This is a genomic window from Arthrobacter wenxiniae, from assembly GCF_013376105.1.
GTDB lineage: Bacteria > Actinomycetota > Actinomycetes > Actinomycetales > Micrococcaceae > Specibacter > Specibacter wenxiniae.
In genome coordinates, this window is the sequence record NZ_JAAMFM010000032.1 from 1 (window position 1) to 49,181 (window position 49,181).

The 49,181-nt window shown below is 69.2% G+C and carries 41 protein-coding genes; 21 read left to right on the forward strand and 20 right to left on the reverse strand.

The features are described from left to right. Positions 1 to 190: 190 nt before the first annotated feature. Together G6034_RS16300 and G6034_RS16305 are read right to left on the reverse strand one after the other, a co-directional pair. The gene (locus G6034_RS16300; protein WP_176636169.1) at positions 191 to 1,315 is read right to left on the reverse strand and encodes a GuaB3 family IMP dehydrogenase-related protein; all 1,125 of its coding nucleotides are present in this window, start codon (positions 1,313 to 1,315) and stop codon (positions 191 to 193) included. A gap of 33 nt (positions 1,316 to 1,348) precedes the next feature. Further along, positions 1,349 to 1,663: a hypothetical protein gene (locus tag G6034_RS16305; RefSeq protein ID WP_176636170.1), complete on the reverse strand. Its 315-nt coding sequence runs from the start codon at positions 1,661 to 1,663 to the stop codon at positions 1,349 to 1,351. Between the two features lie 157 nt (positions 1,664 to 1,820). On the opposite strand from G6034_RS16305, the gene G6034_RS16310 reads away from it, so the two are divergent. Next, positions 1,821 to 2,438 carry a hypothetical protein gene (locus G6034_RS16310; RefSeq protein WP_176636171.1) on the forward strand — a complete coding sequence of 206 codons (618 nt, stop codon included), beginning with the start codon at positions 1,821 to 1,823 and terminating at the stop codon, positions 2,436 to 2,438. Positions 2,439 to 2,575: 137 nt separating this feature from the next. On the opposite strand, the gene guaB is transcribed toward G6034_RS16310, so the two are convergent. Further along, complete coding sequence (gene guaB, locus G6034_RS16315) at positions 2,576 to 4,090, reverse strand: IMP dehydrogenase (RefSeq protein WP_176636172.1); 1,515 nt, start codon at positions 4,088 to 4,090, stop codon at positions 2,576 to 2,578. A 536-nt stretch (positions 4,091 to 4,626) separates the two neighbouring features. Between guaB and G6034_RS16320 the strand changes: the two genes are divergently transcribed. After that, positions 4,627 to 5,625: a DUF389 domain-containing protein gene (locus G6034_RS16320; RefSeq protein ID WP_176636173.1), complete on the forward strand. Its 999-nt coding sequence runs from the start codon at positions 4,627 to 4,629 to the stop codon at positions 5,623 to 5,625. 80 nt (positions 5,626 to 5,705) lie between these two features. Next, on the forward strand, positions 5,706 to 7,619 hold the full coding sequence (locus G6034_RS16325; RefSeq protein ID WP_176636174.1) for a heavy metal translocating P-type ATPase: 1,914 nt from the start codon (positions 5,706 to 5,708) through the stop codon (positions 7,617 to 7,619). Between the two features lie 99 nt (positions 7,620 to 7,718). Here G6034_RS16325 and groL read toward each other — a convergent pair whose 3' ends face one another. Both groL and groES read right to left on the reverse strand, forming a co-directional pair. Beyond that, positions 7,719 to 9,326, reverse strand: coding sequence for a chaperonin GroEL (gene groL / locus G6034_RS16330; RefSeq protein ID WP_176636175.1), 1,608 nt, complete (start codon positions 9,324 to 9,326; stop codon positions 7,719 to 7,721). A 74-nt stretch (positions 9,327 to 9,400) separates the two neighbouring features. Next, complete coding sequence (gene groES / locus G6034_RS16335; RefSeq protein ID WP_113719120.1) at positions 9,401 to 9,697, reverse strand: co-chaperone GroES; 297 nt, start codon at positions 9,695 to 9,697, stop codon at positions 9,401 to 9,403. Between the two features lie 309 nt (positions 9,698 to 10,006). Between groES and G6034_RS16340 the strand changes: the two genes are divergently transcribed. Genes G6034_RS16340 through G6034_RS16350 form a run of 3 tightly spaced genes read left to right on the forward strand, consistent with a single transcriptional unit; the run spans position 10,007 to position 12,952 of the window. Beyond that, positions 10,007 to 10,879 (forward strand): ABC transporter ATP-binding protein, encoded by an 873-nt coding sequence (locus G6034_RS16340; protein ID WP_176636176.1) that lies wholly within the window; start codon positions 10,007 to 10,009, stop codon positions 10,877 to 10,879. Continuing rightward, positions 10,876 to 11,688, forward strand: coding sequence for an ABC transporter permease (locus G6034_RS16345; RefSeq protein WP_176636177.1), 813 nt, complete (start codon positions 10,876 to 10,878; stop codon positions 11,686 to 11,688). Before G6034_RS16340 ends, G6034_RS16345 begins: the two co-directional genes overlap by 4 nt. A 49-nt stretch (positions 11,689 to 11,737) precedes the next feature. After that, positions 11,738 to 12,952, forward strand: coding sequence for a class I SAM-dependent methyltransferase (locus G6034_RS16350; protein ID WP_176636178.1), 1,215 nt, complete (start codon positions 11,738 to 11,740; stop codon positions 12,950 to 12,952). Here the strand turns inward: G6034_RS16350 and G6034_RS16355 are convergent. Then, entirely contained in the window at positions 12,949 to 13,761 is an 813-nt protein-coding gene (locus G6034_RS16355) for a shikimate 5-dehydrogenase (protein ID WP_176636179.1), read from the reverse strand. The two genes, G6034_RS16350 and G6034_RS16355, sit on opposite strands and share 4 nt — an antisense overlap. Positions 13,762 to 13,860: 99 nt before the next feature. Between G6034_RS16355 and G6034_RS16360 the strand changes: the two genes are divergently transcribed. Continuing rightward, positions 13,861 to 15,003 carry a glutamate--cysteine ligase gene (locus tag G6034_RS16360; RefSeq protein ID WP_176636180.1) on the forward strand — a complete coding sequence of 381 codons (1,143 nt, stop codon included), beginning with the start codon at positions 13,861 to 13,863 and terminating at the stop codon, positions 15,001 to 15,003. A 28-nt stretch (positions 15,004 to 15,031) separates the two neighbouring features. Here G6034_RS16360 and G6034_RS16365 read toward each other — a convergent pair whose 3' ends face one another. Continuing rightward, entirely contained in the window at positions 15,032 to 15,676 is a 645-nt protein-coding gene (locus G6034_RS16365) for a TetR/AcrR family transcriptional regulator (protein WP_176636181.1), read from the reverse strand. Between the two features lie 189 nt (positions 15,677 to 15,865). Here G6034_RS16365 and G6034_RS16370 point away from each other — a divergent pair, with 189 nt between their 5' ends. From G6034_RS16370 to G6034_RS16405, 8 genes are all read left to right on the forward strand, one after another. Beyond that, positions 15,866 to 18,958: a glycoside hydrolase family 2 TIM barrel-domain containing protein gene (locus tag G6034_RS16370; RefSeq protein ID WP_176636182.1), complete on the forward strand. Its 3,093-nt coding sequence runs from the start codon at positions 15,866 to 15,868 to the stop codon at positions 18,956 to 18,958. Positions 18,959 to 19,073: 115 nt separating this feature from the next. Beyond that, on the forward strand, positions 19,074 to 19,871 hold the full coding sequence (locus G6034_RS16375) for a phosphatase PAP2 family protein (protein WP_343038117.1): 798 nt from the start codon (positions 19,074 to 19,076) through the stop codon (positions 19,869 to 19,871). Between the two features lie 13 nt (positions 19,872 to 19,884). Then, positions 19,885 to 20,604 (forward strand): DedA family protein, encoded by a 720-nt coding sequence (locus G6034_RS16380; RefSeq protein ID WP_176636183.1) that lies wholly within the window; start codon positions 19,885 to 19,887, stop codon positions 20,602 to 20,604. Then, positions 20,591 to 21,262, forward strand: coding sequence for a response regulator transcription factor (locus G6034_RS16385; RefSeq protein ID WP_176636184.1), 672 nt, complete (start codon positions 20,591 to 20,593; stop codon positions 21,260 to 21,262). The genes G6034_RS16380 and G6034_RS16385 overlap by 14 nt, the downstream gene beginning before the upstream one ends. Continuing rightward, positions 21,259 to 22,254 carry a sensor histidine kinase gene (locus G6034_RS16390; RefSeq protein ID WP_343038118.1) on the forward strand — a complete coding sequence of 332 codons (996 nt, stop codon included), beginning with the start codon at positions 21,259 to 21,261 and terminating at the stop codon, positions 22,252 to 22,254. The genes G6034_RS16385 and G6034_RS16390 overlap by 4 nt, the downstream gene beginning before the upstream one ends. Positions 22,255 to 22,388: 134 nt before the next feature. Next, positions 22,389 to 23,645: an APC family permease gene (locus tag G6034_RS16395; protein ID WP_176636185.1), complete on the forward strand. Its 1,257-nt coding sequence runs from the start codon at positions 22,389 to 22,391 to the stop codon at positions 23,643 to 23,645. A 106-nt stretch (positions 23,646 to 23,751) separates the two neighbouring features. Continuing rightward, positions 23,752 to 24,120, forward strand: a complete 369-nt coding sequence (locus tag G6034_RS16400) for a DinB family protein (protein ID WP_176636186.1) — start codon at positions 23,752 to 23,754, stop codon at positions 24,118 to 24,120. Positions 24,121 to 24,178: 58 nt separating this feature from the next. Beyond that, on the forward strand, positions 24,179 to 24,388 hold the full coding sequence (locus tag G6034_RS16405) for a hypothetical protein (RefSeq protein ID WP_176636187.1): 210 nt from the start codon (positions 24,179 to 24,181) through the stop codon (positions 24,386 to 24,388). Here the strand turns inward: G6034_RS16405 and tsaD are convergent. From tsaD to alr, 5 genes are read right to left on the reverse strand one after another with little or no spacing between them, the layout of a single operon-like run. Beyond that, complete coding sequence (gene tsaD / locus G6034_RS16410; RefSeq protein WP_176636188.1) at positions 24,378 to 25,469, reverse strand: tRNA (adenosine(37)-N6)-threonylcarbamoyltransferase complex transferase subunit TsaD; 1,092 nt, start codon at positions 25,467 to 25,469, stop codon at positions 24,378 to 24,380. The two genes, G6034_RS16405 and tsaD, sit on opposite strands and share 11 nt — an antisense overlap. Then, complete coding sequence (locus tag G6034_RS16415; protein ID WP_176636207.1) at positions 25,466 to 25,957, reverse strand: GNAT family N-acetyltransferase; 492 nt, start codon at positions 25,955 to 25,957, stop codon at positions 25,466 to 25,468. The genes tsaD and G6034_RS16415 overlap by 4 nt, the downstream gene beginning before the upstream one ends. Positions 25,958 to 26,013: 56 nt before the next feature. Next, a complete protein-coding gene (gene tsaB, locus G6034_RS16420; protein WP_176636189.1) occupies positions 26,014 to 26,724 on the reverse strand; it encodes a tRNA (adenosine(37)-N6)-threonylcarbamoyltransferase complex dimerization subunit type 1 TsaB in 711 nt (236 codons plus the stop codon). A gap of 9 nt (positions 26,725 to 26,733) precedes the next feature. Next, positions 26,734 to 27,327 (reverse strand): tRNA (adenosine(37)-N6)-threonylcarbamoyltransferase complex ATPase subunit type 1 TsaE, encoded by a 594-nt coding sequence (gene tsaE, locus G6034_RS16425; protein ID WP_176636190.1) that lies wholly within the window; start codon positions 27,325 to 27,327, stop codon positions 26,734 to 26,736. Next, entirely contained in the window at positions 27,327 to 28,508 is a 1,182-nt protein-coding gene (gene alr, locus G6034_RS16430) for an alanine racemase (RefSeq protein ID WP_176636191.1), read from the reverse strand. Before alr ends, tsaE begins: the two co-directional genes overlap by 1 nt. Before the next feature lie 134 nt (positions 28,509 to 28,642). On the opposite strand from alr, the gene G6034_RS16435 reads away from it, so the two are divergent. Together G6034_RS16435 and G6034_RS16440 are read left to right on the forward strand one after the other, a co-directional pair. Continuing rightward, positions 28,643 to 29,959 (forward strand): glycosyltransferase, encoded by a 1,317-nt coding sequence (locus G6034_RS16435; RefSeq protein ID WP_176636192.1) that lies wholly within the window; start codon positions 28,643 to 28,645, stop codon positions 29,957 to 29,959. Positions 29,960 to 30,110: 151 nt separating this feature from the next. Further along, entirely contained in the window at positions 30,111 to 33,281 is a 3,171-nt protein-coding gene (locus G6034_RS16440; RefSeq protein ID WP_343038119.1) for a S8 family serine peptidase, read from the forward strand. Between the two features lie 141 nt (positions 33,282 to 33,422). Here the strand turns inward: G6034_RS16440 and G6034_RS20345 are convergent, their stop codons facing one another. Further along, positions 33,423 to 34,001: a hypothetical protein gene (locus G6034_RS20345; protein WP_343038120.1), complete on the reverse strand. Its 579-nt coding sequence runs from the start codon at positions 33,999 to 34,001 to the stop codon at positions 33,423 to 33,425. A 135-nt stretch (positions 34,002 to 34,136) separates the two neighbouring features. On the opposite strand from G6034_RS20345, the gene G6034_RS16450 reads away from it, so the two are divergent. Together G6034_RS16450 and G6034_RS16455 are read left to right on the forward strand one after the other, a co-directional pair. Beyond that, positions 34,137 to 35,822: a glycoside hydrolase family 13 protein gene (locus G6034_RS16450; protein ID WP_176636194.1), complete on the forward strand. Its 1,686-nt coding sequence runs from the start codon at positions 34,137 to 34,139 to the stop codon at positions 35,820 to 35,822. Positions 35,823 to 36,268: 446 nt separating this feature from the next. Continuing rightward, complete coding sequence (locus G6034_RS16455; protein ID WP_343038121.1) at positions 36,269 to 36,946, forward strand: endonuclease domain-containing protein; 678 nt, start codon at positions 36,269 to 36,271, stop codon at positions 36,944 to 36,946. A 122-nt stretch (positions 36,947 to 37,068) separates the two neighbouring features. On the opposite strand, the gene G6034_RS16460 is transcribed toward G6034_RS16455, so the two are convergent. From G6034_RS16460 to glmS, 6 genes are all read right to left on the reverse strand, one after another. Then, a complete protein-coding gene (locus G6034_RS16460) occupies positions 37,069 to 38,154 on the reverse strand; it encodes an inositol-3-phosphate synthase (RefSeq protein WP_176636196.1) in 1,086 nt (361 codons plus the stop codon). A 237-nt stretch (positions 38,155 to 38,391) separates the two neighbouring features. Then, the gene (mgrA, locus tag G6034_RS16465; RefSeq protein ID WP_176636197.1) at positions 38,392 to 39,429 is read right to left on the reverse strand and encodes an L-glyceraldehyde 3-phosphate reductase; all 1,038 of its coding nucleotides are present in this window, start codon (positions 39,427 to 39,429) and stop codon (positions 38,392 to 38,394) included. Between the two features lie 192 nt (positions 39,430 to 39,621). After that, a complete protein-coding gene (glgX, locus tag G6034_RS16470; RefSeq protein ID WP_176636198.1) occupies positions 39,622 to 41,742 on the reverse strand; it encodes a glycogen debranching protein GlgX in 2,121 nt (706 codons plus the stop codon). 32 nt (positions 41,743 to 41,774) lie between these two features. Continuing rightward, positions 41,775 to 43,331 (reverse strand): bifunctional ADP-dependent NAD(P)H-hydrate dehydratase/NAD(P)H-hydrate epimerase, encoded by a 1,557-nt coding sequence (locus tag G6034_RS16475; protein WP_176636199.1) that lies wholly within the window; start codon positions 43,329 to 43,331, stop codon positions 41,775 to 41,777. Position 43,332: 1 nt separating this feature from the next. Continuing rightward, positions 43,333 to 43,680, reverse strand: coding sequence for a holo-ACP synthase (locus G6034_RS16480; RefSeq protein WP_176636200.1), 348 nt, complete (start codon positions 43,678 to 43,680; stop codon positions 43,333 to 43,335). A 138-nt stretch (positions 43,681 to 43,818) separates the two neighbouring features. Continuing rightward, complete coding sequence (gene glmS / locus G6034_RS16485; protein ID WP_176636201.1) at positions 43,819 to 45,723, reverse strand: glutamine--fructose-6-phosphate transaminase (isomerizing); 1,905 nt, start codon at positions 45,721 to 45,723, stop codon at positions 43,819 to 43,821. 141 nt (positions 45,724 to 45,864) lie between these two features. Between glmS and coaA the strand changes: the two genes are divergently transcribed. Then, on the forward strand, positions 45,865 to 46,833 hold the full coding sequence (gene coaA, locus G6034_RS16490) for a type I pantothenate kinase (RefSeq protein WP_176636202.1): 969 nt from the start codon (positions 45,865 to 45,867) through the stop codon (positions 46,831 to 46,833). Between the two features lie 355 nt (positions 46,834 to 47,188). Further along, positions 47,189 to 47,578, forward strand: a complete 390-nt coding sequence (gene mscL, locus G6034_RS16500; RefSeq protein ID WP_176636203.1) for a large conductance mechanosensitive channel protein MscL — start codon at positions 47,189 to 47,191, stop codon at positions 47,576 to 47,578. 80 nt (positions 47,579 to 47,658) lie between these two features. Here the strand turns inward: mscL and glmM are convergent, their stop codons facing one another. After that, the gene (glmM, locus tag G6034_RS16505) at positions 47,659 to 49,020 is read right to left on the reverse strand and encodes a phosphoglucosamine mutase (RefSeq protein ID WP_176636204.1); all 1,362 of its coding nucleotides are present in this window, start codon (positions 49,018 to 49,020) and stop codon (positions 47,659 to 47,661) included. Positions 49,021 to 49,181: the final 161 nt, after the last annotated feature.

The window sequence follows — 49,181 nt, forward strand, 5'->3', positions numbered from 1 at the left end:
CGCCCCACTCGCCCTGACCGTCTGGCGCGCCGTGACCAACAACTACGCTGACAACTGCAACCAAAACCCCGACGGCGTCGGCTGCTGAACCCCGCCAATCCGCCGCGGCCGGAACAAACTCCGGCCGTAAAACGCGCAAGAAAAAGCGCCCCGGTCCGCAACGAACCGGGGCGCCCCAAAACGAACAAAACTACGGTGAAACCAGCACCTCGACGCGCTGGAACTCCTTCAGGTCCGAGTAGCCCGTGGTGGCCATCGAACGGCGCAGCGCCCCGATGAGGTTGGAGGCGCCGTCGGCCGTGTGGGCCGGGCCGTGCAGCACCTCGGCCAGCGTTCCCACCGTGCCCATTCTCACCCGGTGGCCGCGCGGCAGCTCCTGGTGGTGCGCCTCCGCGCCCCAGTGCCAGCCCTGGCCGGGGGCCTCGGACGCGCGGGAAAGCGCGGCGCCGAGCATGACGGCGTCGGCCCCCATGGCGATCGCCTTGACGATGTCGCCGCTGGAGCCCATGCCGCCGTCGGCAATGACGTGCACGTAGCGTCCGCCCGACTCATCCATGTAGTCCCGGCGCGCCGCGGCAACGTCGGAGATGGCGCTGGCCATGGGAGAGCGGATGCCCAGGGCGCGCCGGGTGGTGGTGGACGCGCCGCCACCAAAGCCGACCAGCACGCCGGCCGCCCCGGTGCGCATGAGGTGCAGCGCCGGCGTGTAGCCGGCGGCGCCTCCCACAATGACGGGCACGTCAAGCTCGTAGATGAACTGCTTGAGGTTCAGCGGCTCCGTGGACTTGGACACGTGCTCCGCGGAGACCGTGGTCCCGCGAATCACGAAGATGTCCACGCCGGCCGCCACCACGGTCTTGTAGAACTCCTGCGTGCGCCCCGGCGTCAGCGATCCGGCCACCGTCACGCCGGAGGCGCGGATTTCGGCCAGCCGCTGCGTGATCAGCTCCGGCTGGACAGGCGCGCTGTACAGCTGCTGCATGCGAAGCGTGGATTCCGGATCCACCACGGATCCCTCAAGCCGGGCGATCTCGTCCAGCACCGGCTGCGGGTCCTCGTACCGGGTCCACAGGCCTTCCAGGTCCAGGACGCCCAGTCCGCCGAGTTTGCCCAGGGCAATGGCGGTTTCCGGCGACATGACCGAGTCCATGGGCGCGCCGATGACGGGCGTCTCAAACTGGTAGGCATCGATCTGCCACTTGACGGAAACATCCTTGGGGTCGCGCGTCCTTCGGGACGGGACAATCGCAATGTCATCCAATGAGTAGGCACGACGCCCACGCTTGCCACGGCCGATCTCAATCTCATAAGTCACGCCCCCAGCCTATCCCAGCAACCCCTGCCGCCCTCAAAGCCCCCAGCGCCGCAGCGTTTGGGCCGCCCCAGCGTCCAAGCCGGCCATCGCCTCCACGGCGGCGGCCATGGCGCCGAAGTCCGGATCACCGGGCGCCCCGATCAGGCCCGCCAGGCGGTCCCAGTGGGCTCCGAGGTGCTGGTGCGGGGCCGCCGCGTCATCAAGGATGGAAGGCGCGACGCCGTCTCCCCCGCCCGCCGTCAGCGCCACCTCGCGCAGGAATCGGGCACACAACGCCCGCAGCGCCAAGACCATGGAGTCCCCCGGCACAGCGCCGAAATACCTGTCCTCCACCTTGAACAACGTCATCGCGCACGCCCGGCGGAACGGTCCCGACAGCGAACAATTCGGGTCGCAGTGGAACAACTGGATGCGCTCGGCCGGGGCCCCTCGGCCGGTAGCGCCTGCCGTCCTCCCCCGCCTCGCTGCGCTCGGCCGGGGCCCCTCGGCCGGTAGGCTTGGGCGCATGAGCGAAACTGAGCTGCGCATGACTGACCACGAACTGCTCGCCCTGCTGTCCATGACGCCCACGGAATCAGCTGCCACCACGTTGGGACTGTTCCACTTGGACCAGCACACCGGCAACGAGCTGCTTCAGAACGCGGGCCTCACCACATTGCTGGTCCGCGGGCTGGCGGAGCCACAGGGCGAGAGAATTCTTCCCGTTGAACGGTGCGCGGTGGTCGGCACAGTGCTGTCCCAGGCCCAGGAATGGCTGGAAATTTCGCTGACCACCCCCTCCACCCAACACGTCTTGTTTGCTGTCGGATCGAATGTTGGTGCCGTCCTGCTCAACTTGAGCCCTGTCGGGACGCATGAGATCCAACCCATCGAATCCGGCTCCGCCATGCTTACCCTGGGCCTCCACCTTTGCCGAGAATATTTGGCCGGCGCCGCCGAGGGGCTGCCCGCCACTGCAGTGGTCAAGCGCCTGCGCGCCGGCCAGGAACCCGTCATCGCCCAGCTGGCCGCCGTCGAAGCCGGTGACTGGACCCTCCGCTCCGGCGGCGAATCCGACTTTGTTGAGCAAACCGTTGCCCCGGACACGGCCCTGGACCGCTTCGAGTCCGCCCTCAACGCGTGACCGTCCGCGGCGCACGTGCCGGCTGTGCCGCCGCAGGGGACGTTCTCCAACGGGGCTCGGGCACGACGGCGGTCCCGCACCTTGGCTGCCAGGGCGCGGGACCGCCGTCGTGCTGGAAAGGCCCTCGCGGCCGTGGATTACTTGCTCAGGTAGTTGGGTGCCTCGACCGTCATTTGGATGTCGTGCGGGTGGGATTCCTTCAGGCCGGCGGCGGTGATGCGGACGAACTTGCCGCGCGCCTTCAGCTCGGGGACGGTGGGGGCGCCCACGTAGAACATGGTCTGGCGCAGGCCGCCCACCAATTGGTAGGCGACGGATGACAGCGGCCCGCGATAGGCGACGCGGCCCTCGATGCCTTCGGGGATGAGCTTGTCGTCGCCGGAGACGTCCGCCTGGAAGTACCGGTCCTTGGAGTAGGAGGTGTTCTTGCCGCGGGATTGCATGGCGCCCAGGGAGCCCATGCCGCGGTACGTCTTGTACTGCTTGCCGTTGACAAAGACCAGCTCGCCCGGGGACTCCTCGGTGCCGGCCAGCAGGGAGCCGAGCATGACGGTGTCGGCGCCGGCCACCAGCGCCTTGCCGATGTCGCCCGAGTACTGCAGGCCGCCGTCGGCGATCAGCGGCACGCCGGCGGGGATGGCCGCCTTCGCGGATTCGTAGATGGCGGTGATCTGCGGGACGCCCACGCCGGCAACCACGCGCGTGGTGCAGATGGAGCCCGGGCCCACTCCCACCTTGATGCCGTCGGCGCCGGCGTCAATCAGGGCCTGGGCGCCTTCGCGGGTGGCAGCCTGGCCGCCAATGACGTCCACGTGCGCGGCCGCGGGATCGGCCTTCAGCTGGGCGATCAGGTCCAGCACGCCCTGACTGTGCCCGTTGGCCGTGTCGACGAACAGGGCGTCCACGCCGGCGTCCACCATGGTCATGGCGCGCTCGAAGCCGTCGCCAAAGAAGCCGATCGCGGCGCCGACGCGCAGGCGCCCGCCGTCGTCCTTGGTGGCCAGCGGGTACTGCTCAGCTTTTGCGAAGTCCTTGACGGTGATCAGCCCGCGCAGGTAGCCGGACCCGTCCACCAGGGGAAGCTTTTCGATCTTGTTCTTGCCCAGCAGCTTGGACGCATCCTCGCGGCTGATGCCCACGCGGCCGGTGACCAGCGGCATCGGGGTCATGACTTCGCGGACGCGGCGGTGGGGGTAGTCGCCCTCCGGGATGAACACGGTGTCGCGGTTGGTGACGATGCCCATCAGGCGGCCGTCCCCGTCCACCACGGGCAGGCCGGAGACGCGGAAGCGGGCACAAAGCTCGTCAAGTTCGGCCAGCGTGGCATCCGGGCCCACCGTGACTGGGTTCGTGATCATGCCGGACTCGCTGCGCTTGACCAGATCCACTTCCTCGGCCTGACGCTCAATGGACAGGTTGCGGTGCACCACGCCCAGGCCGCCCTGCCGGGCCATGGCGATCGCCATGCGGGACTCCGTCACGGTGTCCATCGCCGCCGAAAGCAGCGGGGTTGCCACGGTGATCCGCTTGGAAACCCGCGAGCTGGTGTCGGCCTCGGACGGGATGACGTTCGTGTGGCCTGGAAGGAGCAGGACGTCGTCGTACGTCAGGCCAACAAAGGCGAAGGGATCATGGATTTCAGGCTGGGACACGAAGGCTCCTTGGCGGGGGTAGAACCGGTGGGGTGTGCATCCGATGGCCTGCCCCGTGATTACGGGGCTGGTCTGTGCGTTGGGTACAGTCTAAAACGAAACCGGCAATGCCCCTATTCCCCGCCGGGGCCGTGGCAGAGGCCACAGTTGGCGGACCACGCGCGGGCTCATTCGCCCCACTTGGCGGCGGCGGGCAGCCGCGTTCCACGTCCGGGGCCACGCACTTTTCCTCGATCCGGGTCAGGCGGTTTTCATCGGGATGCACCACGGCGCTGCCCTGCTGCGCCGCAGGGAGGCGCGGGCCGCCTCGTCCGTTATCACAGGAACAGCCTTCTGCGCCCACCCTCGCCACACAGGGTTCCAGTCGACATGCCATGGCAGTTTGGGGTTGTCTGCGCCGTCACCGACGGCAGCAAGCTCCTGTCCCACGCCGCCAATCGTGCCCCGTTCGGGGGCGTTAAGGGTGCCGGCCCGCTCGCCGGCGCCAGTGTCTCGTAGAATCTGTCCCACACCCGACGGCAAGCAAAAGGAATCCGATGGCCCTGCAAATACGCATTGTTGTCCCCTCCTCCCTCACCGGGGCCGTGGTGTCCATGGCCCGCGACCATTCGGGTGTCTCAGAAATCTCGGTGCTGAGGGGCGCATCCATGGTGCCTGCCGGTGACGTCATTGTTCTGCAGGCCGTTCGCGAAAGCGTGGAGACGCTTCTGCAAAAACTGCACACCTTCAACATCGCCACGGTTGGTTCCGTCAGCGTCACGGCCCCCGAGCTGGTCATCTCCGATCGGCTGGACGCGGCCGAGGACGGAGCGGCCGGAGACGGGGCCGACGCCATCATCTGGGATGAGGTGGAGCAGGACACCAGCGACGACTCCAAGCTGACGTGGAGCTACCTGGCGTTCCTGGCCATCGCCGTCCAACTGGCAGGGATCGGCATCATCACGGATTCCACCATTGCCATTGTCGGGGCCATGGTGGTGGGGCCGGAGTTTGGCCCCCTCGCCGGGCTGGCCCTGGCCCTGGTGGACCGGCGATGGAAGCTTGCCAGAAGGGCCGCAACGGCCCTTTGCGTTGGGTTTCCCGTGGCGATGGTCCTGACAGGCGTTGCAACGGTCGCGTCCATCTGGCTGGGCCTGTTCAATCCGGCCGATGTCCTCGGCAACAACCGGGCCACGGAGTTCATCTACCACCCCGGCCCCTATTCCTTCATCGTGGCGGTGCTGGCCGGAGCGGCAGGCATGCTGTCCCTCATCGGCAAGAAGTCCGCGGCCCTGGTGGGGGTGTTCATTTCGGTCACCACCGTCCCGGCCGCAGGATACGTTGCCGTGGCGCTGGTGCTGGGCGAGCCGGGCAGGGCCGGCGGTTCCGCGTTGCAGCTGCTCCTGAACGTGGCCGGCATTGTCATAAGCGCGGCCGCGGTGCTGCTCGCCTACCGTCTGGTTCGACGCCGGCGCCCGGCACCCACGCGCTACTCGGCGGAGCACGCGCAAATGGCCATTGGCGGCGTGGGGGCTCGCAGCGCGTTCCGGCGCTGACCACGTAAAGGTCCTGTGCGGGCGTTCCGGGCCAGGCGGGGCACTTGGTCCGGGACCGATCCTGGGGCAGAGTTGGGTGCATGGACGACTCCGGACGACCCGCCGTGGACACCCCCGCGCAGGATCAAGCTGGCCGCACCCTGACGGCGGCTTCGCCGCGGCAGCCTGTTGGAACAGCACTTCGGCGCTACCCGATCGTCGCCTTGACGATCGGTGCCGGCATGGTCGTGGCGGGGCTGATGCTGGCCGGACAGGAACCCGCGGCCCGCTGGGTTGCCAGTGCCTTCGCCCTGTCCGTGGCCGCCTTCCAGTCCGTCGGCATGGTCCGGGGCATCCTGAAAGGGCGCTGGGGCATTGATGTCCTCGCCGTCACCGCCATTGTGGCGACCGTGGTCGTGGGCGAATACATCGCGTCCCTGATCATTGTCCTGATGCTTTCCGGCGGAGCGGCGCTGGAAGATTTTGCGGCCGGCCGGGCCACCAGGGAGCTGACGTCCCTGCTGGCACGGGCACCACGGACGGCACACCGGGAAAACCCCGGCGGGGGCACCACCGACATCCCCATTGGAGCGGTCGAGGTGGGCGAGGTCCTGTTGGTACGGCCCTCCGAAGTCGTGCCCGTTGATGCGGTCCTGCTCTCCGGCCCGGCCGTGTTTGACGAGTCGGCGCTCACGGGGGAAAGCCTGCCGGTGGAGCGCCAAACAGACAGCCCCGTGTCCAGCGGCGTCCTCAACGGCCCCGCGGCGGTGCGTGTCAGGGCCGTCGCGCGCGAAGAGGACTCCCAATACAGCCGCATCATTGCACTTGTGCGCGAAGCGGCCGGGAGCCGAGCCCCCGTGGTGCGGTTGGCGGACAGGTACGCTGTGCCGTTCACCGCCCTCGCCCTGGCGCTGGCGGCCGCTGCCTGGTACCTGAGCGGGGACGCTGCCCGCTTTGCCGAGGTCCTTGTTGTCGCGACCCCCTGCCCCCTGCTGATCGCGGCGCCCGTGGCTTTCCTCGGGGGCATGAGCCGCGCGGCCAGGGCGGGGATCATTGTCAAGGGCGGCGGCACCCTGGAACAGCTCTCCCGTGTCGGGACCGCGGCGTTCGACAAGACCGGAACGCTCACGGGCGGCAAACCCACCCTGGAGGAGATCCGCAGCACCTCCCTGGCGCCCGGCGAAATGATGGCACTGGCAGCTTCGGCCGAGCAGTATTCCTCGCACGTGCTCGCGGCCGCCGTGGTTGCCGAGGCCCGGAGCCGCGGCCTGGCACTGGAAACCACAGAGACCGCCACCGAGCATGCCACCAACGGTGTCAGTGCGGTTTTCAGCGGCCGCCAGGTGCTGGTCGGGAAAGAGGCATTCGTGGCGGGAAGGGCGGCCGGGGTCGAACCGGCGGTTCTGGCACCCGGGCAGATGGCCGTCTACGTGGCGGTCGACGGGGCCTTTGCCGGCACACTCATCATGCGTGATCCGCTGCGCCCGGAGGTACCGGACACGCTGTCCGCGCTGCGCGCCTTGGGTGTTGCCGAAACCGTGATGCTCACCGGAGACGCTGCGGCCACTGCGCAGTTCATCGCCACGGAGGCCGGCATCACGCGGGTGGAGGCAGGCCTCCTGCCGGAGGACAAGGTGCGGCTGCTTCACGCGCTGCCCCGGCGCCTGGTGATGATGGTGGGCGACGGCGTCAACGATGCGCCGGTCCTGGCTGCAGCGGATGTCGGCATAGCAATGGGGGCCAGGGGGTCAACCGCCGCCAGCGAATCCGCGGACATCGTCATCATGCTCGATGACCTCGGCAAGGTCGCCGAGTCGGTCCGGATCGGTCGGCGCACGGTGCGGATCGCCGTCGAGAGCATCTGGATCGGCATCAGCCTCAGCGTCGCCCTCATGGTCCTGGCCGCCGTCGGACACATTCCGGCCGTGGCGGGTGCACTCTCACAGGAGGCCGTTGACCTTGCCACGATCCTCAACGCCCTCCGGGCCCTCACTCCCGGCCGACAACGCCACTAAGCGCAAAATTGCCGCCGTTCCCGCAATTTGCCGTCGTTATATCGGTGGCATATTGCGGGAACGGCGGCAATTCTCAAGCTGGCCCCAACGAAGCGTTGGCTAGTGGCTGTGGCCGGCTTCCTCGTCCTCGGCAGGCTGCTCCGTCACGAGCACCTCGGTGGTGAGCACCAGGGCTGCGATGGAGGCGGCGTTGCGCAGTGCCGAACGCGTGACCTTGACCGGGTCGATGACCCCGGCCTGGACCAGGTTCTCGTACACGCCGGTGGCGGCGTTGAAGCCGAAGCCGTCTTCCAGTTCGCCCACCTTGTGCACCACAACGTAGCCGTCGTGGCCGGCGTTCTGGGCAATCCAGCGCAGCGGCTGGGCAACGGCCTTGCGGACCAGCTCGATGGCCGTCGCGGCGTCGCCGGTCAGGGCTGCCACCGTGGCGTCGTCGTCGAGGGCCTTGGCGGCCTGCACCAGGGCGGAACCGCCACCGGCAACAATGCCTTCTTCCAGGGCCGCACGCGTTGCGGACACGGCGTCCTCAATGCGGTGCTTCTTTTCCTTCAGCTCGACCTCGGTGGCGGCGCCGACCTTGATCACGCCGATGCCGCCTGCCAGCTTGGCCAGGCGTTCCTGCAGCTTTTCCTTGTCCCAGTCGGAGTCGGTGCGCGCGAGCTCGGCATGCAGCTGGGCCACGCGGTCGGCAACGTCCTCGGACGTGCCGGCACCGTCAACAATGGTGGTGTTGTCCTTGGTGACCGTGATGCGGCGGGCGGTGCCCAGCACCTCAAGGCCAACCTGGTCCAGGGACAGGCCGATCTCCGGGGAGACAACCTGGGCGCCGGTCAGGATCGCGATGTCCTGCAGCATGGCCTTGCGGCGGTCGCCGAAGCCCGGAGCCTTGACGGCAACCACGTTCAGCGTGCCGCGCAGCCGGTTGACGATCAGCGTGGAAAGCGCCTCGCCGTCCACGTCCTCGGCAATGATGAACAGCGGCTTGCCGGCGGAAAGGGCCTTCTCCAGCAGCGGCAGGAATTCCTGCAGGTTGGAGATCTTGCCCTGGTTGATGAGGATCAGCGCGTCCTCCATGACGGCTTCCTGGCGTTCCGCGTCCGTGACGAAGTACGGGGACAGGTAGCCCTTGTCGAACTGCATGCCCTCGGTCAGGACCAGCTCGGTGGACGTTGTGGAGGACTCCTCGATGGTGATGACACCATCCTTGCCGACCTTGTCAAACGCCTCGGCGAGCAGGTCGCCGATTTCCTGGCTCTGCGCGGAGATGGCGGCCACCTCGGCCACCTGTCCGCCCTCAACGGGGCGCGCGTTTTCCAGCAGGCGCTTGGCGATGGCTTCAACAGCAACCTGGATGCCGCGCTTGAGCTCGCCGGGGGCGGCGCCTGCGGCTACGTTGCGCAGGCCCTCCTTGACGAGTGCCTGTGCCAGGACGGTGGCCGTGGTGGTGCCGTCGCCGGCAACGTCGTTGGTCTTCGTGGCAACTTCCTTGGCCAGCTGCGCGCCGAGGTTTTCGTACGGGTCTTCCAGCTCCACCTCACGGGCGATCGTGACGCCGTCGTTGGTGATCGTGGGGGCGCCCCACTTCTTGTCGAGCACCACGTTGCGGCCGCGCGGGCCGAGCGTGACCTTGACGGTGTCGGCCAGCTTGTCGATGCCGGCCTCCAGCGCCTTGCGGGCGTGGTCATTAAATGCAAGCTGCTTAGCCATGTGTTTGTCCTTTCACGCAAAGGCCCCGCGACGCGACCGTGTCCGGTCCCGGGCGCGGGGCTTTCACAAAGTGGTTACTTGACGACGATGGCCAGCACGTCACGGGCCGAAAGCACCAGCAGCTCTTCGCCGCCGGTCTTTACTTCGGTTCCACCGTACTTGGAGTAGATGACGACGTCGCCGACGGCAACATCGATCGGGACGCGGTTGCCGTTGTCGTCAACGCGGCCGGGGCCCACTGCCACAACTTCGCCCTCCTGGGGCTTTTCCTTGGCAGTGTCCGGGATGACCAGCCCGGAAGCGGTGGTCTGCTCTGCTTCGAGCTGGCGGACAACAATACGATCCTCAAGAGGCTTAATAGAGACCGACACTCGGACCTCCCCTTCACATGAGTAAATTCTATGGATGGCTCAAGGACGCAAAGCCCAAGCGGGATCCCAACCGTCGTCGCGGTGCCGGTGATGATCCCCAGGCCAAGAGTCCAAGGTGTTAGCGCCCTCGGGGTGAGAGTGCTAACCCTGACTCTATTGAATTGGTTAGCACTCGGTCAAGGCGAGTGCCAGTACCAACCCCAAAATGTACGACGCCGGAGGGCCGGGTTTCGCTCTGGGCGCACCCGTCGCGGCGCGCCCGCAGGCGCACTATTGCCCGCGCGGCCCCGCAATGCAAGCATGGCTTGCATGACACCCGGTGCACCGCCCGTCCAGGTCCGCGAGCTGGCCAAGTCCTACGGCGGCGCCAACGCCGTGGGCGGCATCAGCTTTGAGATTCACGAAGGCGAGACCTTTGCCCTGCTGGGTCCCAACGGAGCCGGCAAGAGCACCACCATCGAAATACTGGAGGGCTACCGAGACCGCAGCAGCGGGGAGGTCAGCGTGCTGGGCAAGGATCCGCAGCACGGCGGCCTTGATTGGAAGTCCCAGCTCGGGATCGTGCTGCAGTCCAGCGGGGAAAGCGGCAATGTCACCGTGCTGGAGCAGCTGAAGCATTTTGCCGGCTACTACCCGAACCCGCGCAACGTCGGCGAGGTCATCGAGGCCGTCGGCTTGGCGTCCCAGGCGAGGACCCGGATCGGCAGGCTGTCCGGCGGGCAGCGCCGCCGCGTGGACGTGGCCCTGGGCATCATCGGCCGGCCCAGGCTGCTGTTCCTGGACGAGCCCACCACAGGCTTCGATCCGCAGGCACGGCACCAGTTTTGGGGGCTGGTCAACGGCCTCAAGGACGAAGGCACCACCATCCTGCTCACGACCCACTACCTGGACGAGGCCGCCACGCTGGCGGACCGCGCCGGCGTGATTGTCGGCGGACGGCTCGTGGACATCGGCCCGATCGACCAGATCGGCGGGCCCGGCGCCAAGGTGCCGATCGTGCGGTGGCGGCAGGACGGCGTCGTGCGTTCGGAGCGCACCAGCGCGCCGTCCGTGCTCGCGGCGCGGCTGTATGCCGAGGCCGGCCGCGAGGTCGAGGGGCTGGAAATCACCCGGCCCAGCCTCGAGGACATCTACCTGGACCTGGTGGGCGCCCACGCCGGAGCGGCGGAGGACGCGGCATGAGGACCCTGCGCCTGGGATGGTCACGCATCGGCTACGAGCTGCGGACGTATTTCCGCCAGGGCGACTCGGTGTTCTTCACCTTCCTGTTCCCGATCCTGATGCTCTCCGTGTTTGCCGTGGCCTTCAGCACCAGCCCGAACATCGGCGCGGCGCCGGACGGCAGCGGCGGCATCACCTGGGCGGCGTTTTACGTTCCCGGCATGGTGGCGGCCGGCATGCTGCTCAGCGGCGTGCAGAACCTGGGCGTGGACATTGCCCAGGAGAAGGGCGACGGCACCCTCAAGCGCCTCGGCGGCACGCCGCTGCCGGTGTTTTCCTACTTCTGCGGGAAGATCGGCATGGTCCTGGCCAGCTCGGTGATGCAGGTGGCGCTGCTGCTGCTCGTGGCGCGCTTTGCCTTCAAGGTGGCCATGCCTTCGGACCCCGGGAAGTGGTTTACGTTTGCCTGGGTCTTCCTCTTTGGCGTCATCACCAGCTGCGTGCTGGGCATTGCGCTCTCCGCCCTGCCGCGCACCGGCAAGTCCGCGACGGCCGTGGTCATCCCGATCGTGCTGCTGCTGCAGTTCATCTCCGGCGTCTACCTGAACTTTGCGCAGCTGCCCGGCTGGCTGCAAAACGTGGCCAGCATCTTCCCGTTGAAGTGGATGGCGCAGGGCATGCGGGCGGTGTTCCTGCCGGGGTCGTTCGAGGCGGTGGAGCCAAGCGGGCACTGGGACTTGGGGCTGGTGGCGCTCGTCATGGGCGTGTGGCTCGTGGTGGGGCTCCTGCTGTGCCGCTTCACGTTCCGGTGGATCCGCAAGGACGGCTGACCGTCCGGGCGGTGCCCGGCGCGCCGGCTGCGGCCACTAGGCTTTCCCTATGTCCACTGACGCAATTTCCCCGCTGCTCACTCCTGCCGGATGGGACCTTCTGTCCTCCATGGGACCCTACCGGGAAGCGGATTCCCTGCAGGTCACGGGCGCACTGCGCAAGGCCGGCCACTCCGCCGAGCTGGTTGCCGCGGCCCTCACCCAGTCCCGCCTCCGGGCCAAGGCGGAGGCCAAGTTCGGCGAGTTTGCCCGCCAGATGCTGTTCACCCCGGCCGGCCTGGAACAGGCCACCCGGCTGGGCACCGCCGCCCTCCACGCACAGCGGTTCACGACGGCGGGCATCACCTCCGTGGCCGACCTCGGCTGCGGCATCGGGGCGGACGCCCTGGCCATGGCGAGCCTGGACATCCACGTCACGGCCGTGGAAATGGACGAGCTCACCGCCGCCTGCGCCACCGTGAACCTCATGCCGTTCCCCCACGCCACGGTGGTGTGCGCCAGGGCCGAAGACGTGGATCTCACGGGCATCGACGGCGTCTGGCTGGATCCGGCCCGCCGCACCACGAGCACCTCCGGCACCACGCGCCTCTTTGACCCGGAGGCCTTCTCCCCGCCGCTGTCGTTCGTGGAAGGCCTGGCCGAATCGGGCAGGGCGGTGGGCGTGAAGATGGGGCCCGGCATCCCCCATGACGCCATCCCCGGCACGGCGGAGGCCCAGTGGGTCTCGGTCAACGGCGACGTGGTGGAGGCCGGCCTGTACTTCAACGCGCTGGCCCGCCCCGGGGTGCGCCGCGCCGCGCTGGTCACCGGCCCGGCCGGCACCTCGGAGCTGACCAGCGCCGTGCCCTACGATGCCGGCGCGCAGGACGCGGACACGGGCCCGGTGGCCGGCTACCTGTACGAACCCGACGGCGCCGTGATCCGCGCGGGACTGGTGGCGGACCTGGCACGCGGCATCGGCGCCCACCTGCTGGATCCGCACATCGCCTACCTGTGCGCCGACGGGCTGGTTGAGACGCCCTTTGCCCGCGCCTACAGGGTGCTGGAGGTCAGGCCGTTCAACGTCAAGGCGCTCAAGGGCTGGGTGAAGGCGAACCGGATTGGCGTCCTGGACATCAAGAAGCGCGGCGTGTCCACCACGCCGGAGGAACTGCGGCGCCAGCTGCTGACGGGTTCGGGCAAGGGTCCCAACAAGGCCACGCTGGTGCTGACGAGGATTGGCGAGGACAGGGTCGCCGTCGTGGTCGAACCGCTCGGAGGCTAGAGCCGGGAAAACTCGGAGGCCGCACGCACCAGCTCGGGGCTGGGACGGACCCCGGTGTAGAGCACAAACTGCTCCTCGGCCTGGATTGCGATGACCTCGGCCCCCGTGATGACACGCTTGCCGGCGGCCCGCGCCGCCTTGATGAGCGGCGTTTCGGAGGGAAGTGCGACGACGTCGAACACCACGTCCGCGGCGCCCACCTGGGCGTCGCTGAAGGACTGGACACCCTCGTCCTTCCCGGCCATGCCCAGGGGCGTGACGTTGATGAGCATGTCGGCCGTTTCCGTGGCGGCTTCCGGCAGCCAGGCAAAGCCGTAGAGGCCGGCGAGCGCCCGGCCGGCCTGCTCGTTCCGGGCCACGATGCTCACGTTCGCCAGCCCGGCGTCGCGCACGGCGGCCGCCACGGCCTTGGCCATGCCGCCGGAACCGCGCAGCAGGACAGTGGTGCCGGGCTCGATCCCGTGGTCCGCGAGAAGCCGGGCGATGGCCAGGTAGTCGGTGTTGTATGCGGTGAGGGTGCCGCCGTCGTTCACGATCGTGTTGACCGAATCGATGGCGGCGGCAGAGGCGTCCATGGCGTCAACCAGGGCAATGACGTCTTCCTTGTACGGCATGGACACGGCGGCCCCGCGGATTCCCAGGCCGCGGATGCCGGCGACGGCCTGGGCCAGGTCCGCCGGCGCGAAAGCCTTGTAGACAAAATTCAGGCCGAGGGCGTCATAGAGGTAGTTGTGGAAGCGCGTGCCAATGTTGCTGGGCTGGGCCGCCAGGGAAATGCACAACGTCATGTCTTTGTTTAATATGGGCACGCACCCATTCTGCCCGATCACCTGAACTACAATCAGAAGGCAGCCGGCACCCTTGCCGCATTGCGACACAATTCCACCAATGCCAAGGGGGCGTCCGAAGTGAAGATTGATTTCGCCCAATCCGAGCGGTCCACACTGGGCCTGGAGTGGGAAATTGCGCTGGTCGATGCCGAAAGCGGCGAATTGGCCGCCCGCGCCAGTGAAGTTTTTGACAACATTTCCGCGGCCCATCCCGACCTCCTGCCGGGGAGCGAGCACCCCCACATCAAGGGCGAGATGCTCCAAAACACCGTGGAGTTGGTCACAGGGGTCAGCCACACCGTGGCCGAGGGCACCGCGGACCTGGCCCGGAACCTGAACGTCCTGCGTGAGGCGGCAGCCCCCCTCGGCCTGGACCTGCTCAGCGCCGGCACGCACCCGTTCAGCAACCCGCGCACCCAGGCCGTCACGGACAAGGAACGCTACGCGAAGCTCGTGGACCGCACGCAGTGGTGGGGCAGCCAGATGCTCATCTACGGCGTGCACGTCCACGTCGGCCTGGACCACGTTTCCAAGGCCATGCCCGTCCTGGACGGGCTGGTCAACCACTTCCCCCACTTCCAGGCACTGTCCGCCTCCTCGCCCTTCTGGAACGGCGAGGACACCGGCTACGCGTCGCAGCGTGCGCTCATGTTCCAGCAGCTGCCCACCGCCGGGCTGCCGTTCCAGTTCCCGGACTGGGCCGCCTACGAGTCCTACGTGGAGGACATGTTCACCACCGGGGTGATCGACGCGACCAATGAAATCCGCTGGGACATCCGGCCCGTGGCGGGGCTGGGCACCATGGAGATGCGCATTTGCGACGGCATGTCCACGCTGAAGGAAATCGGCGCGATTGCCGCGCTCACCCAGTGCCTCGTGGAGGACTTCTCCACCACCCTGGACAACGGCGGATCCATCCCCACCATGCCGCCGTGGCACGTGCAGGAAAACAAGTGGCGCGCGGCCCGCTACGGCATGGACGCGATCATCATCCTGGACGCCGCGGGCAAGGAGCAGCTGGTCACCGAACACACGGTGGAGCTGCTGAACCGGCTGGAACCCGTCGCCGCCCGCCTCGGCTGCGCCACGGAGCTGGCCTGCGTCGAGGACATCATCGCCCGCGGCGCCGGCTACCAGCGCCAGCGCCGCGTGGCGGCAGCGCACCACGGCGACCTGCGCGCCGTCGTGCGTGAACTCGTGGCGGAGATGGCAGGGAACTGATCCACGCTTGCCGGCTCCCTGCCCGCTCCTATGCGGGCAGGACCACCAGGTCCAGGTAGTCGCGCAGGCACCCCGCCATGTCGATGCGCTCCGGCGCCATGAGCCACTGGGTCTGGATGCCGTCCCAGAGGGCAATCAGGCTGGCGGCCGCGCGGCCGGGGTCAACTCCCGGGCGCAGCCTTCCTTCATCTGCGAGCGCCGTGAACGCCCGAAGGTAGCTGCGCCGCAGCCTTTCATAGCGTTCGGTGAAGTACTCCAGCCCGGGGTGGTTGTCCGTGACGGACTCGGCGCACAGCACCGTGTAGAGCTCAATCACGCCGGGCACCGTCTCGTTGAAGCGGGCCTGGCGGACCACCGCGTCGGCCAAGGTTTGCTCCGGGTCACGCGGCGTGCCGTCTTGGGTGATCGTGTCTCGCTGGTGCAGCACGGCGAGCAGCAGATCACGCTTGGACGGGAAATAGTGCAGGAGGCTGGTCTGGCTCATCCCCACCTTGTCCGCCACATCCTGCAGTGAGCCGCCCCGGTAGCCGTGGGCGGCAAACACCGCATAGGCGGCCGCCACGATGCTTTCACGCCGCTGCCTGGACTTCGCGTACGGCCCGCGCCTGGCGGGCTGCGCGGCGGACTTCGCGGCGGGCTGCGCGGCGGACTGCGCGGCGGATGGGGTGCTCATGGCATGCCAGCCTAGCCCACGCCGTGCGTCCGGTTGCGTCAAATTCGAGTAACCACTCAATTTTTATGGTAGCTTCGTGTCCAATCCGCCACCGGCGGGGATGCCGCTGTCCAGCGTCCCGCCCGCCATTGCCATGGTCGTGCCGCAGCGCTTCCGGCGCGGCGGCCTCACAGAAGGATCAGTCAAGTAATGACCAACGCACCGTCCTACGTCACCGACCGCGGGCCGGGTTCCGGCCGCCGCGCCGCCGCCCGGTCCTGGCTCCACAGCGATGCCCCGTCCCTGTCGCTGAACGGCGACTGGCGCTTCCGCCTGCTGCCCGGCGTCCCCGGCACCCCGGGAGGCCCCGTCCTGCCCGCGGGCGAGGACGCCGAAGGCGTTGCCGCCGAGTCCCTGGACGACTCCGGCTGGGACACCCTGCCCGTCCCGTCACACTGGGTGCTCGAGGGGGAGGGCGCCTACGGCCGGCCCATCTACACCAACGTCCAGTACCCGTTCCCGATCGACCCGCCCCACGTGCCGGACGCCAACCCCACGGGCGACTACCGCCGCCGGTTCGACGTCCCGGCCGCCTGGCTGGAAAGCACGACGGCGGCGCTCACCCTGCGCTTCGACGGCGTCGAGTCGCGCTATAAGGTGTGGGTGAACGGGACCGAGATCGGCGTGGGCTCCGGCAGCCGCCTCGCACAGGAGTTTGACGTCACGGGCGCCCTGCGCGCCGGCCCCAACCTGCTGGTGGTGCGGGTGCACCAGTGGTCCGCGGCCAGCTACCTGGAGGACCAGGACCAGTGGTGGCTGCCGGGCATCTTCCGCGACGTCACGCTGCAGGCCCGGCCGGCCGGCGGCATCACCGACGTGTGGCTGCGCACCGGCTGGACGACGGGCCCGGCCGCTTCCGGCACCCGCAATGAAGCCGGCACCGGCACCATCGACCCGGAATTCACGGCCTCCCCGGACGCCTACCCCCTCACGCTGTCCGTGCCGGAACTGGGTGTCAGCGTCACCTGGGCCTCCGCGGCCGAGGTGGCCCCCCTGGCCATCAGGAATGTGGAGCCGTGGTCCGCCGAGGTTCCGCGGCTCTACGACGCCACCGTTGCGGGCAAGGCGGAAACCATTTCCCTGCGCCTGGGCTTCCGCACCGTGGAGATCGCCGGCGACCGCTTCCTGGTCAATGGCCGCCGCGTGGTGTTCCACGGCGTCAACCGGCACGAGACCCACCCGGACCGCGGCCGCGTCTTCGACGAAGCCGACGCACGGGAGGATCTGGCCCTCATGAAGCGGTTCAACGTCAACGCCATCCGCACCAGCCACTACCCGCCGCACCCGCGCCTGCTGGACCTGGCCGACGAAATGGGCTTCTGGGTCATCCTCGAGTGCGACCTGGAGACGCACGGCTTCGACACGCAGGGCTGGGTGGACAACCCCAGCGACGACCCCGCCTGGCGCGGCGCCTACCTGGACCGGATCGAGCGGACCGTGGAGCGGGACAAGAACCACCCGTCCATCGTCATGTGGTCGCTCGGCAACGAATCAGGCACGGGCGCCAACCTGGCCGCCATGGCGGCCTGGGTCCATGCCCGGGACAACGGCCGGCCAGTCCACTACGAGGGCGACTACACCGGCGCCTACACGGACGTCTACTCCCGCATGTACTCCTCCATCCCGGAAACGGACGCCATCGGCCGCGACGGCTCCCGCTCCCTGCTGCTGGGCTGCTCCGCCGCGGAATCCGCCCGGCAGCGCGGCAAGCCGTTCATCCTGTGCGAATACGTCCACGCCATGGGCAACGGCCCCGGCGCCATCGACCAGTACGAGGACCTTCTCGAACGGCACCCGCGCCTGCACGGCGGCTTCGTCTGGGAGTGGCGTGACCACGGCATCCGCACGCACACCACGGACGGCACGGAGTTCTTTGCCTACGGCGGCGACTTTGGCGAGGTGGTCCACGACTCCAACTTCGTCATGGACGGCATGGTCCTCTCCGACTCTACGCCCACGCCGGGCCTGTACGAATACAAGCAGGTCGTCTCCCCCATCCGCCTCACCCTCACGCACGACGACGGCGGCGCACCCCTCCTGGGCGTCGCCAACCTGCGGCACACGGCGGACGCATCCGACGTCGTGCTGCGCTGGCGGGTGGAGCACGACGGCGACACCACAGGATCGGGCGAACTGGACGCCGCGGCCCCCGGCGGCGGCCCGCTGCCTGCCGGCGCCTCCACGGCGCATGCGCTCCCGCCGGTGGAGCCCGCCCCGGACGGCGAAACCTGGCTGACAGTGGAGGCCGTGCTGCGCGAGGCGACCGCGTGGGCACCGGCGGGCCATGTGCTGTCCGCGGTCCAGCTGGACTGCTCGGCGCCACGGGCCAAGGTCCGGTGCCCCCGCCCCGCCGCCGTGGCCGGGCCCGCCGCCGGACCCCTCACGCTGGGACCGGCCGTGTTCGACGCCGGCCGGCTCGTCTCGCTGGCCGGCCGGCCCGTGGACGGTCCCCGGCTGGAGCTGTGGCGCGCACCCACGGACAACGACAAGGGTGCCGGCTTCGGCTCCTACGACCTGGCCGATCCCTGGCTGAACAGCGGAAGGGGCGTACCGGCGCCGTCGTCCGCCAGCACCTGGCTGGCGGCCGGCCTGGACCGGCTGACCGGGCGGGTCGAGGACGCCGCCGCGCTGGACGGCGGCCTCCGGGTCCTCACGCGCTACGCCGCCGCCAACAGCCGCAACACGGTCGCCGTGGAGGAAAGCTGGCAGCTGGCCGGGGGCGAACTGTGGCTGCGCATCGACATCACGCCGAGCGCGGGCTGGGACACCGTGTGGCCGCGCATCGGGGTCCGCCTGGACCTGTCCACGGACGTGGACGGCGCCTCCTGGTTTGGCGCCGGCCCGCGGGAATCGTACCCGGACAGCATGCGTGCGGCACTCGTGGGGCGGTACACGGAAACGCTGGAGGGGCTGGCCGTGCCCTACGCCCGGCCGCAGGAGAGCGGTCACCGCAGCGGCATCCGCTCGCTGGAGCTGGCCCGGGGCGGCGCGCCGTGGCTGCGCATCGACGCCGAACCGGACGCTGCCGGCCGGCGGCCCGGCTTCACCCTGGCGCGGCACACGGCCCAGGAGGTGGCCCGCGCCGGGCACCCGCACGAGCTCCCGGTTCCGAGCCACAGCCACCTGTACCTGGACGCCGCGCAGCACGGGCTGGGCTCACGCGCCTGCGGCCCGGACGTCTGGCCGGACTTCGCGCTCCGCCCGGAGGCCAGGACGCTGGTGCTGAGAATCACGGCCGCCTGACGCCTGCGCGAGCGCCCTGGCGGGCAAATCTTAACGAATTCTTAGACGCCGTGCGGGACAGTGGAGGAAAGGCCCCCGGGCCGCCTCCCTGTCCGCGCACGCATTGGAGATTTACGTGTCCCGCTTCCTTCCAGAACACCAGTACCGGGGCGGCCGCCCGGACGACGCCACGGCCCGCCACGCACAGCCGCGGCAGACCCGCCTGGCCGTGCTCCCCCAGCTTCCGCTCTGGGGGCTGTGGGTGGCGCTGCTGTCCGCGGCCGTGCTGACCCTGGGCTTTGTGGCCACCGGCATACATGGCTTCAGTGCCGGCGAATTCACGGTTGACCAGGAGCTGAGCCGCACCCACGACGGCTTCCTTACCGCCGTGGCCATGACGTTGAACTACGTGTTTTCGCCGGCCGGCGGCGTGGCCATCATCGCCCTGTGCGCCCTGTTCCTGCTGATCGTGCGGAAATCCCCCGTGAACGCCATCGCGTTTGGCGGCACGGCCGCCGCCGGTTATCTCTCCAGCCAGTTCTTCAAGGCCATCGTCGAGCGCCAGCGCCCCAACCCGGCCCTGCTCTTTGACCCGCTGGCCCCGGAAACCGGCTCCAACAGCTTCCCCAGCGGCCACGTTGCCCTGGCCGTGGGGCTGGCCTGGGCCTTCTGGTTCCTGGCCCGGAACACCCGCTGGTCGCGGCTCGCCGTCATCCTGGGCGTCCTGGTGCCCGTGGTCCTGGCGTGGTCGCGCCTGTACATCGGCGTCCACTACCCCAGCGACGTCATTGCGTCCTTCCTGGCCTCCAGCGCCGCCGTGCTCCTGTTCGTCGGCGTGTGGAACCGGTTCCAGGGGCGCCTGCTGCCGCGCATGCCCCTCCTGGACCGCTTTGGCCCGGTCCGCCCCGACGCTGCCCCCGCAGCCCATTCCTGATTGAGGCCGCACCATGAACCTGTTAGCCGACGCGCTCCCCGCCGCCATTGCCCCCGCCGGGCTGACCTCGGTCCTGGACCCGGCCGCCCTCCTGCAGGGGCTTGGACCGGCCACCCTCGCCGTGGTCGCCCTGCTCGTCTTCATTGAATCCGGCGTGCTGTTCCCGTTCCTGCCCGGCGATTCCCTGCTCTTCACGGCCGGGCTGCTGCACCAGCAGCTGAACCTGGCGCTGCCCGTGCTGATCGGCGTGGTGGCCGTGGCCGCCATTGCCGGCGACCAGGTCGGCTACCTGATCGGGCGGAAATTTGGCCGCCGCTGGTTCAAGGACGACGCCCGCGTCCTGAAGACCAGGTACCTCGTGGAGACTGAGGTCTTCTTCGCCAAGCGCGGCGGCTGGGCCATCGTGCTGGCCCGGTTTGTCCCCGTGGTGCGCACCTACGCACCGCTCGTGGCGGGCATCGCCAACTACAACCACAAAAAGTTCACCCTGTGGAACGTGAGCGGGGCAGTCGGCTGGGCAACGACCGTCGTCCTTCTGGGCACCTGGCTGGGGCACTTTGAGGTGATCGCCAAGAACATCGACGTCATCGCCGTCCTCATGGTGCTCGTGTCCATCATTCCCGGCATCATCAGCGTGCTGCGCTCGCGCCGGGCGGCGCGCCATGCGGTCCCCGAGGCGCACGAGGCATCCCGGGTCCCTGCGGGCGACAATGGAAGGCATGCACACCAATGAGCGCCCCCGCCTCCTGCTCGTGGAGGACGATCCCGTCCTGGGACCGTTGACCGCGCAGCTGCTGGCCGGCGACTACGACGTGGAGCTCGCCGTGGACGGGCAGTCGGGGCTGCACCTGGGCCTGAGCCGGGAATGGGCCGTCATGGTGGTGGACCGCGGGCTGCCCGTGATGGACGGCGTCGAAATGATCCGCGCCCTGCGCCGGGCGGGGAATGCCACCCCGGCCCTCATCCTGACCGCCCTGGGCAGCACGGGGGAGAAAATTGAAGGGCTCGACGCCGGGGCCAACGACTACATGACCAAGCCGTTCGACGCCGGCGAGCTGCGCGCCAGGCTGCGGGCCATCACCCGGCGCTTTGAGGCCGCCCCCGCCCAGCTGGCCATTGGCGACTGGACGCTGGAGCCGGCGGGCCGGCTCCTGCGTTCCCTGTACGGGGACCACGTTGAGCTCACGGCCAAGGAAACCGAACTGCTTGCGATGCTCGCCGGCGAACCGGGGCGCATCTTCACCCGCCCCGAACTCGTGGCCGCGCTGTTCCACCCGCAGGACTCGCCCGGCGTCATCGACACCTACGTGCACTACCTGCGCAAGAAGGTCTCCAAGTCCGTGATCCGCACGGTGCATGGCGCCGGCTACCAGATTGGGGACGGCTCGTGACATCGCGTGGGGCCGGCCCCGCGGCCACCAGCCACGATGACCTGCAGCTGCGGCGCGCCGCCCTCACGGTGGGCCTGCGCATCGCCGTGGCCTCCGCCGTCATGGTGATCGCCGTGATCGTCGCCGCGGCCATCTACATGCTCTACCTCTCCCACCATCCGGACCTTTCGGCGCAGGATCCCCGCTCGGCCCGGGTGTATGTCGAATCGAACGACATGCTCAAGGCCATGGCCGTCGCCGGCCTGGCGGGGATCGTGGCCGCCGGGGCCATCGGCTGGCTCAGCGCCCGCAGCGCCATCCGGCCGCTGGGCCGGGCCCTGGACCTGCAGCGCCGGTTCGTCCAGGACGCCAGCCATGAGCTGCGCACGCCGCTGGCCATCCTGGACGCCCGGGTCCAGCTGGCCCAGCAAAAGGTGGCCGGCGGCGCCGAGGTGTCGGGTCTGCTGGCCCAGGTCCGACGCGACACGGCAGGCCTGACCGCCACGGTGCAGGAACTGCTGCTGGCGGCCACCGGTGATCCCGACTACCCCGCAGCGGAGGCCGTGGACGTGGCCGCCGTTGTTCGCGCCGTCACGGACGAGCTCCAGGACATGGCCGCCAGCCGCGGCGTCCGGCTCGAGTTCGTGCACGCGGGCGCGCCCCGGGCGCGCATCCAGCCGAACAGCCTGCGCCGCGCGGTTTTGGGGCTGGTGGACAATGCCCTGGCCCACACCCCCGAAGGCGGGCTGATCACCGTCACGGCGGCGGAGCGCGGCCGGGAGGCGTCGGTCACCGTGGCGGACACCGGCGCCGGCATCTCCGGGATCGACCAGGACCGCGTCTTCGACAGGTTCGCGCGCACCACCGAACCCTCCCCTGGCAGCCGGCGCAGCTACGGCCTGGGCCTGGCCCTGGTCCGCGAGATCGCCGTGGCTGCCGGGGGCCGCGTGGAGATCAGCAGCACCGGGCCCGACGGCACGACCATGGAGCTGGCCTTCCCCGCTGCCGGGTAGCGGCACCGCAGGCGGCCGCGGCCCGGCGAGGCGCAGCCATGCTGCCGCCGGCGCCCGCCCGTTCAGGCATTGTTCACCCGGAACGGCTAGTCTCACTTGGAGCACGTCCGCCCACCTGTGAAAGGCCGCACGCAATGAACAGCCTCCCGCCGCTGGCCCGCCGCCTGGGCACGGGCGACGCCGTCGTGATCGGGCTCGGATCCATGATCGGCGCCGGCGTGTTTGCCGCGTTTTCGCCCGCGGCCCAGGCGGCGGGCTCCGGCCTGCTCATCGGGCTGGGGGTTGCCGCCGTGGTGGCCTATTGCAATGCAACGTCCTCGGCCCAGCTGGCCGCGGCCTACCCCGAATCCGGGGGCACCTACGTGTACGGGCGGAAACAGCTCGGCGAATGGCCGGGATTCCTGGCGGGCTGGGGGTTCGTGGTGGGCAAGACCGCCAGCAGCGCCGCCATGGCCATGACGTTCGCCGCCTACGCCGCGCCGCCGGGGTGGGAGCGCCCGGTGGCGATTGCCGCCGTCGTGCTTCTGGTCGCCGTCAACTACCGCGGCGTGACGCGCACGGCCGCGCTGGCCCGGATCATTGTGGGGGCAGTCCTCGCGGCGCTGGCTGTGTCCGTGGCGGCGGTGTGGGCGGGTGGACCGGCCGGCGGAACGGCGGGACCGTGGGGCGGGGGCGTCCTTTCGCACGGCTGGTACGGCATCCTGCAGTCGGCCGGCCTGCTGTTCTTCGCCTTCGCCGGCTACGCCAGGATCGCCACGCTGGGGGAGGAGGTCAAGGACCCGCGCCGGACCATTCCGCGGGCCATTCTCGCGGCCCTGGCGATCGCCGCGGTGGTCTATGCCGCGGTCGCCGTCACCGTCCTGGCCGCCCTGGGGCCCGACGCCGTCGCCTCCACCCCCGCGCCCCTCGCCGGGGCGGTGGCCGCCGGCGGGTGGTCTTGGGCCGTTCCGGTGGTCAGGGTCGGCGCGGCCCTGGCGTCGCTGGGCGCGCTGCTGGCCCTCATCGCGGGGCTGGGGCGGACGTCGCTGGCCATGGCCCGCGAGGGCGACCTGCCCCGATGGCTCGCCGCCGTGCACCCCACGTACCGGGTGCCGCACCGCGCGGAACTGGCCGTGGGCGCCGCCGTGTGCGTGATCATTGCCTTCGCGGACCTGCGCGGGGCCATCGGGTTTTCCTCCTTCGGCGTGCTGCTCTACTACCTGGTGGCCAACCTCTCGGCGCTGACCCAGCGGGGCGCGGACCGCCGCTACCCCCGGTTCCTGCAGGTTCTGGGGGCCGCCGCCTGCGTGGTGCTGGTGGCGACGCTGCCGCCCGGGGCCGTGCTCGCGGGGCTGGCCATGTTCGCCATCGGGTTCGGCTACCGGGCCGCCAGGCTCCGCCGGCGTTCCTGAAACCGCAGCCGGGCCACCAGGCGGGGGATGTCGGGGCTGCGTGAGTCACCGGAGTCCTTTTGGACCGACGAGCGGGACCACCTGGCGGCAGACGCCGCCAGGCTTGTTGCGCCGCGTCACAACCCCGCGCCTCCCAGGGAGAAATTCCAGGACCATTGACAAGTCCCTCCTCTTCCCCGTTGACGCCGCCGACTGGGCCGACGTGGACATGGGCTTCGCGGAGTTCCCGGCAACCACGGTGGCCAACATCCTGAACCTGGAGTTCCTGGTCCACCCCTGGGACTTCGCCACGGCCACCGGCCGCACCCTGAAAGCCTCCCCCGTCCTCGCCGGCTACGTCCCGGGCCTGGCCCGGGCTACGATCCAGCCCGCCATGCGCGGCAAGAGCGTCGCCGGGGAGATCCTCGTGGAGGAGTCCGCGGAGAGCCTCGAGCGCCTGATTGCCTTCACGGGCCGCCAGGTGTCCAACGCCTGATCACCCTGTTGGCCGGGAATCCGCCATGGTCGACGCCACACAAAAAGCACCACGAGGAATGAAGGCAGGCACCACGGGCATGTTCAGCTACATCCACAACGGTCCGGCCACCCCCATGGACCAGTTGACCGAGGAGCAGTCGGCTGCGGAAATGGCCAAGTGGGGCGCCTGGACGCGCGAGGTCGGCGCGGCCATGCTGCCCCGGCGCAACACCACCGTCAAGTGCCCGTTCGTGCGTCAGGGTGGACCGTTCGGCGCTACAGGCTGATGCTGCCCACCGGCATCGAGGAGTCCGGTGCGAAGGCGAGGTCGCTGGGGGCCACGCCGTTCATGACCAGCTGTGCCCCGAGGGCGGCCACCATGGCGCCGTTGTCGGTGCACAGCGACATCCTGGGCACCAGCAGCGTGATGCCGGCGGCCCCGCACCGCTGCTGCGCCAGCTGCCGAAGCCGCGAATTGGCCGCGACGCCCCCGCCCAGCAGGAGCGTGGTGATGTGGTTTTCCCGGCATGCCAGCACGGCCTTGGCCGTGATGACGTCCAGCACCGCCTCCTGGAACGACGCCGCGACGTCGGCCACCGGGACGGCCTCGCCGCGGGCCTCGTACCCCTCGACGCAGCGGGCCACGGCGGTCTTCAGGCCGGAGAAGGAAAAGTCGTAGCGGTGCGGTCCGGGGGCCTCGGCCGTGCCCATGTACTTGGGCACGGTCAGCCCGCGCGGGAAGCGGATCGCCTTGGCGTCGCCCTCCCGGGCAAGCCTGTCGATGGCGGGCCCGCCCGGGTAGGCCAGGCCGAGCAACCTGGCCACCTTGTCAAAGGCCTCGCCGGCGGCGTCGTCGATCGTGGCGCCCAGCAGTTCCACGTCCGCCGCGATGTTGCGCACGCGCAGGATCTCGGTGTGGCCGCCGGAGACCAGCAGCGCGCCCAGGTTTTCCGGCAGTTCCCCGGCCGTGGCGGCCGCGGCAATTGATGCATCAAGCAGCCCCACGCCCACGTGCGCCACCAGGTGGTTGATGGCGTACAGCGGCTTGCCCGTGGCCAGGGCCAGCGCCTTGGCGGCGCTCACGCCCACCATGAGGGCGCCGGCCAGGCCGGGCCCGCTGGTCACCGCGATCGCGTCGACGTCGTCCAGGGCAACGCCCGCCTCGGCGAGCGCCTGCTCCAGCGTGGGCACAAACGCGTCCAGGTGGGCCCGGGAGGCGATCTCAGGAATGACGCCGCCAAAGCGCACATGCTCCTCCATGGACGAGGACACCGTGTTGGTGAGCAGCTCGATGCCGCGGACCAGCCCCACCCCGGTTTCGTCGCAGGAGGACTCGATCCCCAGGATCAGTGGGTTGGCCTGGTTCATGAGGGGTCCTTCGTGTCCGGTTCCGGGTCTGCGGCGCCGGCCAGCGTCAGGCGCATGACGAGCCCGTCCGAGCCGTCCCGGTAGTAGCGGCGGCGTGTGTGGATGTGCTCAAAGCCGAAGCGCCGGTAGAGGTCCTGCGCCCGGGGGTTGGTGGAGCTGACCTCGAGCAGCATGTCCAGGGCCCCGCGCCGCCGCGCTTCCCCAATGAGCTCCACCATCATGGCCCGGGCAATGCCGCGGCCCTCGAATTCGGGCAGCACGCCGATGGTTTGGATGTCGGCGACGGGCGGCACACACATGAGCCCCGCATAGCCCACGATTGTTGTCCCGCCGTCCCCGCCGCCGGGCGCGGCCGGCGCCTCGGCGACAATGTACCTCCGCGTCTTGGGAGCGGCCAGCTCGTCCATGAACAGCTGGCGCGGCCAGCAGTCCACGCCGAAAAGCCGGGCATCCATGTCGGTGACGGGGCCGACGTCGGACTCCACCATGTCCCTCAGCGCCGCCGGGCGCTTGGGTGCCTGGGCGGCGATCGCATCCGGGCGGTTCACAGCAGGGCCCGTTTCCGGGGCCCCGGCACCTTGGCGTCCGATTCGCGCAGGTAGAGCGGCGCGGTCCCGGGCAGCTCCAGGCCCTGCTGGATCTTGCGGGCGGCCATGTGCCCCAGCGACACGGCGGTGGGCTGCAGCCCGGCCGCGGCGTCATCCACCGTGCAGCCGTTTGCCCGAAGGCCCGCGGCATACAGGCCGGCACCGGCACCGTGGACGGGCACGTCCCGGATGGTATCCGCGGGGCCCACCACGGGGCCCTTGAGGAGTCCGCCGGTCTCCGAGTAGCGCGCCCAGTAGACTTCCCTGCGCCGCGCATCGGTTGCCACCACAAAATCGCCGCCCTCCGGGAGGGCTTGCCCGGCCTCCCGGAGGGAGAGCACGTCCCATGCGAGCGCTTCCAGGCTCATGAGCCCGTGCAGCGGCACCTTCCAGGCGAAGGCGAGCGTGCGTGCCATGGCGATGCCGGAGCGCAGCCCAGTGAACGGTCCGGGGCCCACGCCCACCACAATCGCGTCCAGCTCGGGCCCCTGCGCGGCGGGGTCCGAAAACAGGGACCGGACGCCCGGCGCCAACACCTCGGCATGGCTGCGGGTGTCGGCCGTGGCAAACTCGGCCTCCACGCGGGCTGGCGCGGCGGGGTCGGCCGCATCGAAGGAAAGCAGGGCTGCGCTGGCCACGGCGGACGTGTCAATGGTGAGGATTCGCACGGGTCCAGCCTATTCCACGGGGTCTTGGCGAGACGCCGGGTCTTGGCGAGAAGCGGGAGCGCCGGGGCCGGCGAGCCCACTGAAGTCGACGCCCTCCCACCGCGGGCCGACGGCGGTCAGGCGCAGCGTGCGTGGCTCGTCGCCGTCGTCCCCGTCTTCCGCGCCGCCGTCGTCCCCGTCTTCCGCGCCGCCGGCGCCCGCTGCCCGGTCAAGCTCAATTTCGAGCCAGCTGGCGGAGAGGTGCTCCACGCGGCCGGCGCCCCACTCCACCACGGTGACGGCCGTGTCCATGGTGTTTTCCAGGTCGATGTCGTCAATTTCAGCCTCGGAGCCCAGCCGGTACGCGTCCACGTGGACCAGGTCCGGGCCGCCCGGGCGGGGACCGTCGGGCAGGTTCGGGTGGATGCGGACCAGGACAAAGGTGGGCGAGATGATGCCGTCGCGCACGCCCAGGCTGCGGCCCAGCCCCTGCGTGAAGGTGGTCTTGCCGGCACCGAGCCCGCCGCTGAGAATGACGAGGTCCCCCGGCCCGAGCAGCGACGCAAGATTTTCGGCGATCCGCTGTGTCGCCTCCGCGGTGGCGGTGGAGAACTCCCACGGCATCAGGCGCCGCCCACATACGTCCGGGGGACGCGCTGGCTGATGCGCGTCACCACCTCGTAGTTGACCGTCCCGGCGGCGTCCGCCCACTGCTCAACGAGAGGGCCGCCGTCGGACCCGTCGCCAAAGAGGACGGCCGCGGCGCCCAGCGCCGAGCCGGGCGCGCCGGCGTCGCCTGCATCGTGGGGGCCCAGGTCGATGACCATCTGGTCCATGGCGATCCGCCCCACCACGGGGTAGGTCACGCCGTTGACGCGGACGGGGCCGCCGCTGGCGATGCGCGGGATGCCGTCCGCGTAGCCCAGCGGGATCAGCCCCAGGGTGGTGGGCCGGTCGGTGACGAAGTTCAGCCCATAGGAGACCCCCTGGCCGGCCGGGACGTCCTTGCACAGGGCCACCTGGGTTTGCAGCGTCATGGCCGGGATGAGGCCAAGCTGGGCGGAGTTGAGGTCCTCGAACGGGGAGAGGCCGTAGATGCCCAAGCCGGTGCGGACCATGTCAAAGTGGGTGTCCGGCCTGGACAGCGTCGCCGGGGTGTTGGCCAGGTGGCGGACCTCCAGATCCGCGCCGGCGTCCTCGGCGAGGGCCACCGCCTCGCGGAACACCTGGATTTGGGCATCCGTTTCGGGGCGGTGCGGCTCGTCGGCCACCGCCAGGTGGCTGAAGACGCCCACCACGCGCAGCAGGCCCTCGTCCTGGCAGGCAATGGCGTCGGAGACCAGGGCGTCCCATCCGGCCATCGGGCAGCCGTTGCGGCCCAGGCCCGTGTCAATTTTCAGGTGGACGCGGGCCGGCCGTTCCTCGGCACGGGCGGCGGCGGCAATGTGCTCCAGCTCCCAGCCGGAGCAGCCCAGGTCGATCCCGGCGGCGACGGCGGCAGCGAAGTCGGTGGACGGCGTGTGCAGCCAGGCGAGCAGCGGCGCCTCAATGCCCGCTGCGCGGAGCTGCAGGGCCTCGCTGACGTGGGCCGTGCCCAGCCAGTCGGCGCCGGCTGCCAGGGCGGTGCGCGCCACCGGCAGCATGCCGTGCCCGTAGGCGTCGGCCTTCACCACGGCCATGAGCTTGGCCGGCGCCGCAATGGAGCGCAGCTGTGCCACGTTGTGGGCGATGGCGGAGAGGTTGATGACGGCTTCCCGCTCCGGGACGTTTCCGTGGACGGGAAGGGGTTCAACGGTGGCTTTCACACCCTCATTTTAGGCCTTCCCGGTACCGTCCCCGCGCCGGCCGGCGGCTGGCGCCGCCGCGGGACGGCGATTCGGGGCGGGCGGTGGGAAGATAATAACTGACATGTTGATGGATCGGCAGGAAGGATGCGCCAGTGCACCAGGTCCGCCGCGTCGCCATGCTGTCCCTCCACACCTCCCCCCTGGACCAGCCGGGCGGGGGCGACGCCGGCGGCATGAACGTCTACGTCCGCCAGCTGGCCCTGGAACTGGCGGCGGCGGGGATCATCGTTGACATTTACACCCGCCGCAGCTGCGCCGAACAGCCGGACACGGTGGCCCTGGCCCCCGCCGTCAATGTCCACCACGTGACGGCCGGGCCGTTCGGCAAGGTGTCCAAGGAGTCCCTGCCGGCGCTGATCCCCCAGATGGCCGACGCCGTCTCGGCCCACATTGCCTCCCTCACCTCCCAGCCGTCCCCGGCCGGGCCGGCCGGCCGGCACCCGCACGCTGCGCGCGCGGGCGCACCGGAGCCGGTCCCGGTGAACGTGGTCCATTCGCACTACTGGGTCTCCGGCATGTCCGGCATCCTGGTGGCCAGGGACATGGACCTGCCGCTGGTCCACACCATGCACACCATGGCACGGGTGAAGAACAATCACCTGCCTCCGGGCCAATCCGCGGAACCGGGCATTCGCGAGGAAGGCGAACAGCAGATCGTGGGGGCCGCCACGCGGCTCATTGCCAACACCACCGCCGAGGCCGCCGAGCTGGAGGCCCACTACGACGGCTGCGAACAGCGCATCGACGTGGTCTCCCCGGGGGTGGACCTGAAGGTCTTCAAGCCGGCGTTCCGGGACCGTTCGCGGCAGCTGCACGGCATTGGCCAAAACGACTTCCATGTGATGTTCGCCGGGCGCCTGCAGCGCTTGAAGGGACCGCATGTGCTGGTCAAGGCGGCCAGCCTGCTGCGCGCCGAACGCCCCGACATCCCGCTACGGATGACGTTCCTCGGCGCCCGCAGTGGCCACGACAAGTATGACCTTGCCCAGCTCCTTGACGAGGCCGGGCTGGGCGGCATGGCCTCCGTGCTGCCGCCGGTCAGCGCGGCGGACCTGGCGGACTGGTACCGCAGCGCCGACCTCGTGGCGGTGCCGTCCTCCAGCGAGTCGTTCGGGCTGGTGGCGCTCGAGGCCCAGGCTTGCGGCACCGCCGTCGTCGCAACGAATGTCGGGGGGCTGCCGCGGGCCGTCAGCGACGGCCGCACCGGACTTCTGGTGGAGGGGCGCTCCCCCAGGCTCTGGGCCGAGGCCATCGCCTCGCTCCACGACTTCCCGCAGACCCGCAGCGACATGGGGCGCGCCGCGTCAGTCTTCGCCGAATCCTTCGGATGGGAAAACACGGCCGCCCAGACCATGGCCAGTTACGACCTCTCGCTGACCTATCAATATGCGACCCCACCCGGCTGTTGACAAATAAGCGTGTCCCCTATCACAAACTATTTCGAGCCTGTACGGTGTGACAGGTAACCGCAATGAATTGACAACATTGTCATTTCTGATGCCATGTCAATCGCGCCGGCCAGGACGCCGGACGGTTCCCGTCGAAAGGTTCGCATCACTCGTGAAGCATCTGGGGAGATCTCTGTTCACCAAGCCAGGATTCAGGAGGGCCGCGGCACTTTCCGCCGGCCTCCCGCTGCTCCTGGCCTCCGTGGGGGCGCTGCCGGCCACCGCCGGACCATCGCCGTCCACGGCATCCACCGTCCAGGCCAAAAGCCTTGACCCGCTCAACTACCAGGCCGGGCGCTACATTGTGGTCCTGGCCGAAAAGCCCGCCGCCACCTACGACGGAGGCGTGACCGGGCTGCCCGCGACCAAGCCGGCCAAGGGGCGCAAGCTTGACGCCAACAAGCCCGAGGTGACGAAGTACCGGGCACACCTGCGGGGCAAGCAGGCCGCCGTGGCCAAGTCGGAAAACGTCAGGATCAACCGGCAATACACCACCGCCCTCAACGGCTTCTCGGCAACCCTTTCCGCGGACCAGGCCCTCAGCCTGGCCAAGGACCCGGGCGTGCTGATGGTTGCCCCCGACACCGAAAACGCCCCCGACTACTCGACCACCGACTTCCTGGGCCTGAGCGGCGCGAACGGCACCTGGAACACGGCCTTTGGCGGCCAGGAAAAGGCCGGCAAGGGCGTGGTGGTCGGCGTGATCGACTCGGGGTACACGCCGTCGAGCGCGTTCTTCGCCGGGGAGGCGGTCAAGCCCCTGACGGGTGAGCCGCAGGTGGGCGTCCCCTACCGCACCCCCGACGGCAAGATCGCCATGCTGAAGGCCGACGGCGAGACTTTCGTTGGCGACTGCCAGCCGGGTGTGGGCACCGGCGCCGCCTTTGACGGCTCCGCCTGCAACTCCAAGGTCCTGAGCGCCCGCTACTACGCGGACGACTTCCTGAAGTACGTGGCACCTGAACACCGGGCACCGCAGGAACTGCTTTCCCCCGTCGATGTGGGCAGCCACGGCACCCACACCGCCAGCACCGCGGCAGGCAACCCCAACATCCACGCCACCATCGGCGCCAGGGACATGGGCACCACCAGTGGAATTGCCCCGGCAGCGAAGCTGTCCATCTACAAGATCTGCTGGGAGGACGACGACCCCAGCACGGGCGGCTGCTACACCTCCGCGTCCGTGGCCGCGATCGACCAGGCCATCCTGGACGGCGTCGACGTGCTCAACTACTCCATCTCCGGCAGCACGTCCACCACCACGGACCCGGTGGCGCTGTCCTTCCTGTCCGCCGCCTCCGCCGGCGTCTTTGTTGCGGCGTCCGCCGGAAACTCGGGCCCCACGGCCGGCACGGTCAACCACGGCGCCCCGTGGCTGACCACGGTGGCGGCCACCACGTTCAGCTCCGAACTGCAGGGAACCGCTGAATTCTCCGACGGCACCAAGTTCCGCGGCGCCAGCATGATGGACCATGAGGTCCCGGCCAGCCACGTGGTCCTCGCCGCGGACGCGGCGGCGGCCGGCGCCGCAACACCGCAACTGTGCGGGCCCAACTCGCTGGACGCCGCCAGGGCCACCGGCAAGGTGGTGGTCTGTGACCGCGGAGTCTTTGACCGGGTCGCCAAGAGTGCCGAAGTGAAGCGTGCCGGAGGCGTCGGCATGATCCTTGTCAACATCACCCCCGGTTCCGAGGACCTGGACCTCCACTCGGTGCCCACCGTCCACGTGAACCCGCCGGCCAGTCAGGCGATCAAGGACAAGGTCAAGGCCAACCCGGACATCCTGGTGGCACTGGCCAACACGGACACCACGGGCCTGCCCGTTGAGCCGCAGCCGCAGATGGCCGGCTTCTCCTCCAGGGGGCCGCTCACGGCCACGGACTCCGACCTGCTCAAGCCCGACGTCGCCGCGCCGGGCGTGGGCGTACTGGCCGGCGTCTCGCCCATCGGTTCCGGCGGCGACCAGTTCGGCATGATGTCGGGGACGTCCATGGCGTCCCCGCACGTCGCCGGCTTTGGCGCCCTCATCCTCTCCCAGCACCCCACGTGGTCCCCCGCCACGGTCAAGTCGGCCCTGATGACCACCGCCACCGACGTGGTGAATGCCGACGGCACCAGGAACACCGACGTCTTCGCCACGGGCGCCGGCCAGGTGGCAGTTGCCAAGGTGCTTGACCCGGGCCTGGTCTACGACGCCGGCACCAACGACTACCTGCGGTTCATCCAGGGAACCGGCCTGGACCTGGGCATTGCGGGGCTGGGGAGCACCGCCGCCCGGGACATGAACCTGGCCTCGTTTGCGGTGGGCAGCCTGGCCGGCAAGGTCACCGTCACCCGCACCGTCACGGCGCTGACCCCGGGCCTGTACCGGGCCACCGCCAACGTGCCCGGCGTGGACGTCAAGGTCACCCCGTCGGTGCTGAACTTTGCCAAGGCGGGCCAGCAGCGCACCTTCAAGGTCACCTTTGAAAACGCCACGGCACCGCTGGGCGCGTTCGCCATGGGAAGCCTGGTGTGGGAGGGCGCCGGCAAGACCGTCGCTTCCCCCGTCGCCGTCCGGCCGCTGCCCGTCATCGTGGCCAAGGAGGCGTCGTTCACATCCAAGGGTGGGAGCGGCACCGGGAAGATCCCGGTGGTGTCCGGCTCCGATTCGCCCATCGCGGTGGCGCTGGACGGCCTGTCCAAGGCTGATTCCTCGGCCATCTCCCTGGTGCCGGGGCCGCTGGCGGTGACGACGGACAAGTCGAACTTCCTCAAGACCGTCACGGTCCCGGCCGGGGCCAAGCTGGCGAAGTTCTCCGTCATCTCCTCGGACCCGACGGCGGATTACGACATGGTGGTCTTCAACCCCGCCGGGTCCTACTACGACGTCCGTACCGGCTCCTCCAGCGAAACCCTGTCGCTGGCCAGCCCGGCGCCCGGCACGTACACGATTCTCGCGAACCTGTACTCGAGCACGGGCGGGACGGCCGTGAAGGCCACCGTTGACGCGGCCGTGCTCGGCGCCAACGCGGGCAACGCGACGGTCACACCCAACCCCCTGAGGCTGGCCAACGGAAAGTCGGGTTCGGTCGTCCTCAACTGGACCGGCCTGGAAACCGGCTCCTACATTGGGCGCGTCTCGTTCGGTGGCGCCGGGACCGAGACGTTCGTTTCGGTCATCGTCTCGCCGGACGGCACCGCGGTGGCACCGGGCGGCGTCAAGTCAACCGGCAAGCCGAAGAAAAAGGACCAGCCGCTGGTGCTGCCGGGCCGGGCCGTCCACCCGGACTTGAAGCTCTAGGCGTCAGGCGGCAACCACCCCCTGTGTGCCGGAAGCTGCACCGCCATCGGTCATAAAAGGCCGTTGTGCGGGCAGTTTCTGGCACACGGTCCTTTAACCGGCGGTTCGGGCGTGCAGCTGCGGGCCGTCACCTGCTGACGCCTATGTTGCGCCGGTGCCGCCGGCGACGGCGCCAAACAAGGGCGCGAGGGCCTGCCAGCGGGCTGTCTCACAGCTGTCGGTCCGCTTGAACGTCGCCGCCACCGGGCGTCCCTGGAATACGCCGGAAACCGCCGCAACCTGCGGGCCGCTGTAGACGTCGCTGCACATCCGGGGCGGGCCCGGAACGGGGAAGAAGATGCTGCTGCCGTAGCGTTCCAGCGCGGCCATCGCGGCCGCCGGGTCCGGAACCGTCGAACCGGGCCCGGGCACCGGGCCCGTCGCAACCAGGCGGTACTTCAGCGCCTGCGCGCCCGGGGAAGGTGTCACGGTGATGGACAGCTCCGTCCGGGCGCTGGAAGGTGTTGGGGCCGTTGACGGTTCCGGGCCGCCCGGCTGGACGGGACTGCTGCTGGACGGGGCCGTGCCTGCTCCCTCGGACGGTGGCGCTGGGTTGCTGGTGGGGCGCCGCTGCGCCTGGCCCGCCGTGCCCTGGCCCGCCGGCGCCGGCGGCACGGGCGCACACGCCGACACCGCCACCAGCAAGGCGGCGCAGGCGGCAGCGGCGGCGCCGTGCGCCACAGAGGCCCCTAACCGTCCCAGCTGCACCGCCTCCTTGCATTGCTGCCATGCTAGCCCACCGACATGTGGTCCCGCTGCGGGCATTGCGGGGGTGAAGTTGGTAACGTCACAAACAAGACGAGAGGAACCCCTTCCATGACCATCCCCCCAGCACCCTCGACCCACCCGGACGCCGGCTGGTGGCGCCAGGCCGCCGTCTACCAGATCTACCCGCGCAGCTTTTCGGACGCCAACGGCGACGGCATGGGCGACCTTCCCGGGGTCACGGCCCGCATGGGGTACCTCGCCGCGCTGGGCATCGACGCAGTCTGGCTGAGCCCCTTCTACCCCTCGGCGCTGGCCGACGGCGGGTACGACGTCGACGACTACCGCAACGTCGACCCGCGCCTGGGCACCCTGGCCGACTTTGACGCCATGGTGGCCGCCGCGCACGACGCCGGCATCCGGGTCATCGTGGACGTGGTCCCCAACCACAGTTCCAACCGCCACGAATGGTTCAAGGCGGCCCTCGCCTCCGCGCCGGGCTCCCCCGAACGCGCCCGCTACCACTTCCTTGACGGGCTGGGGCGCCACGGCGAGCTGCCGCCGTCGGACTGGCCCTCCCACTTTGGCGGCGCAGCCTGGACGCGGGTGGTGGAGCAGTCGGGCCCGAATGCCGGCAGGCCGGGCCAGTGGTACCTGCACCTGTTCGCCACCGAGCAGCCCGACTTCAACTGGGACCACCCGGAGGTCCGCGAGGACTTCCACACGACGCTGCGCTTCTGGGCGGACCGCGGCGTCGACGGCTTCCGCGTGGACGTCGCCCACGGCCTGGCGAAGGACATGACCCTGCCGCTGCGTTCCAAGAAGGTGCTGGACATTTTGGTGGACGACGGCTCGGACCCGCTTTTTGACCGCGACGAGGTGCACGAGATCTTCGCCGGCTGGCGCGACGTCCTCAACGAGTACGATCCCCCCAAGGCCGCCGTGGCCGAGGCCTGGGTGCCGTTCACCAGCCGGCGGCTGAAGTACGCCCGTCCCACGGAGCTGGGCCAGGCCTTCAACTTCGACCTCCTGCAGGCGCCGTTCGACGCGGCCGGATTCCGGGCCATCGCCGAGAAGTGCCTCGTGGAGGCGGAGGCGTCCGGGGCGTCCTCGACCTGGGTGTTCTCCAACCACGACGTCGTCCGCCACGCCTCCCGCTATTCCCTGCCTGACGGCAGCACTCTGGAAGACCTGGCGGCCTGGCTGCTGGCCGGCGGCGCCACTCCGCCCACCGACAGGGAGCGCGGGCTGCGCCGGGCCCGGGCGGCAACGCTGTTCATGCTGGGCCTGCCGGGCTCGGCTTACCTGTACCAGGGCGAGGAGCTGGGGCTCTTCGAGGTCGCGGACCTGCCGGAGGCCTCGCTGCAGGACCCCACCTGGTTCCGCACGCAGCACTCGGTGAAGGGTCGCGACGGCTGCCGCGTGCCGCTGCCCTGGCTGTCCGACGCCGCGGACTTTGGCTTTGGGGGCTCCCCCTGGCTCCCGCAGCCGGACTGGTTTGCCGGCCACGCGGCGGACGTGCAGGACGGCGTGGAGGGCTCCACGCTGGAGATGTACCGGGCGGCGCTGGGCTGGCGGCGCAAGCTCCAGGCGGAGGAGTCGCTGCAGTGGCTGGACGCTGCCGCACCGGCGGTGGTCCACTACAGGCGCCCCAACGGCTGGGAGGTGCTGAGCAACTTTGGCGGCGCGCCCGCCATGGTCCCGTCCGGCGTCGACCTTTCCAAGGTGGTGCTCAGCTCCGGCGAGCCGGCGCGCGGCGCCATCCCAGGGGAAACCACCCTCTGGCTCGCCCCCTAAAACCGACGCTCGGTTGCAACCGGGGCGATTTTTCCAAACCCCCGGTTGCAACCGGGGCGATTTTGTTGAACGCTTCCGCACCGTCATCAGGCGCCCGTGACACCGTTGCGCCGGATTGCTCAAGCCTGTGGATAACTTTAACGACTCCACGGCACGGCGGACATAATGTAATGATGGACACGCCAAGCGAACCCCGGCTCCCCCACATGCCGTTCACACTCGATGAGGCCCAATCGTTGGGAGTCACCCGGGACCGGCTCAGGGGATCGAACTTCGCGGGCTCCGGATACGGGCTCTATCGGCCGGCGGCATGGGAATTCACGCTCTCCGAGGCGGCCAGGGCGCTGTGCGCAGCCACGCCGGGCGCCTGGATTTCCCACACGACAGCGGCCCAACTACACGGACTCATTCTGCCGCCTTGGCTACAGCATGAGACGGAACTGCACGTGAGCAAACCCCGGAAACTGCCAGAAACCCGCCGCAAGGGCATCACGGGCCACACGCTTCTGGCCTTCGATGACGAGGTCGAGGCAGTTGATGGACTGCGGATCAGCACCCGTGCCCGCACCTGGCTGGATATGGCCCGCATCCTACCCCTGCCCAACCTGGTGTGCATGAGCGACCAGCTCATCCGCATCCCCCGCACCGTCTTTGAGGGGCGCGGGGAACCTTACACCACAACAGTGTCGCTGGGCTCCATGATGGCAAGGCACAAGAATTTGCAGGGGATTGTCCGGGCCAGGGAGGCGTTGGGGCTGATGCGGGTGGGCTCCGATTCCGGCCCGGAGACGCTGCTGCGCCTGGCCATGCTCGATGCCGGCCTGCCTGAGCCAGGGTTGCAGCTTTCCCTGTGGCCGACGCCCAACGCACCGTCCGCCGACCTCGGCTACCGGAGGCGGCGGATCGCCATCCAGTACGACGGCCGCACCCACGATGATCCCTTCCAGGCCAAGAGTGACAGGCGCCGGGATGACGCGTTCCGCAAGGCCGGCTGGACAGTCCTCGTATTCAACAGCGAAGACCTCGCCGAAGGCTACGACGGTGCCGTCCGGAGGATTAAGGCGGCCCTGCGCCACGCCTGGACAGACCCTTCCGTCGTTGCGGGTTTCGCCACAGGCAGCTGAACTGGTCTCCCACCGAAAAGGGCGGACGCCCCGCACAAGAATGTGGGGAGCGTCCGCCCTTTTTGCCCCATTGGCAACCGAGCGCTGGAGAAAAGTGCCCCGCTTGCAACCGAGCGTTGGTATTAGCGCTCGATGTCACCGCGGATGAAGGCTTCGACCAGCTCGTGCGCTTCGTCGTCGGGGTGCTGAACCGGCGGGGACTTCATGAAGTAGCTGGCGGCCGAGAGTATGGGGCCGCCGATCCCGCGGTCCAGGGCGATCTTGGCGGCGCGGATCGCGTCGATGATCACGCCGGCGGAGTTCGGTGAATCCCACACTTCCAGCTTGTATTCCAGCGACACCGGGGCGTCGCCGAAGTTGCGGCCTTCCAGGCGGACGAAGGCCCACTTGCGGTCGTCCAGCCAGGCGACGTAGTCGGACGGGCCGATGTGGACGTCGTTGGCGGTCAGCACGGCGGAGGTGTTGGACGTGACTGCCTGGGTCTTGGAGATCTTCTTGGATTCGAGGCGGTCGCGCTCCAGCATGTTCTTGAAGTCCATGTTGCCGCCCACGTTCAGCTGGTAGGTGCGGTCCAGGATGACGCCGCGGTCCTCGAACAGCTTCGCCATGACGCGGTGGGTGATGGTGGCGCCCAGCTGGCTCTTGATGTCGTCGCCGATGATCGGCACGCCGGCTTCAGTGAACTTGTCGGCCCACTCCTTGGTCCCGGCAATGAACACCGGCAGGGCGTTGACGAAGGCCACCCCGGCGTCGATGGCGCACTGGGCGTAGAACTTGGCGGCCGCGTCGGAGCCGACGGGCAGGTAGCAGACCAGGACGTCGACCTTGGCGTCCTTGAGGGTTGCCACGACGTCCACGGCTTCGGCGTCGGACTCCACGATGGTCTCGCGGTAGTACTTGCCGAGCCCGTCCAGGGTGTGTCCGCGCAGAACCGGGACGTCCAGCTTGGGCACGTCGGCGAGCTTGAGGGTGTTGTTCTCGCTGGCGCCGATGGCCTCGGAGAGGTCAAGCCCGACCTTCTTGCTGTCCACGTCGAACGCGGCGGCGAACGTCACGTCATTGACGTGGTACGGGCCGAACTCGACATGCATCAGGCCCGGCACCTTCACGGACGGGTCGGCATCCTGGTAGTAGTGCACGCCCTGGACCAGCGACGAGGCACAGTTACCCACACCGACAATGGCAACCCGAATAGGATGATTGGACACGGAACTCCTTTGTAAAAATTACTCCGGCCCGGACCCCCACTTCCAGGGTGATCTGTCGGCGCACGCCTTCATGACAAATGCATGCAGGCTGAGCGGACGGCTGGTCGAACCGGACCCGGCGCCCCAACGGCGCCCTAACCATACTAGCGAACACCGCCGGCCCCGGAATTGTTCCCTACGTCACGGAAACACCCGGAGCATTTTTGCCGGCGGCGGGTCCGGGGCGGGGCGGTTGGGCTACTTTTGCGCCCACCTGTTGACGTCGGATTCGACGGCGAACTCGTCGATCGCCGTGAGCTCGCCGTCAGTGAACTCCAGGTTGTTGATGGCGGCCACGTTGCTCTCCAGCTGCCTGACGCTGGAGGCGCCCACCAGCGCGGACGTGACCGGACCGCCCTTGGCCTGCGGGCGCAGGATCCAGGCGACGGCCATCTGTGCCAGCGACTGTCCGCGTGCGGCCGCGATCTCGTTCAGCGCCCGCACCCGGTTCATTTTGTCCTCGGTGAGGTCGTTTTCATGCAGGAAGCGATCCTTCGCCGCGCGGGAGTCCGCCGGCACCCCGTCCAGGTAGCGGTCCGTCAGCATGCCCTGCGCCAGCGGTGAGAACGCGATGGACCCGGCGCCCACCTCGTCCAGCGCCTCATACAGGTTCGGCCCGCCATTCTCCGTCCAGCGGTTCAGCATGGAGTACGACGGCTGGTGGATGAGCAGCGGCGTGCCCAGTTCCTTCAGGATGCGTGCCGCCTCGAGCGTCTGCGCCGGCGTGTAGGACGATATTCCGGCGTAGAGGGCCTTGCCGGAGCGCACGGCCGTGTCCAGCGCGCCCATGGTCTCCTCCATCGGCGTCTCCGGGTCCGGGCGGTGGCTGTAGAAGATGTCCACATAGTCCAGGCCCATGCGGCCCAGTGACGCATCCAGGCTGGAGAGCATGTACTTCCGGGATCCCCACTCGCCGTACGGCCCCGGCCACATGTAGTAGCCGGCCTTGGTGGAGATGACCAGCTCGTCGCGGTGGGCGGCGAAATCGTCCTTCAGGTGGCGGCCAAAGTTGGTCTCGGCGCTGCCGTCCGGCGGCCCGTAGTTGTTCGCCAGGTCAAAATGGGTGACGCCCAGGTCGAAGGCGCGGCGCAGGATGGCCCGTTGGGTGTCAAACGGCAAGTCGTCCCCGAAATTGTGCCACAGCCCCAGGGACACGGCGGGCAGTTTCAGGCCGCTGCGTCCGACACGGCGGTACGGCATGGTCTCATAGCGGTTGTCCGCAGCATGGAAGGTCATGCCTTCCATCCTGCCATCCAGAACGCCCTGCCGCGCACGGCCTGGGTGGCCCTGCCAGGCCTACCCGCTGGACACGTACGACGCCGGCCCGTCCGGCGGGTGCCCCCGCATCGTCCCGCATCGTCCCGCAGTCCCGCGCCCCAGTCCCGCGCCTCAGTCCCGCGCCTCAGTCCCGCGCCTCAGTCCCGCGCCTCAGTCCCGTCCGGGGGCCCGCAGCACCAGCGTTGACCGCCCGGCCACCCCCACCACCTGGCCGGCCGCGAATTCCCCGGCGCCGGCCCCGCCGGTGTGGATTTCCACCACCCAGGAGTCCGCGTAGCCCCGGTCCGGCAGCGTGAAGTCCACGGCGTCATCGCCGGCGTTGAACAGCATCAGGAAGCAATCGTCCACCACGGGCTGCCCGTGCTCGTCGCATTCGGGGAGCCCGGCACCGTTGAGGAACACGCCGATGCTGCGCCCGAACCCGCTGTCCCAGTCGCCGGCGGTCATGGCGGCGGCGTCGGGGCGCAGCCACACGATGTCCGGCAGGGCGCCGTCGTCCCCGCGGTCCGTGGGGCGCCCGTCGAAGAAGCGCCGGCGGCGAAACACAGGGTGCGACGCGCGCAGGGCGCCCAGCCGCGCGGCAAAGTCAACGAGCTCCGTGTCCGCCGCCTCCCAGTTGATCCAGGTCAGGGCCGAGTCCTGGGCGTAGCCGTTGTTGTTGCCGTGCTGGGTGCGGCCCAGTTCGTCGCCGTGGGAGATCATGGGCACGCCCTGGGACAGCAGCAGCGTGGTGAGGAAGTTGCGCTGCTGGCGGGCGCGCAGGGTGTTGACGGCGGCGTCGTCGGTGGGGCCCTCCACACCGCAGTTCCAGGAGCGGTTGATCGACTCGCCGTCGCGGTTCCCCTCCCCGTTGGCCTCGTTGTGCTTGTCGTTGTAACTGACCAGGTCCGCCAGGGTGAAGCCGTCGTGGGCCGTGACAAAGTTGATGGACGCGGCCGGGCGGCGGCCCGAGTGCCCGTAGAGGTCGGAGGACCCCGTCAGCCTTGAGGCGAACTCCCCGAGCGTGGCCGGTTCGCCCCGCCAGAAGTCCCGCACGGTGTCGCGGAACTTGCCGTTCCATTCCGTCCACTGCGGCGGGAAGTTGCCCACCTGGTAGCCGCCGGGTCCCAGGTCCCAGGGTTCGGCGATCAGCTTGACACGGGAGATCACCGGGTCCTGCTGCACCATCTCAAAGAACGCGGACAGCTTGTCCACCTCATAGAATTCACGGGCCAGCGTGGCCGCCAGGTCGAAGCGGAAGCCGTCCACGTGCATCTCGGTCACCCAGTAGCGCAGGGAGTCCATGATCAGCGCCAGGGGGTGCGGCTGGCGGACGTTGAAGGAGTTCCCCGTGCCGGTGTAGTCGAGGTAGTGGGCCAGGTCGCCGTCGACCAGGCGGTAGTAGCCGTCGTTGTCGATGCCGCGGAAGGACAGGGTGGGCCCCAGGTCGCTGCCCTCGCCCGTGTGGTTGTAGACCACGTCCAGGATCACCTCGAGTCCGTTGCGGTGAAGTTCCTTGACCATTTCCTTGAACTCGCGCACCTGTTCGCACGGGTCCGTCGCCGACGCATATTCATTGTGCGGGGCGAAGAAGCCGATGGTGTTGTAGCCCCAATAGTTGCGCAGCCCCCGTTCCTCGAGCGCGTCATCCTGCACGAATTGGTGCACCGGCATGAGTTCGACGGCGGTCACGCCCAGGTTTTTCAGGTGGCTGACCACCGCGGGGTGGGCCACCCCCGCATAGCGTCCGCGCTGGTGTTCGGGGACCTCCGGGTGCTGCTGCGTCAGACCCTTCACGTGCGCTTCGTAGATGACGGTGCGGTGGTAGGGCGTGTCCGGCCGGGCCACCTCCCGCCCGTCCCCGCCGCCCCAGTCGAAGCCGGCATCAACCACCACCGAGCGGTACGTATGGGCGGCGGAGTCGTCGTCGTTGCGGGTGAGCGGCTCGCCAAAAGTGTAGGAGTAGAGCGGCTGCCCCCAGGCGAGGCCCCCGGCAATGGCCCGGGCGTAGGGGTCCAGCAGCAGCTTGTTGACGTTGAACCGCTTCCCGTTGCCCGGGTCCCAGGGGCCGTCGACGCGGAAGCCGTAGTGCTGGCCGGGGAACACGTTGGGGAGGTAGCCGTGCCAGACGTACGCGTCGACCTCGGTGAGCCGGATGCGTTCCTCGTTGCCCCCGCCGTCGAACAGGCACAGGTACACGGCCTCGGCGCTGTCGCTGAACAGCGCGAAATTGGTGCCGCCTTCATCGGCCTGGGCACCCAGCGGGTACGGCTTTCCCGGCCACAGTTCCACGCGTTCCCCCTTGCCTTCCAGCTGCCGGCCGCTCAGCTCGCGCCGGACAATTCCTTCCAGGCTGCCGGGATCCGCCCCGCAAGCATGCCCGCGTTCAGCGGCGCCCCGGCGCCGTCCTGCCCCAGTCTGCCATGAAGGACGGCCGCCATCGCGGCGGTCGCGGCCAGGGTGTCCCGCGGATCCGTGCCGGCCTCAGGGGGGCGGCCCCGGGCCATGGCCAGCAGCGCCACCAGGATCCCGCCCAGGGTGTCACCGCTGCCGGCAGTGGCCAACGACGGCGTGCCGTCACCCTGGGCGTATGTCGCGCCGCCCGGGGACACCACGAACGTGGTGGGACCCTTCAGCAGGACGGTGGCTCCAGTCAGGGCGGCCGCTTCCCGGGCCGCCGCCAGGGGCGCAGCTTCCACCTCCGCCCGGCCAGTCTCCGTGCCCAGCCGGGTCAGCAGGGCCGCCAACTCCCCGGCGTGCGGGGTCAGGACCAGGCGGGACTGCTCCCTGTCCCCGGCCGTGGACACGAGGTCCAGCGCCCCGGCGTCAACCGCGGTGGGCAGGCCGGACGCCAGCGCCTGCCGCGCCCGCCCCTGCTGTTCCGCGTCACCGTTGATGCCGGGGCCCGCCAGCCAGGCCTGAACGCGGACCGCTTCCGGCGCATCCCCGGAGCACACGGCCTCCGGGCTGCGTACATGCAGCGCCGCGGCCACCGCCGGCGGGCCCAGGTACCGGACCATGCCGGGCCCGCACGCCGACGCCGCGGCAACGGCCAGCAGCGCCGCCCCCGGATACCGGGCGGAACCGGCCACGATCCCTGCCACACCGCGCGTGTACTTGTGGTCCGCCGCCTCGGGCCGCGGGAGCATTGCCGCCAGGTCCGCGGCCTCCAGGCGGAGCACGTCCGGCTCCCCCAGTCCGTCCGCAATGCCAAGCCCGACGACGGCCACCTCGCCGCACAGCTGTGCCCCCGGCGCCGCCAGCAGCCCGGTCTTGGCGGCGCCAAAGGTGACGGTGAGGGCGGCCGCCAGCACGGGGCCGCGCACTTCACCGGTGGAGGCGTCCACGCCGCTGGGCAGGTCGCAGGCCACCACGGCTGGCCGGGACCCTGCGCCGGCCCCCCGGCCCTCGGTGGCGCCGGACATTATTTTGCACAGGCGCGCCACAACCCCGGCGGCCGGCTCCCGCAACCCGCCCCGCCCGCCTGTGCCCAGCAGCCCGTCCACAATGACGTCGGAAAATCCCGCAGCCACACAAAACGCGTCACTGTCCGCCGGAGCCAGCTGGGCACGCCCGCCAGCCTTCGTGAAGGCCGCCAGCGCCCCGGAGTGGGTCCGCGCACTGGTGAGCAGCGCCGTCGTGCGTGCCCCGCGCGCCGCCAGCCAAGCCCCCGCAAACAGGGCGTCGCCCCCGTTGTTGCCCGAGCCGATGAGCAATGCCACCTGCGATCCGTACACCCCGCGGCCGCGGCGCCGCAGGACGGCAACCACCCCCATGGCCAGGCCGTACGCCGCGCGTTGCATCAGCTCCGGTCCGCGGCCCGCGTCGAGCAGCGGCTGTTCGGCGGCCCGGACGGCCGCTGCGGTGTACGCGCGAAGCATGTCAACCCTCGGCGATCACCATGGCGGTGGAGATGCCGCCGTCGTGGCTCATTGACAGGTGCCAGCGCTTGATGCCCTTGCCCTTGGCGACGGCGGCCACCGTGTCCTTGACGTTGATGGTGGGCCCGTGCTCGTCCAGGCCGATCCAGCAGTCCTGCCAGTTCATCCCGGCCGGCGCCCCCAGGGCCTTCGCGACGGATTCCTTGGCGGCAAAGCGGGCCGCGAGCGACTGCGTGTTCAGGCCGCGTTCGGCAGGCACAAACAACCTGTCGCGGAGCCCCGGCGTCCGCTCCAGCTGCCGGCCGAAGCGTTCAATGTCAACAACGTCCACACCAATGCCAATAATCATGCCCCCAGCCTAGCCGGGGGACGGCCCCGGCCCCGTAACGTCGGAAACGAAAAGGGACGGTGCTTGCGGTTAAGGACGTCGGCAGGCCGCCGTCCTTAACCGCAAGCACCGTCCGGATTCACGGGCGGGCCGCCGGCGCTACTCGACGGTGACGGACTTTGCCAGGTTGCGCGGCTGGTCCACGTCATAGCCCTTGGCCGTGGCAAGTTCGCAGGCGAAGATCTGCAGCGGCACGGTGGCCAGCAGGGGTGCCAGCAGGGTGGTGGTCTCGGGGATGTAGAAGACGTGCTCGGCGTGGGCGCGCACGGATTCGTCGCCTTCCTCGGCAATCACAATGGTCTTGGCGCCGCGGGCGCGCACTTCCTGGATGTTGGAGACGACCTTGGAGTGCAGGGAGTCGCGGCCGCGCGGGGACGGGACCACCACGATGACAGGCTGCCCCTCCTCGATCAGGGCGATGGGGCCGTGCTTGAGCTCGCCGGCGGCAAAGCCCTCCGCGTGGATGTAGGCAAGTTCCTTGAGCTTGAGCGCGCCCTCCATGGCCACGGGGAAGCCGACGTGCCGGCCAAGGAACAGCACCGAGCGGGTGTCGGCCATGCTGCGGGCCAGTTCCTTGATCTGCCCGTCGTTCGCCAGCACCTGGGCGATCTTGGCCGGCACCTTGGCCAGGTCCGCCAGGATGTCCCTGATCTGGCCCTGGAACAGGTTGCCGCGCAGCTGTGCCAAATACAGCCCCAGCAGGTAGGCGGCCGTGATCTGGGCGAGGAATGCCTTGGTGGACGCCACGGCGATCTCGGGGCCGGCGTGCGTGTACAGCACGGCGTCGGATTCGCGCGGGATGGTGGAGCCGTTGGTGTTGCAGATGGCGATGGTCTTGGCGCCCTGTTCGCGGGCGTAGCGGACGGCCATGAGCGTGTCCATGGTTTCACCCGACTGGGACAGGGACACAATCAGCGTCTTGTCGTCAACGATGGGATCGCGGTAGCGGAACTCGTGGGAGAGCTCCACTTCGGTGGGGATCCGGCACCAGTGCTCAATGGCGTACCTGGCCACCTGGCCGGCGTAGGCGGAGGTGCCGCAGGCCAGGACAATGATCTTGTTGACGGTCTTGAGGACGTCGGCGTCGATGCGCATTTCGTCCAGCGTCAGCTTGCCATCCACGTCCGAACGGCCCAGCAGGGTCTGGGCGACCGCTTCGGGCTGGTCGTGGATCTCCTTCTCCATGAAGGACGGGAAGCCGTCCTTCTCGGCTGCGGCCGCGTCCCAGTCCACCAGGTACTCGCGGCCCTCCGCGGGCGCGCCGAAAAAGTCGGTGATGGCCACGGAGTCCGCCGTGATGCTGACCACCTGGTCCTGGCCGAGTTCCACGGCGCGGCGGGTGTAGTCGATGAAGCCGGAAACATCGGAGCCGAGGAAATTCTCGCCGTCGCCCAATCCCACCACGAGGGGGGAGTTCCGGCGGGAGGCAACCACGGTTCCGGGGTGGTCGGCGTGGGCGGCAAGGAGGGTGAAGGCACCCTCAAGGCGCTGGGCGGCAAGCTGCATCGCCCGGGTCAGGCGGGCGCCGTCGGCCGATTCACCTGCGGGCAGCGAGCGGTAGATCTCGCCCAGCAGCACGGCGGCGACCTCCGTGTCGGTGTCGGAGATGAAGGAATGGCCCTGCTGGAGCAGCCGCGCCTTCAGCGGTGCGTAATTTTCAATGATGCCGTTGTGGATCACGGCCAGCTTGCCGCCGTCCACCACGTGCGGGTGCGCGTTCTTGTCGGTGGGCCCGCCGTGCGTGGCCCAGCGGGTGTGGCCGATCCCGGTCATGGAGTCCGGGAGCGGGCTGGCGGCAAGTTCAGCCGTCAGGTTGGCCAATTTTCCGGCCTTCTTGCGCATGGCGATGGCGCCGCCGGCCACCACTGCCACGCCGGCCGAGTCGTAGCCGCGGTATTCGAGGCGCCGCAGGCCCTCCATGAGCACGTCAAGTGCCTGGTGCCCGGCTGCGGTCGTCGTTCCATTGGCCGGGGCAGTTCCGGCATAACCCACAATTCCACACATGAAAACCAATCATAATCGCTGTTCGATTTGTAGTACGTCCTACATCAGGGCCGTGGACCCCCGCCAAAACGACGCCGCGGCACCCCCGGCCCGGCCCGGACTTATTTCGCCCCGAACCACAAACAGGGCAGAATCAAAGGCGTGACATCGCAAAAATCCGAGTCCAACAACGGCGACGGCGCCTCCCCCTTCGTGGAACTGGACCGCCAAACATGGTCGCGCCTTGCCAACAAGATCGAGCAACCCCTCAACGAAGAGGACATCGCACGCATCCGCGGACTTGGTGACCAGCTCAACATGCGTGAGGTTCGCGACGTTTACCTCCCCCTCTCCCGGCTCCTGAACCTGTATGTGGGCGCGGCCGGCCACCTGCACAGCGCAACCACCACGTTTCTGGGCGAACGCGGCAACCGCACGCCGTTCGTGATCGGCGTGGCCGGCTCCGTGGCAGTCGGCAAGTCCACCACCGCCCGCGTGCTCCGGGAGATGCTGCGCCGCTGGCCGGACACCCCCAACGTCGAGCTGGTGACCACCGACGGCTTCCTCTACCCCAATGCCGAGCTGGAGCGCCGCGGGTTGATGTCCCGCAAGGGCTTCCCGGAATCGTACGACCGACGGGCCCTGCTGCGCTTTGTCAGCGCCGTCAAGAGCGGCGCCGAAGAAGTCAGCACCCCCATGTACTCCCACCTGACATACGACATCGTGCCCGGCAGGAACGTGGTGGTGCACCGCCCCGACGTGCTCATTGTGGAGGGTCTGAACGTCCTGGCCGCCGCCCGTCCCCGACTGGACGGGCGCTCCGGGCTGGCCGTCAGCGACTTCTTCGACTTCTCCATCTACGTGGACGCGAAGACCCAATTCATCGAGCAGTGGTACATCGACCGCTTCCGGTCCCTGCGCAGCGGCGCGTTCTCCAACCCTGAATCCTATTTCCGCCGGTACGCCGGCCTGTCCGACGCCGAGGCCGTTGCCACCGCCACGCGCATCTGGAAGAGCATCAACGAGCCCAACCTGCTCCAAAACGTGCTCCCCACCCGCGGCCGGGCGCAGCTGGTGCTGACCAAGGACTCCGACCATTCAATCCGCAGGATGCTGCTGAGGAAGGTGTAGCCGCGGGCGGCCGGATCAAGCGAGCCGGCACTGCTGCTCAAGGAGGCGGCCGCGGCTGACACGTTCCCGGCCCGGGCGGGCTGCTCCGAGCACCAGACCGGCTTGGCGCTGGACATCGGCGGCGCCAGCGTGCCCACGTCCTGCAAGTTCACGTGGCATCTGGCCGAACCCTGGCAGCTGCGCTACGTGGGCACCGACGTTGCCCCGGACAGGCGGCGTCACAGCATTGCCGGCCACGAACAATATTTGGGCCCGACCGGATATCAATGGGCCATTTTGACCACCATTCGACACGCAAAGAATTAAGTTTGTCATATCCAACCCGCATCCGCAGAATGTGCGGTATTTTGGGGTCATGTTAAAGGGATTCAGAGATTTCATCATGAAGGGCAATGTCGTAGACCTCGCCGTGGCCGTCGTCATCGGTGCCGCCTTCGGCGCCGTGGTCAACTCGCTCGTGGCGAACATACTGATGCCGCTTATTGCAGCACTGTTCGGTTCCCCCAACTTCAACAGCTTTGCCTTGGTTACCCTCAACGGCAACGACATCAAGTTTGGTGTGTTCCTGACAGTTGTCGTGAACTTCATTTTGGTGGCCGCCGCAATCTACTTCGTGGTGGTTGTCCCGATGAACCACATCATCGCCCGCCGCAATGCCAGGCTCGGCATCACGGAAGAAGCCGCCGTCGACCCGCAGATTGTCCTCCTGACCGAAATTCGCGATTCGCTTCGAGCCAGGCAGTAATCCCGCAATACAGGCACTGGACCCACAGCAGGAAAGGGCGGCAATTCCGGTGGAATTGCCGCCCTCAATCCTTTAACGTCCTATTTCGGGGCCGGCTCCAGGGCCAGCTCCCGGCGCACCACGTCGACGAGTGAATCGCAGATCCGTCGGGCTGTCTCAAGGTCGGCTGCCTCCACCATGACACGGACCAGCTGCTCCGTGCCGGAGGGGCGCAGCAGCACCCTTCCGGTGTCGCCCAGCTCGGCCTCGGCCTTGGCCACGGCGGCCTTCACGGCGGGCACGATCGCAGCCCGGGACTTGTCCACGTCCTTGACGTTGACCATGACCTGGGGAAGCTTGCTCATGGCGGCGGCAAGGTCCTTGAGCGACTTGCCCGTCTTGGCCACCTGCGCCGCCAGCTGCAGCCCGGTCAGCAGCCCGTCGCCCGTCGTGGCGTATTCGGAGAAGATGACGTGGCCGGACTGCTCGCCGCCGAGCGTGTAGCCGCCGCGGCGCATCTCCTCCAGCACGTAGCGGTCGCCGACGGCAGTTTCCCTAATCGTGATCCCGGCGTCGCGGAGTGCGATCTTCAGTCCGAGGTTGCTCATGACCGTGGCCACCAGTACGTTGTCCTTGAGTTCCCCGGCTTCCTTTTGGGCCAGTGCAAGGACGGCCATGATCTGGTCGCCGTCAATGACATGGCCCTCGTGGTCCACGGCCAGGCAGCGGTCGGCGTCCCCGTCGTGGGCGATCCCGAGGTGGGCGCCGGTGCTGAGGACCATCTCCTGCAGCTTCTCCAGGTGTGTGGAACCCACGCCGTCGTTGATGTTCAACCCGTCCGGGTCGGCGCCGATCACGGTCACCGCGGCGCCGGCGTCGGTGAAGACCTGGGGGGAGCAGCCGCTGGCAGCGCCGTTGGCACAGTCCAGGACGATCTTCAATCCGTCCAGGCGGTGCGGCAGGGTGCCCAGCAGGTGCACGATGTAGCGGTCCTCGGCGTCGGCAAAGCGCTGGATGCGGCCGACGTCGACGCCCACCGGGCGGAAGGCGTCGTGCTGGAGCTGTTCCTCGATGGCGTCTTCGACGGCGTCGGCCAGTTTTTGGCCGCCGCGGGCGAAGAACTTGATGCCGTTGTCCGGGGCCGGATTGTGGGAGGCGGAGATCATCACGCCGAAGTCCGCGCCGAGGTCGGCGATCAGGAACGCGGTTGCCGGGGTGGGCAGGACGCCGGCGTCGTAGACGTCAACGCCCGCGCTGGCCAGCCCCGCCGCCACGGCGGCGCCAATGAACTCCCCGCTGGCGCGCGGGTCCCGGGCCAGCACGGCACGCGGCCGCTTGCCTTCGCTCATCTGATCGTGGCCGAGCACCACCGCCGCCGCCTGCGCCAGCGACAATGCAAGTTCTGCCGTCAGCAGGCCATTGGCCAATCCGCGGACACCGTCTGTTCCAAATAATCTAGACATCCTGCTCAGTCTAAATCATGCCGTCCCAAAAGCTTGCGCCGCCAGGGAACGGCCGCTGGCCACAGGGCCCCTGCCCGCGCCTCTAACGCTGCCACGAGGGGGTCCTGCAGGACTCCGCCACGGCCCGGATCCAGGGCGGGCCGCCTTCCACAGGCCCGGCA

Excerpts from the sequence above, each read along its gene's own strand:
- G6034_RS16415 (WP_176636207.1), bottom strand. The coding sequence starts at position 25,957 with ATGGTGGAGTCCGACGTCGGCCCCGTCACCGACATGGATGCCCGGCTT.
- G6034_RS16405 (WP_176636187.1), top strand. The coding sequence starts at position 24,179 with ATGAAGGCAGGCACCACGGGCATGTTCAGCTACATCCACAACGGTCCG.
- G6034_RS16480 (WP_176636200.1), bottom strand. The coding sequence starts at position 43,680 with ATGATTATTGGCATTGGTGTGGACGTTGTTGACATTGAACGCTTCGGC.
- G6034_RS16325 (WP_176636174.1), top strand. The coding sequence starts at position 5,706 with ATGGACGACTCCGGACGACCCGCCGTGGACACCCCCGCGCAGGATCAA.
- G6034_RS16370 (WP_176636182.1), top strand. The coding sequence starts at position 15,866 with ATGACCAACGCACCGTCCTACGTCACCGACCGCGGGCCGGGTTCCGGC.
- G6034_RS16305 (WP_176636170.1), bottom strand. The coding sequence starts at position 1,663 with ATGACGTTGTTCAAGGTGGAGGACAGGTATTTCGGCGCTGTGCCGGGG.
- groL (WP_176636175.1), bottom strand. The coding sequence starts at position 9,326 with ATGGCTAAGCAGCTTGCATTTAATGACCACGCCCGCAAGGCGCTGGAG.
- G6034_RS16345 (WP_176636177.1), top strand. The coding sequence starts at position 10,876 with ATGAGGACCCTGCGCCTGGGATGGTCACGCATCGGCTACGAGCTGCGG.
- tsaE (WP_176636190.1), bottom strand. The coding sequence starts at position 27,327 with ATGCCGTGGGAGTTCTCCACCGCCACCGCGGAGGCGACACAGCGGATC.
- G6034_RS16340 (WP_176636176.1), top strand. The coding sequence starts at position 10,007 with ATGACACCCGGTGCACCGCCCGTCCAGGTCCGCGAGCTGGCCAAGTCC.
- tsaD (WP_176636188.1), bottom strand. The coding sequence starts at position 25,469 with ATGAACCAGGCCAACCCACTGATCCTGGGGATCGAGTCCTCCTGCGAC.
- G6034_RS16365 (WP_176636181.1), bottom strand. The coding sequence starts at position 15,676 with ATGAGCACCCCATCCGCCGCGCAGTCCGCCGCGCAGCCCGCCGCGAAG.
- glmS (WP_176636201.1), bottom strand. The coding sequence starts at position 45,723 with ATGTGTGGAATTGTGGGTTATGCCGGAACTGCCCCGGCCAATGGAACG.
- mscL (WP_176636203.1), top strand. The coding sequence starts at position 47,189 with ATGTTAAAGGGATTCAGAGATTTCATCATGAAGGGCAATGTCGTAGAC.
- G6034_RS16450 (WP_176636194.1), top strand. The coding sequence starts at position 34,137 with ATGACCATCCCCCCAGCACCCTCGACCCACCCGGACGCCGGCTGGTGG.
- glmM (WP_176636204.1), bottom strand. The coding sequence starts at position 49,020 with ATGTCTAGATTATTTGGAACAGACGGTGTCCGCGGATTGGCCAATGGC.
- mgrA (WP_176636197.1), bottom strand. The coding sequence starts at position 39,429 with ATGACCTTCCATGCTGCGGACAACCGCTATGAGACCATGCCGTACCGC.
- G6034_RS16310 (WP_176636171.1), top strand. The coding sequence starts at position 1,821 with ATGAGCGAAACTGAGCTGCGCATGACTGACCACGAACTGCTCGCCCTG.
- G6034_RS16385 (WP_176636184.1), top strand. The coding sequence starts at position 20,591 with ATGCACACCAATGAGCGCCCCCGCCTCCTGCTCGTGGAGGACGATCCC.
- G6034_RS16395 (WP_176636185.1), top strand. The coding sequence starts at position 22,389 with ATGAACAGCCTCCCGCCGCTGGCCCGCCGCCTGGGCACGGGCGACGCC.
- G6034_RS16350 (WP_176636178.1), top strand. The coding sequence starts at position 11,738 with ATGTCCACTGACGCAATTTCCCCGCTGCTCACTCCTGCCGGATGGGAC.
- G6034_RS16320 (WP_176636173.1), top strand. The coding sequence starts at position 4,627 with ATGGCCCTGCAAATACGCATTGTTGTCCCCTCCTCCCTCACCGGGGCC.
- G6034_RS16475 (WP_176636199.1), bottom strand. The coding sequence starts at position 43,331 with ATGCTTCGCGCGTACACCGCAGCGGCCGTCCGGGCCGCCGAACAGCCG.
- G6034_RS16380 (WP_176636183.1), top strand. The coding sequence starts at position 19,885 with ATGAACCTGTTAGCCGACGCGCTCCCCGCCGCCATTGCCCCCGCCGGG.